We start from the raw sequence: 55890 nt of genomic DNA on the forward strand, positions 1-55890 counted from the left end.
GTCGTGCCCACCACCCCGCCGATCGGTTGGATCGGTCCCTGGCGGTTGAACCAGATCATGATTTCCATCTGGTTGACCCCGTCGGTCCGTGGCGTGGGGTCGAGCCAGATGTCATACGCCGCGTCATAGGTGCCGCTGGTGTAGGTGTAGCTGATCGACGACGTGGCGCTGCTGATCCGGCTGACCTGCATCGGCAGGTTCGTGCCGGGCGAACAGTTGGTGTAGTGGCAGCCGAGGAAGACCGACGGGTACGACACCGGCGCTCCGTTGGTGGCCGCCGAACCCTGCTGGGTGGTGATGCTGAATCCCGTGTCGGTGACGTTGATGCACTGCTGGGCGCTGGTGCCCCAACGGTTGTTCTGCACCACGTAGCGGCCCTGGATGGTGGTCGAGCCGTACTGCTCACAGATCACCGTGTCGGCCTGGGCGGGGGACGCGACGACGAGCGCGCCGGACACGACCAGGACGGCGGTCGCGATGGCGCGGGCAAGTTTGCGCATGCTGCTCCTTCCAATGGTGAGGGAGGAGATGGGAGCGCTTCCATCGACATTAGGCTAAGTTCATGGTGCTGGATAGAGGTACCAACACCGAGTAATGTTCTGGCTTCAGTGCGTGGCCCCTCGACCACCTCGGAGGCTCCGTCCACATGCTCCCGTCAACGCTGCGCGTCCTCGTCGTCGGCGCCGGCATCGCCGGTCTTGCCGTTGCCAGGGCGCTCCGCCTGGCCGGTTACCACCCCGAGGTCGTCGAGAAGCTGCCTGCCAGCATGCTGCCCGGCGCCGGCATCTTCCTGCCCGGCAACGCCGCCCGGGCGCTGCGCGGGCTGGGGCTCGAGGAGTCGGTCCGGGCGCTGGGCGACGTCGTCGAGCGGCAACGCTTCCTCGACGAACGCGGCAGCGAACTCTGCGAGGTCGACCTCGGCAAGCTCTGGTCCGGCGTGGGCGAGTGCCGGGCGCTACCCAGGGCCGACCTGCAGCAGGCCCTGCTGGCCTCGCTCGACAGTGAGATTCGCTACGAGACCGCGCTGGCCCGCATCGACCTGCGCACCGACGGCGCTGCCGACGCTACGTTCGGTGACGGCTCTCTGGAGACCTACGACCTGGTCGTCGGCGCCGACGGCCGCAAGTCGGCGGTCCGCGCCCTCGCGGCGCTCGGCGGTCCGGCTCGCCCGGTCGGCCAGGTGGTCTACCGCAGCGTTGTCAGCGGCGGCCCGCCGATCGCCGAGTGGATCGCCATGCTCGGCCTACGCTCGGCGTTCGTCGTCATGCCGATGGGCGACGGACGCCTCTACCTCTACGCCGACGAACCCGGCACCAGCGCCCCGGCCGACCCGCTGGGCCGGCTCCGCGAGGTCTTCGGCGGCTTCGGCGCACCGGCGCCCGAGGTGCTCGACGCGGTCGTCAAGGTGCAGGTCGCCCTGACCGACGAGGTCGAGATCGCCTGCTGGTCGCGCGGCCCGGCGGTACTGGTCGGCGATGCGGCCCACGCCACGTCACCGACGCTGTCCGAGGGCGCGGCGATGGCGTTCGAAGACGCGGTCGTGCTGGCCGAGGCCCTCAACGCTTCGGGCTCGGTGCCGGAAGCGCTGCGCCGGTACGAGAGCCGGCGGCGCCCGCGCACCAAGTGGGTCCTGGACCGCACCCGCGACCGCGACCGCACCCGCGACGTCACGCCGGCCCTGCGCGACCCGCTGCTCCGCGGCAGGGGCGACCGCATCTTCCGCGAGCACTACCGCCTCCTCGTCGACCCAGCCTGACCACGCGGCGCCGGTTGTCGGGTCGGACCGGGTCTGGCCGCGCAGGCCCGGTCGTTGCCGGGTCTGACCGTCACCCAACCGGGACGCAGTCCTGGCCGCGTCGAGCCAGAGCGTCGCTGTCCGTTTGGTGTAGATCCGTGGTGACTGTGGCTGGCCCCCGACGACCGGGTTCGTGACGTCCCGCCCGCGCTCCGTGACCAGCGATTCAAGGCCATCTAGGAACCGATCCCGACCCACCACCGACCATCATTGACCGGCCCGGGGTCTCAGAGAGGTTTTCACCACCCAGCGCGGGACTGCTGAGATGCGAGGACTATTCTGCCTCCGACACAGACAGACGATGCGGAGGCCTGTGGTGACCACCGTTGCACCGAAGCCGATCGTGACCCGGCCCTGGCCGGTCCGCCAGCCGGTGAAGGGCTCGGCCTTCGCGCGCATCCTGCGCACGACCGACGCTAAGCAAATCGGGATCATGTATATGGTCACGAGCTTCGCGTTCTTCCTCATCGGCGGTGTGATGGCGCTGCTGATGCGCGCCGAGCTCGCCCGACCGGGGATGCAGTTCCTGTCTCCGGAGCAATACAACCAGCTGTTCACCATGCACGGCACGATCATGTTGCTGTTCTTCGCGACGCCGATCGTGTTCGCCTTCGCGAACTTCGTCGTGCCGCTGCAGATCGGCGCGCCCGACGTGTCGTTCCCGCGGCTCAACAGCTTCGCCTACTGGCTCTACCTGTTCGGCGGCTCGATCGCCCTCGGCGGGTTCTTCACCCCGGGTGGCGCGGCCGACTTCGGGTGGTTCGCCTACGCGCCGCTGAACTCCATCGAGAACACGCCGGGTGTTGGCGCCAACATGTGGATCGTCGGCCTGGCGATCTCGGGTCTGGGCACGATCCTCGGTGGCGTCAACATGATCACTACGATCCTGACGCTGCGTGCCCCGGGCATGACGATGTTCCGGATGCCGATCTTCACCTGGAACATCCTGGTCACTAGCCTGCTCGTGATCATGGTCTTCCCGCTGCTGGCGGCGGCGCTGTTCGCCCTCGCGGCCGACCGGCTACTCGGCGCACACGTCTACGACGCGGCCACCGGTGGGCCGATGCTCTGGCAACACCTCTTCTGGTTCTTCGGCCATCCCGAGGTCTATATCGTCGCGTTGCCGTTCTTCGGAATCATCAGCGAGGTCATCCCGGTCTTCTCCCGCAAGCCGGTCTTCGGCTACAAGGGTCTGGTCGGCGCGACGATCGCGATCGCGGCGCTGTCGATGAGCGTCTGGGCGCACCACATGTTCGCCACCGGCCAGGTGCTGCTGCCGTTCTTCAGCTTCCTGAGCTTCCTGATCGCGGTGCCGACCGGCATGAAGTTCTTCAACTGGATCGGCACCATGTGGCGCGGCCAGTTGAGCTTCGAGACGCCGATGCTCTTCGCGATCGGCTTCCTGGTCACGTTCCTCTTCGGCGGCCTCACCGGCGTCCTGCTCGCCAGCCCGCCGGTCGACTTCCACGTGTCGGACTCCTACTTCGTGGTCGCGCACTTCCACTACGTGCTGTTCGGCACGATCGTGTTCGCGGTCTACTCCGGCATCTACTTCTGGTTCCCGAAGATGTTCGGCCGGATGCTCGACGAGCGCCTCGGCAAGGTGCACTTCTGGCTGACCTTCATCGGCTTCCACACCACCTTCCTGGTGCAGCACTGGCTGGGCAACGAGGGCATGCCGCGGCGCTACGCCGACTACCGGCCGAGCGACGGGTTCACCACGCTCAACGAGGTCTCCACGATCGGCGCCTTCATCCTGGGCATCTCGACGCTGCCGTTCCTCTACAACATCTGGAAGTCCTACAAGGCCGGCCCGATGGCCCTGGCCGACGACCCGTGGGGCTACGGCAACTCGCTGGAGTGGGCGACCTCCTCGCCGCCGCCGTTGCGCAACTTCGACAAGATGCCGCGGATCCGCTCCGAGCGCCCGGCCTTCGACCTGAAGTTCCCGGAGCTCGCCGCCGGCCGCTCGGTCGCCGGCCCGCCGGAGGGTGGCGCCAAGCCGCTGACCAACGAGTCCGACGGCGGCGCCAGCTACGAGGAAGCAAGCGAACGCAAGTAGGACAAAACGGCGATCAGGGGGCGGCGCGACAAGCGTCGCCCCCTGATTCCGTTAGAAGATCAGCACGATGGCGGCCACACCGAGAATCACGTCGACGACGAAGCACCATTCGGCGTACGACCGCGGCACCACCCGGTCGGCCCGGTGGTGATACGCGTCCCACCCGGCGTGCGCCAGCAGCCCGATCGCGATGAGCAACCCGCCGACGGTGGGCGACCCGGCCTCGATCGCGATCACGGCGAGCCCCGCGAACAGCGCGGCCGCCACCGCCTGGATGCCGAACCCGGGCGCCCGCCGCGCGGTGCCGATGACCACGAAAACGACCAACGCCACCAGCAGGGCGTACGCCGGGTTCAGGCCGGACAACCGCAACGGCCCGACGGCGAACGCGCCGACGAGCACCGCCGGCCAGGTGATCCCCGGCCGGTTGAACGACGCCGGCACGAGATAGGCGAGCGGCGAGAGCACCAGCAGGAACGCGAGCCCGCGCACGTCGTCCAGGCCGTACAAGCTGCCCAGCACGACCGGGATCGCCAACAGGGTGGGCCAGCGGTGGCCCAGCCGGCCGAGCGTCGTGGAAGTCATGCCCCGACGGTGTCAGCGCACGCCGCCCGGCAGGAACGCCGGCGGAGTGACAGGTCCGAAACCCACGGATCGGCGGCCTAAGGTCAGGGATATGAACCCGCGTCACGTCGTCATGGTCGGCTACGACGGCGCCGAACTGCTCGACATCGCCTGTGTGACGTCGACGTTCAACCTGGCCAACGCCATCGGGCAACTGCGACCCGGCTACCAGGTGGCACTGGCCACCCCCGGCGGCCATCCGATCAGATGCGACAGCGGCCTGGTCGTGCAGGCCGAGCACGCCCTGGAGCGACTGACCGGCCCCCTCGACACGATCATCGTCTCGGGCGGTTTCGGCCACGAGACGGCCGCCGCCAACGCGGCCCTCGTCGCACACGTCCGCCGGCTGGCCCGCGACAGCCGCCGGGTCGCCTCGGTCTGCACCGGCGCCACCGTGCTCGCCGCCACCGGCCTGCTCGACGGCCGCCGGGCGACCACCCACTGGCGCTTCGCACCCCGCCTGGCCAGCCGCTACCGCGACGTCCGGGTCGACTCGGAGCCGATCTTCATCCGCGACGGCCGCCTGGCCACAGCCGCCGGCGTGACCAGCGCACTGGACCTGACCCTGGCGTTCGTCGAGGAGGACCACGGCCCCGACCTGGCCCGCCAGGTGTCCCGCGACCTGGTCACCTATTTGCAGAGACCGGGAAACCAGGCCCAGATGAGTGTGTACGTCGCTCCGCCCGCCCCCGACAACGACACCGTCCGCCGGGCGGTCGACCACGTGCTCAGCAACCTGGCCGCGGACCTGTCGACGGCCCGCCTGGCCGAGGCGGTCGGGGTGAGCCCGCGCCACCTCACCCGCCTGTTCCTCCGCGAGCTGGGTGACCCACCGGCCCGTTACGTCCGCTGCGCCCGCGTCGACGCCGCGGCCCGGCTGCTCGACTCGACCGACCTACCCATGCCCGAGGTAGCCACCCGCTCCGGCTTCGGCTCGGTCGAGGCGCTCCGCCAGGCGTTCGTCGCGCGCTTCCGCATGCCCCCGGCCAAGTTCCGCGCGGTGTGCCGCCGCCCAGCGAGCGAGCCGGCCGGCTGAGACGCACCAGGTCCGATCTCCGCGGCGCGCGTCGTCTCCGCCGGCGGCGACGCGGGGGCGACGGTGGCCACCCAAGCGCTGGGTCGCGGTCCGGGCAGCGCCTGCGCCAACCGAGACCCGCCCAATCCACCGCCGCAAGGGCGCGACGTGTGCACCGACCAGCGGGCGGCGACCCGGCGATCACCAGCCGGAGCCGGCCGAACGCTAGGTCCGCGCTTCGAGTGCACCGACCAGCGGGCGGCGACCCGGCGATCACCAGCCGGAGCCGGCCGAACGCTAGGTCCGCGCTTCGAGTGCACCGACCAGCCGGCGGCAGCGCGGCGATCACCAACCGGAGCCGGCCCAACGCTAGGTCCGCGCTTCGAGCAGCGCCTGAATCGCCAGCCGCGGCCCGCCGTTGCCCAATGCCTCGCGGGCCGCGACGTATGCGCTGACCAGCCGCCGATCGGCGGCGAGATCGCCGAAGACCGGAGTGAACTCCAGCAACGCGCCGGGGCGCGTGCGCTCCTGGGCGGCCAGCGGCAGCAGGTCGGCCGCCCGGCGGTCGACCACGGCGCCCGGGTTCGACTCGAGGTAGCGGCTCCACGCGGCCAGGACCAGAACACAGCAGTCGATCGGGCCGCCGCGGGCCAGTTGCTGGCGAAGCACCGGGATCAGGAACTTCGGCAGCCGGTCCGAGGCGTCGACGGCCAACCGCGCCAGGGTGTCGCGTACCGCCTCGCCGGCGAAGCGTTCGATCAATTCGTCGCAGTAGCGGGCGAGGTCGACCCCAGGCACCGGATGCAGGGTCGGGATGGCTTCGGTTTCCATGTAGCGGCGCAGGAAGCCGACGAAGAGCGGATCGCGGCACACGTCGTGCACCCACTCCCGCCCGTCGAGCAGAGCCGGATAGCTCATCGCCTGATGCGAGGCGTTGAGCAGCCGCAACTTCATCAGCTCGTAGGGTTCGACGTCCGGCACGAGCTGCACACCCACCGACGCCAGGTCGGGCCGGCCAGCCGGGAACTCGTCTTCGACGACCCACTGGATGAAGCTCTCCGACTGCAGCGCCCACCGGTCGTCGATACCGAAGTCGGCCCGCACGGCCTCGCGCGTGGAAGCCGTGGGCACCGGGGTGATCCGATCGACCATCGAGCACGGGAAGCTCACCGCGGCCTCGATCCACCGGGCCAGCTCCGGGTCCCGGGCCCGGGCGAACGAGACGAGCGCCTTCCTGGCGACCTGCCCGTTGCCTTCCATGTTGTCGCACGACAACACCGTGAACGGCGCGGTGCCCGAGGCGCGGCGCCGTCGCAACGCCTCGGTGAGATACCCGAAGGCGCTGTGCGGCTGGGTGGCACCGGCCAGGTCGCGCCGGGTGAGCTCGTCGTGCGGGTCGAACTCCCCGGTCGCGTCGTCGATGCCGTAGCCGCCCTCGGTGATCGTCAACGAGACGATCCGGGTCGACGCGGCCGTGAGCACCTCCAGCACCGCGGCCGGGTCGTCCGGCGCGAACAGGTAGCGGATCAGCGTGCCGATCACCCGCGACTGTCGCGTCCCGTCCGGGGCGCACGACGTCAGGACATACAGGCCGTCCTGGGCCTGGGCCGCGTCGCGGGTGGCCGCGTCCTGCGGCAGCAGCCCGACACCGCAGACACCCCAGCCGGTCTCGCCGGTGGCGGCGACAGCATCCAGGTAGGCCTGCTGATGGGAGCGATGGAAGCCGCCGACTCCGAAGTGGACGATGCCGACCCGCAGCGCCGACCGGTCATAGGCGGGGGTCGCCACCCGCGGGTCGAGCCGGTCGAGGGTCGCGGCGCTCAGCGGGGTCACGGCCTCACCACCGCCCGGTCACGCAGGAAGGCGAGCGCCGACGCCGCCGTGTGCAGCGCGCGTGCGGCGGCCGGCACCCGGTCGGTCATGTCCGCCCAGCCGTGCGGCAGGGAAGGCGACGGCAGGTAGACGGTCGGCACACCGGCCTCGACCAGCCGCGCCGCGTACGCCCGGCCCTCGTCGTGTAACGGGTCGAACCGGGCCGTCGCGATGACCGCGGCCGGTGAACCGGTCATCTCGCCCCGGAAGACCGGTGCCGCGGACGGGTCGCGCCGCTGGTCCGGCATGGCATAGGACCGCCAGTAGTAGTCCATCGCCGTGCTGGTCAGGTGGTATCCCGAGGCGAACCTGCGGTAGGACTCCGAGTCCTGCCGGGGATCCAGCGCCGGGTAGAGCAGCAGTTGGCCGTCGACCACGTCGGCGAACTCGTTGGCCATGGCCGCCGCCAGGTTCCCGCCCGAGCTGTCGCCCGCCACGCCCAACCACCGGGGCCGCCGGCCGGCCGCCCACCTGACGACCGCGGCACAGTCGGCGACCGCCGCCGGGAACGGGTGTTCCGGAGCGAGGCGATAGTCGACCGAGACCACGGTCGCACCGACGACGGCGCAGATCGAGGCGGCGATGGCGTCGGCCGTGTCGAGACCCCCGACGACCCAGCCGCCCCCGTGCATGTAGACGACGGTGTCCTGCGGGTCAGCGCCCGGGTAGATCCGCACCGGCACCGAACCGATCGTGCGGTCTTCGCCGCGGATGCCGGTCACCGGCGAACCCGGCTCCCGCAGCCAGGCGATCGCCGCGGCGAAATCCTTGCGGACCTGGGCGGGGTCGGAGTCGGAGGCGACGGTCAAATCGCGCGCGAGGTGCTCGATGACCAGCGCGGCGTCGGAATCGAGGTCGGGCGTATCCACAGGACAACTCCAGGCACGGTCACGGGGCGAGGGCTCGCTGCAGAGCGCGTACCTGGATGTCCAGGCACTCCAGGCCCAGCCGAGTGGCATCGAACGAATCGAAGGAATGGAACCCGCGACCAAAATGATGGAGATCGACGGGTACGCCGGCACTGGCCAGCCGGGTCGCGAAGGCCAGGCCCTCGTCCCGCAGCGGGTCGAATTGAGCGGTGATCATCAGCGTCGGCGGGAACCCGCTGACATCCGGGGCCAGCGCCGGCGACGCGAGTGGCGGGACCGGCCCGTCGGTCAGGTAGAGACTCCACAGCCGGTGTGCGGTGTCGGCGATGAGCACCGGCGTATCGGTGAGTTCGTTGACCGACGCCGTCTCGAGCCGGGCGTCGAGCACGGGAAAGAGCAGCATCGCGAAGACGGGGGAGATGCTCGGATGCTCCGCTGTCCACAGTGCCATGCCGGCGGCGAGACAACCGCCGGCGCTCAGCCCGCCGAGAGCGACCCGCGACGGGTCGCAGCCGAGCGCCGGCGCGTGTTCGACGATCCACTCGAGCGCGTCCTGGCAGTCTTCGATCGCGGCCGGGAACGGATGCTCGGGTGCGAGCCGGTAGTCCACGGCGATGACGGCGACCTGCGCCTCCCGCGCGTAATGGATGCAGCGGTTGTCTTCGCTGTGCAGCCCGCCGGTCACGAAGCTGCCACCGTGGATGAACAGCAGCACCGGCAACGTCGAGCGCTGCCAGCGGGTCGACCGGTAGAGCCGCAACGGCAACGTCGACCCGTCCCGCCGCTTGGCCGCCAACTCCACGATCTCGACGTCGTCGGCGCTGCGGGTGGTCTGCGTCGCCAGCGTCCGCTCCAGCTCGCGGGCGGCCGCGAGGTCGTCGAGCGTGATCCGCGGTGACAACACCTGCATCGCCGCGAGTTCGGGATCGACGTAGCGGGCCTGGACCTTCCAGTTGGTGGTCATCGCCTCAGCCCCGCTTGTAGAGACGCTTGCGGCGCAGGTGGTCGATGGCCACGGCACCGATCAGGATCGCGCCGACGATGACGTTGTTGTAGTCCGGCGGCACCTGGGCGACGATCAGCGCGTTGTCCACAGTCGACAGCAGCAGGGCGCCGAACGCGACCCCGGTGATGGTGCCGAGCCCGCCGAACAGGCTCACCCCGCCGATCAGGACGGCGGTGACCACGTTGAGCGTGGTCGTCGCGCCGCCGGCCTGCACCTGGCCCGCGCCGACCCGGGCGGTGTAGATGATCCCGGCCAGCGCCCCGGTCGCTCCGGCGATCGCGTAGAGCGCGAGGTCGAGTCGTACGACGCGCAGACCGTTCTGGATCGCCGCCTGCCGGTTGCCGCCCAGGGCTCGCACGTTGATCCCGAACCGGGTGCGTTCCAGCAGGAACCAGCAGACCACTCCGACCGCGACGGCATAGAGAACGACGCTGGGGATACCGAGCACGTCGCCCTGTCCCAGCTTCGTGAACGAGTCCGGCAGCGGCAGCACGTCGTCGCCCTGCGACACCTGGGTGTTCAGCCCGAGCAGCATGAAGAACGTGCCGAGGGTCGCGATGATCGGCGGGACGTGCAGATACGTGATGATCAGGTGGTTGACGACCCCGAGCAGCGCGCCGACGGCCAGGCCGAAGGCCACCGCCAGCGGCCAGGGCACGTCGCGGACCAGCAGCAGGCTGGTGCTCAGCGCGCCGAGCGTGAACACGCCGCCGACGGAGAAGTCCAGCCCGCCGCCGATGGTCAGCAGCGACGCGCCGCAGGCCATCACGAAGTAGATGACCGAACTGCGCAACAGTTCGAGCACGTTGTCGCTGCTGAGGAACGCGTGGTTGCGCGTAAAGGCGACCAGGCCGATGACCACGATGACGAGGACGAGCGTGAACTCCTGCCGCAGCAGCACTCTCGACAGGATGCCGCGGTGCATCGGCTGCGGACCGGCCGCGACCGCGGGTGACTGGGTGACGGTCATGCCGCATCCTTCTGGCCTGGGGTGGAACGCTCGTCGCCGGGGAACGCCCCGGTGATGAGCCCGACGATTTCGTCGCGGGTGGTGTCCGCCGTCTTCCGGGTGCCGACGCTGACGCCGAGCCGCAGCACCGTGATCCGGTCGGCGTGGGCGAACACGAACTCGAGGTCGTGGCTGATGCAGACGACGGCCTTGCCGGCGGCCCGCAGCTCTTCCATGATCGTTCCCACCCGGGCCGACTCCTGCACGCCGAGCGCCGCCGTTGGCTCGTCGAGCAGCATGAGCGGCTTGTTCATCCGCACGGCGCGGGCGATGGCGATGATCTGCCGCTGCCCGCCGGAGAGCAGCCCGACCGGCGTGTGGACGTCGCCAACCCGGACCTTGAGGTCGCTGAGCACCTTGGCCGCGTCGCGGGCCATCCGCTGCCGGTCCAGGACGATTCCCCAGCGGCGCGGCAGGCTACCGAGCGAGAGGTTCTGCGCGATGTCGAGGCACTCGACCAGGGCGAGATCCTGGTAGACCACCGCGACGCCGAGATCCCGTACCGTCGTGGCGTTGTGTCTCAGCTCGACCAGCTGTCCGTTGAGGTGGATCTCGCCCGCGTCCGCCTGGTGAATGCCCGTGACGATCTTGAGCATGGTCGACTTCCCGGCACCGTTGTCGCCGACGATCGCGTGGATCTCACCGGGCCAGGCCGCGAAGTCGACGTGCTCGAGCGCCTGGACCGAACCGAAGCTCTTGGCGATCCCGCGCAACCGCAGGGCGGGGTCGCTCATCCCCAGCCCTGACCGAGCAGGGTGGTGAGGTCCTCCTTGGTGCCGATCTTCTCGTCGGCGTCGATGTGCGCGGCCACCGTCTTGCCCTCGGCCTTGTCCGCGACCGCGTCCAGCACGGTCTTGCCCTCGTCACACAAACCCTGCAACCAGGCGCCGTACGCGATCCCGTCCGCGATCGCCTCCTTGCCGCCGTTGTCGGCGCCCGACGCGACGAAGGAGACCTTGCCGACCAGGTTGCGGGCCTTGATCGCGGCCACCACACCGGGTGTCACCGAGCCCATGTGGCTGGCGATGATGTTGATCTCGGGGTGCGCGGTCAGCAGCGCGTTCGCCTGGTCCAGCGCCTTCGCGGCGTCGTCGTTGGTGTAGACGGTCCCGACGATCTTGACGTTGCTGGTGGCCTTCGCGGCCGCCGTCACCCCGTCGGCCCACTGCTTGGCCTGGCCGGTGTCGCTCTGCGCCATGAGGCCGACGTTCTGCTGGCCCGGGCGCTTGGCGATCGCGTCCACGTACATCTTGCCGAGGTCGGTGTAATTCGGTCCGACGACGACGTCGCCGCCCTCGCCGTACAGCGTGCCGGTGATGATCCCGGCCTTTTGTGCCTGTTGCAGGACCGGCGTGAACGCGTCGCTGGCCGGGAAGGTGATGATCGCGCCCTTCTTGTTGGCCGTCGCCTGCTGGATCTGCTGGATCATCTTCGTGGCGTCCAGGGTGCCGCCGGTCGGGCCGCTCTCGGTGAACTCGATGCCGCGGGCCTTCGCCGCGTCGGCCATGCAGTCGCCGATGGTGCGCCACGCCGGGTACTGCGGGAGCGGGTTGACGAACTCCGCCGTCTTCAGCGGCCCACCGGTCGTCGCGGCGGTCGTGCTGTTCGCCGGCGCGGTGCTGTCTTTATCGGGGTTCGCGGCGCAGGCGGCAAGAGCCAGGGCGCAGGCGCTGATGGCGATCAGCCGGTACGGTCGTCTGGACATGGAAGATCCTCTCGGCCGTACGAGACGGCTAGGGGTGGTGTGGAGAAGATGATCTGAGTCTCGCCATGGTGGGCGCGTGACAACATCGGAACCTGGCTGAAATCGGGTCCCTCAAATCCGCCAGATGGCGGAATCGCCTCACTGGCTGTGCAGCCGCCAGAAGATCAAGGCTGTCCGGGCCCGGTAACGCCCCACGGCGGTGGCCAGGCTCATGCCGAGCTGTCCGCTGAGGGCCTGTGCCCGGTAGTTGACACTGCTGTGGTGCATATGCGCGGCGGTGGCCGCTTCCCGCAGCGAACTCGACGCGCAGATGATGTCGAGCAGGTCGAGGTCTTCCTTACCGCGGCGGCCCGCCGCGATCGACCCGACCGCCTGCACGTCGGCGAGCTGCCGGATGCCGTCGTGGTCGAGCCCGTCGAGCGCGAGCAGGCAGCCGAGGTCGGCGGTGTCGATGAGGGCCGGCCAGGTCGGCGACATCGCCGCGAACCGCAGGCCGCGATGGGCGGCGCGCCACGAGACGTCGGCCCGCTCCGCCGGCACGACGGGCCCGATGCAGCCGGTGGTGCCGTCCGGCAGGGTGACCGACGCCGGCAACGGCGACCCGATGACCGCGGCGCTGGTGCCGCTGAGGGCGGTCAGGCCGACCAGCCCGCCGAAGGCCGCACGCAGCTCCGGCATCCGGTTGGCGAGGTCGGCGCTGGCCACGGCGACGACCCTGACCTGCTGGCCGGGCCGGAACCCGAGTAGCCGGGCCGCCCGGCTGGCGTCGGGCTCCGAGATCCCGCCGCCGAGGAGGTACTGCACGATGGCCGGGTCGGCGGGCCCGGACAGCGGGCCGCGCTCGGGCGGCCGCCGCCTGGCGTGAGCAGCGGCGACGGCCAACGCCATCCGCTCCATGATGAGGTCGTCCCAGTCGCGTTCGGTGTCGCCCTCGGGGCGGGCGAGCCAGACCCGGCCGATCTCGGCGTTTCCGTGTACGACGGGCCGGGAGACGGTCCGCGGCCCGATCTCCTGAGCCGGCCGGCCGGCGGGCGTCATCGCGCACGCGACGTCGTGCAGGTCGTCTTCCGCGCCGGCGGTGGCCTCGGCGAGCACGGCGGTCGCGCGGGTCACGGCCTCGATGTCGGCGTCGTGCCGGGTGAGCTGGTCGAAGAACTCGATGATGCGCAGGGCACGTTCGGCCGCGGAGTCGATCGTCGACACCCACCGCAGCAACCCTTGCACGCGGGCACTGTAACCCCAAGATCTGAGATTTTGACCGCCGGATGGCGGACTCGAGATCCGCTTGTAGCCGCGCCCGCCAGCAGAACCGGACGCCCGATGCGGGGGAGGGAGCTGTGCGTTTATTTCCGGACATCAGCGCGCTCGCGAAGACCCGGACCGCCCGTCTGGCCGCCGCTCATGGGCGGCCGCGTCGGCCTCGGCGGTGCGCGGCGATGTTCGGGCCGGGTCCGATCGCGGGCACCGGACCATGGTTCCGCGCCGCTGCCAGCGAATGCCCCGGCGAGCGTCGTGGCGTCGCTCGGAGCTGGCGGCCGGGGGCCGCTGCCCGCGAATGCCCCGGCGAGCGTCGTCGCGTCGCTCGGAGGTGGCGGCCGGGGGCGAAAGCCCCGACGAGTCGCGTGGCGTCGTCTGGCGGTGTCGGGCGAGGCCTCGCGGTGTGGGTGGCGTCGACGGCAGCCATCCGATCAGGCCCGGCGAGCCCGACGAAGGCCGCGGCCGTCAGTCGGAGACGGCCAGTGACGGCTCGTTGGTGCGTTGCGCTGGCGTGGTCGGTGTCGACGGTGGCCGTCTGATCAGGTAGATCGGCAGCACCGCGAGGGCGACCAACAACCCGGCCGCGCCGGTCGCTACGAAGCCCCACCGCGGCGAGGTCATGTCGATCACCCAGCCGGCCAGCGGCGCGCCCAGGGCCAACCCGACCGTGATGGCCGACCCGTGCAACCCCATCGCCTCGCCGCGGACCGACGGTGGCGCCAGGTGGCTGACCGCGTCGGCCGCGGCCGCCAGTGCGGGCGCGCACAGCGCACCCGCCGGGATCAACGCCAACGCGACGAGGAACCACTGCGGCCCGGCCAGCGCGACCAGCAACGTGCCGAAGGCCAGCACCGACAGCAGCATCAGCGGTGACGGCACCCGGCGCAACGAGCCGTAGACGAACCCGCCGACCAGCGAGTAGACGCCCCACAGCGCAAGCACGAGACCCGTCCAGCTGACCTGCCCGGCCTCGCGGAGAACCGCGACCACGGTCACGTCGGTGCCGCCCAGAACCAGGGTCGTGGCCACGGCGATGGCCAGGATCGCCACCATGCGGGCCGACAACCACGAGCGGCGCGACGGCGCCACGCCATCGGCGGGCGACTCCTCGTCGGACGAGCGGACCGGTGGGTTGAAGACGAACAGGGCCGTGCCGGACAGCACCACGCCGGCACCGACCGCGAACATCGTCGCGTGCGGTGACACCGACGTGGCCAGCAGCACGGCCAGTGCCGGACCGACCATGAAGGACAGTTCGACCGACATCGAGTCGAGCGCGTAGGCCGGGCGGCGGTGTGCGGGCGGCACCAGCGCGGCCAGCGACTGGCGCACGACCGAGAAGACCGGCAGCATCAGCACGCCGCCGACCAGCGCCAGCACGAGCAGCACCGGGTAGGGCAGCGACCCGGCCACGGACCAGAAGACGCCCTCCGCGACGGTGCAGATCGCGAGCACCGGGCGCAGCCCGCGCCGGTCGACCAGGCGGCCGAGCAGTGGCGCCCCGATCGCCGCGCCGACCGTCGAGGCGGTGCCGACCAGGCCTGCGGCGAAATAGCCGCGGTGCAACTCGAAGACGACGTGCAGGGTCAGCGTCACGCCGGCCGCGACGGACGGGACGCGGGCCAGGATGGCGACGACGAGCAGCGGGCGGACCCCGGGCAGCCCGAGGACCGCCCGGTAGGGAGCCAGCCTCATGCGGGGCGGACGACGGGATTGCCGACGAGCGTGACGCCCGCCTCGCGCAACCGCTCGACGGCGGCCTCGGTGGTGTCGGGCAGCACGCCGGCGGTCAGGTCGAGCAGCACCGTGGTCTTGAAGCCCTGTCGCACCGCGTCGAGACTGGTGGCCTGGACACAGTGGTCGGTGGCCAGCCCGACGACCTCGACCTCGTCGACCTGGCGCTCGCGCAGCCAGGAGGCCAGGTCGACGCCGTCTTCGGTCTTGCCGTAGAAGCCGCTGTAGCCGTCGTCGTATTGACCCTTGTGGAAGATCGCCTCGATCGCGCCGGCCTCCAGGTTGGGGTGGAGATCGGCGCCGGGCGTGCCGGCGATCGTGTGGCGCGGCCAGGTGGTGACGAAGTCGGGGTGGTCGCTGAAGTGGGCGCCCGGGTTGATGTGGAAATCCTTGGTCGCCACGACGTGGTCCCACCGGTCACGCCAGCCGATCAGGGCACGCGAGATGTCTGAGGCGATGCTGGCACCGCCGGCCACCGCCAGCGTGCCGCCCTCGCAGAAGTCGTTCTGCGTGTCGATGATGATCAAGGCGCGACTCATGCTCAAACCCTAACGCGCGGGTACGACAGTGACCGGCACCGCCGGATCGCCGGCCGACAGCTTGAGCCCCTCCCACGGGATCGAGATCAATCCCTGCCGCAGGTGTTCCCGGGACTCGGCCAGCGACGGCGGGTCGACCGGCTCACCGGCGGCCAGGAAGGGGCGCTGCAAAAGCCGGTCGCCGGTACGCGACTCCGGCGCGCCCTGCGCAACCACGATCTCCTCGGTCGCCGTGCCGGTCGGCTTGTGCCGGCGCACCGCGACCTTGCGGCCGCCCACGGTTGCCTTGTGTTCCGAGCGCTTCACGACCGGCCGCCCGTCGACCTCGACCAGCTTGTAGACCAGCCCCGCGGTCGGCGCGCCGGAACCGGTGACCACCGAGGTGCCGGCGCCGTAACTGTCGACCGGCTCGGCCGCCAGCGCCGCGATCGAGTATTCGTCGAGGTCACCGGACACGATGATCTTGGTTTCGGTGGCGCCCAGCGAGTCGAGCAACTCGCGCGAGTGCTGCGCCAGTGCCGACAGGTCACCCGAGTCGATCCGGACCGCCCGCAGCTCCGGACCGGCCACCGCGATCGCGGTGCGGATGCCCTCCGCGATGTCGTAGGTGTCGACGAGCAACGTGGTGTTCTTGCCGAGTGTCGCGACCTGTGAGGCGAACGCGCTGGCCTCGTTGTCGTGCAGCAGCGTGAACGCGTGCGCGGCGGTGCCCGCCGTCGGGATGCCGTAGCGCATCCCGGCCGCCAGGTTGGAGGTCGACGAGAAGCCGGCCAGGTAGGCGGCCCGGGTGGCGGCCACCGCGGCCTCCTCGTGCGCCCGGCGCGAGCCCATCTCGATCAGTCCGCGACCGCGGGCGGCGGTCACCATCCGCGCGGCGGCCGCGGCGATCGCGCTGTCGTGGTTGAGGACCGAGAGCACGAGCGTTTCCAGGAGTACGCACTCCGCGAACGTCCCGGAGACGGTGAGGATCGGGGAGCCGGGGAAGAACAGTTCGCCCTCGGCGTACCCTTCGATGTCGCCCTGGAAGCGGAAACCCGCGAGCCAGTCGGCCGTCGGCGCGTCGACGACGCCGTGGTCGCGCAGGTAGCTGATCTCGTCGCCGGTGAACCGGAACTCGCGAAGCAGGTCGATCAGGCGGCCCGTGCCGGCCACCACGCCGTAGCGACGGCCCGGCGGCAGCCGGCGCGCGAAGACCTCGAAAACGGACTGCCGGTCGGCGGTGCCGTCCTTGAGCGCGGCACTGACCATCGTCAGCTCGTAGTGGTCGGTGAGTAAGGCGGGGTGGCCCATGGTCATCCCCCCAGCCTAGGAGGAGGGCCGGATCAGGCGTCGGGAACCATCCGCAAAGCGCCTCCGAGCTGCCCGCGACCGGCTATGCCCAGTTTCGCGTACACCCGTTGCAGATGGTTTTCGATCGTGCGGGTCGACAGGTAGAGCTGGGCGGCGATCTCGCGGCTGGACACACCGGACGCGGCGAGCCGGGCGATCTGGCGTTCGCGGTCGGTCAACGCCGGCTTGGACAGGCCGAGCGCGGGGGTACGCAGCATGTCGCAGTGGGTCAGCAGGTCACCGACCAGCTGGGTGGCGGAGGCGGCGTCGCCGGTACGCGACTCGCGGAACCGGGTGGCGGCGCCGGCGGCGGCCTCGGCCGCGTACACCCAGAGGCCCTTGGCCTTGAAGAAGTCGGCGGCCAGCAGCAGGTCGGGGCCGGATCGGCGGGCGGCCGCCTGCGCGTGCGTCGCCATGATCTCCGGCAGGTCACCGTCGAGCGTGCCGGCGAGCTCGGCGAGGCGGTCGGCGACCGTCTGTGCCGGGTCGTGCTCTTCCGGCCACCCGATCCGGTCGGCGGCCAGGCCCAGCCGCACCAGGTCGTGCAGCGCGAGCACCTCGTGGCCGGCCAGAGTGTCGGCGCGCAGCCGCCAGACCAGCCGGCGAAGCAGGTCGGCGGCACCGGGCAGGTCGCCGGCGGCGGCCACGACGGCGGCCCGGGCCTGCTCGCGCCACGGGTAGAGGATCGCCATGATCGGCGCCTGCGCCTCGTCGGAGTCGGCCATCGCCGCGCGGGCCTCGTCGACCTCGCCGCGCATCGCGTGGGCCTGGGCCCGCTCGGCGTGGGCCAGGCCGGCGTAGATCCGGCTGGTCGCCAACACCGCGCAGGCCTGCACGCTGGTGCGCAGGGCCTCGGCGGACTGGCCGCGCAGCCGGGCGGCCTGCGCGCGCAGTATGGACAGATAACCCGAACCGAGCCGGAAGTCACCGGCGTCGGCCAGGTCGGCGAACTCGTCGGCGACGATCGCGTCGATGCCGGCCACGTCGCCGATCAGCGCCAGCCGGGTGCCGCGGGCCAGCTCGAGGGCGAGCTGGAGGTAGGGCATGTCGGCTCGCCACAGCGGTGCGTCGGCCTGGACGCTCGCGATGGCGCGCTCGCTGGCCCGCGACTCGCCCTGTGCGGCCTGCAGGTGGGCGATCGTGCACTGGGCCAGGCCGCGGGCGGCCACCGAGGCGGCCGGCCGGTCGAGGATGGACCGGGCGATCTTCAGTGCCGCGGCGCTCTCCAGCCGGTGCAGCCGCATGATGGCCTCGAACGAGCGGACCCGGCACTGGTCGGCCGGGTCGGTCAGCGCCTTGGCCTCGACAGCCAGCTCGTCGGGGGTCGACTCGCGGCTCAGGCCCCAGTTGCTGACCAGCCCGCGGACCACCAGCCAGCGGGCCCGGCGGTCGTTGGAGGTGGCCTGCTTCTCGACCGCGTCGAGCACGGCCAGCCCTTCCTGCGGCTGGTCGCTGAACATCATCATGGTCGACAGCAGCTCGGCCGCGTCGAAGCCGCCGCCGGCGTCGAGCGCGGCCCGGGCCAGCCGGGTGGCCAGCGGCACGTCGAAGCCCGCGAACGCCTGCGCGCCGGCCATCAGCAGCTGCGCCGGGTCTTGCGCGGTGCCGGAGTCGAGCCGCCAGACCGCGACCCGCAGCAGGTCGTCGCGGCGGCGGGCACCGGCCGCCTCGACCAGGTCGGCGAGCTGGGCCTCGAGCCGCCGGGTGCGCACGGTCGGGCAGCGGCGGCGGACCACCTCGCCGTAGAGCGGGTGGTGCAGCCGGACGTTCTTGCGGCGATCGCTGTCGACCACCCGGATCAGCCCACGCTCCTCGGCCACCTCGACGTCGGCCGGGTCGGTCGCCTTGATCAGCAGGTCGAAGCCGATCGGCTCGCCGAACGCGGCCAGCTCGACCACCCCGCGTACTCCGGTGGTGAGCTCGCCGATGCGGGCGTCGATCAGGTCGGTCAGGCTCGGTGCCAGCTCGAGCCGGCCGGTCCACCGGTTCATGCCGAACTTGTTGGTGAACTCGCCGGCCTGCTTGGCCGCCAGCACCAGCTCGCGGAGGAACAGCGCGTTGCCCTCGGACAGCTTCCAGAGCCGCTCGGCGCTGGCATGGTCGACCGGGCCGTCGAGCATCTGGGCCAGCAGACCGCCCACGTCGTCGACCGACATCGGGTCGAGCTCGACCATCTCGACCAGGTCGTCGGTCCACAGCGCCGCGATCGGATGCGGGAACTGCTCGCCGCTGCGGAACGTGCCGAGCACGGTCGCGCCCTCGTCGCGGGCCATCAGGTAGACCAGGGCGGCCGACGACGGGTCGAGCAGGTGGGCGTCGTCGATCGCCAGCACGATCGGCCGGCCGGCGGCCTGCTGGTTGAGCGCCTCGACGGCCCACCGCAACAGGGCGGCGGCGGTCAGGCCCGGCGGCTGGTCGGTGGGCAGCACCTGGGCCAGCCCGCCGAACGGCAGCGAGGCGGTCGCGAGGTTGGCGGAGGCCGTCCAGACGGCCAGTCGATCAGTGTCGAGAAGGGCCACACCCTCGCGTAGCAGGCGGCTCTTGCCGATGCCCGCACTGCCGCCAAATATGAGCCCTCTTCCCCTTCCACCCGAGGCGGTCGAGATGAGACGGTTGAGCTCTGCGGCACGGCCGACAAATCTCCACGGACCCATCACCGCAGCATATAGAGAGTAATGGCGATGGGTACTCCCCGTAACGGGTTGAAGTTGAGTAGCGCGCTCGGTCGGCATTGAGTAGTGGTGGACCTGTCATGTTAGGTGGCGGTTCGCATAGCGTTCCGGTGCTCGACGGAATGCGGACGGTGATCGCCGCGCGCAGGTCAGATCAGGGAGGCGCAGGCATGGGCTCAGACACGCTCGATCGGCTGACCGGGGCAGAGATCATCTCCCTGCCGCATCAGCGGCGCACGCCCAGCCGGTTGCGTGGTCCGGAGCTCGAGCCGATCCCCGACGAGCCGTTGGCCGTCGTCGCACTCGGCGCCCGCGGCAGCGGCCGCAGCGAGGTGGTCGCCGCGTTGGTCGGCGCCGTCGGCCCCCTGCTCGACGTGCCGCCGGCGAGCTACCTGGTGGTCAACCACGGCCACGGCAAAGACGTCTGCTCCTACCTGCCCGGCGCCCGCAAGGCCCACCCGTTCCGGGTCGTCCCGCCGGTCGACGAGCCCGCCGCCGCCCGGCCGCCCCGCCGGGTCGAGCTGAGCCTGCCCGACCCGCTGCTGCGCCACTTCACCCTGGTCGACGCTCCCGACACCGAGCATCTCGGCGTCGCCGGCGGCCGGGTGCTGCACGACGCCGTTGCCCGCGGCGGCGCGGTGATGTACGTGTTGAGCGCCGGCCAGCTACCCGGCCGCTTCGAGCTCGACATCCTCGGCGAGGTCGCCCAGACCAACGCCGCCGTTTTCTTCGTCGTGACACCCCGCGCTGACGGCAGCTGGTACGCACCGGCGCCCGCGCTGTCCACGAGCGACCTCGACCTGCTAGCGCTCGGCGAGGTCGCGCCCGGGCTCGGCGGCGACGACCCGGCCGCAGGCGCGGTCGAGGCACAGCGACTGGCGATCGCCACCGCTGTGCCGGCGCTGGCAGAAGCGCCGTGGTTCGCCGTCGACCCGGGTGCGGGCGACACCGCATTCCTGCGCCGCGCGCTCACCGAGTGGGCCGCCGAAGAGGGCATGCGCCGGGCCAGCGACAACCCGCCCGTGCCGCCCAACGCGATGCGCACCGTCCGGGTCGCCGAGGGTGCACACGAGTCCGACTGGGCCGAGCGACTAGACAAGGCCGCCCGGGCCGAGACCCACCTGGTCCGCCAGCGGCTGTCCATCGAGCTGGCCAACATCCACCTGCGCTGTGTGCAGGAGATCGTGTTCGGCACCGGCCCGGCCGGCCTGCCCGAGACGCTCGACCGCGAGATGCACGCCCTCTCGCTGCGGGCCGTGGCCGAGTGCGACGCGGCCGTCGACCGCCTACTAACCGACGCCGCCACCCAGGTCTTCGGCGCCCCGCCCGACGAGGGCATCCGGCGCCGGGTGGCGGCCGGAGTGCGGCGCGGGCTCGCCGACGACCGCAACGCCCGTGACCTCGACAAGGTCCTCCTGATCACCAGCACGGCCGGCGTGGCCACGGTCGCCGGCGCCGGCGCGGTCACCGGCCTGGCCGCCTACCCGGTCGAGCCGGGCCGCACGATCCTCCCGTCGGTCGGCGTCGGGCTGGCCGGTGGTTGCTACGGCCAGTGGCGGCTCGCCGGGGCCGCCGACACCAACCGGGCCCGCTCGTGGGCACAACGGTCGATCCGCAGTGTCGAGCTCGAGCTGCTCCGCGAGATCTCCCGCCGGCTCGACGCCACCCACAAGGCCCTGGCCGGGGTGCTGGCCGAAGCCGTCGACCACGGGATCCTGCTGGCCTGATCGGGGCCCACGACAGATGAGGGCTAGTGAGGCGCATGTGGCGGTCGTCGGTGCGTCGATTTGCTCGTACGATGGCGGTGTGGCAGCCCCGCAGACGACCCCCGTGCAGTCGCCGGATGTCGAGACCCTGCCGGCGACGGACCGTCCCTGGATCACTGTCGTCCATGACGATCCGGTCAACTTGATGACCTATGTGACCTGGGTCTTCCAGAAGCAGTTCGGCTACACCCATGACAAGGCCCAGGCGCTGATGCTCGACGTGCACAACAAAGGCCGCGCGGCGGTCTCCGCGGGCGCCCGCGAGCGGATGGAATATGACGCTTCGTGCCTGCACGGCTACGGCCTCTGGGCGACGGTCGAGCAGCCCTGACCCATGTTTCGCCGGTATGGAGAGCACTGCGTCGCGACCTTCGCGCCCGACGAGGTCCGCGTGCTGCGCAAGGTCGCGACCGAGGTGGTCGGCCTGCTGACCGACGGCTTCGACCTCGCCGATCCGGTGGTCGACCGGCTGTTCCCCGACATCTACCCGACCAACGCCGAGGAGTCGGCCGAGTTCCGCCGATTCACCGAGGGCGACCTCAAGACCAGCAAGATCGACTCAGCCGGCGCCATTCTCGCGGCGCTGCCCAGCAGCTCCGGCGGCGAGGTGCGGCTCGACCCGGAGTCGGCCGAGGCCTGGCTGCGGGCGCTCAACGACGCCCGGCTGGCGATGGGCGTCCGCCTCGACATCAGCGTCGACACCGACCTGGGTGAGGAACTCGACGACGCGGTGCTGAGCGACCCGTCCTCGTCGCGGGTCTTCCAGCTCTCGGTCTACGCCTACCTCGGTTACCTGCAGGAGTCGTTGCTCACCGCGTTGACCGAGTGACCAATAGGCCTGCGCCACCGGCCGGGGCTGGTGGCCGTGACCCCTGCCACGTCCCGGCACACCGCCCCCAGACGGTAGGATTGTCGGGTGCTGAGCATCGACCGGTCGATCATCGACGCGATCATCGCCCACGCACGCCGGGACCATCCCGACGAGGCGTGCGGCGTCGTCGCGGGCCCGGTCGGCAGCGACACCCCCACGCGCCACATCCCGATGGACAATGCCGCCCGGTCGATGACCTTCTATGAGTTCGACTCGATGGAGCAGCTCCGGGTCTGGCGCGAGATGGACGACCGCGACGAGGAGCCGGTGGTCATCTACCACTCGCACACCGCGACCGAGGCCTACCCGTCGCGCACCGACGTCTCCTTCGCCGGCGAGCCCGGAGCGCACTACCTGCTGGTCTCGACCCGCGAGCCCGACGGCGAGGAGATCCGCTCCTACCGCATCGTCGACGGCGTCGTAACCGAAGAGCCGGTCCAGATCGTTGAGCCCAACGTGGACCCGCACGCCGTTCAGTCATACATGTTCGGGCAGAGCCCGACGACGGTCGACTACGAGTGTTCGCCCGGCCGCTGACCCCCGCTGCCGTTGCGACACACCGTCCTTTTCCGACCGTCGTTCTTCCCAGGAGCAAATGATCATGGCTATCGAGGTCCGCATCCCCACCATCCTGCGCACCTACACCGGCGGCGCGAAGACCGTCGAGGGCGCGGGCGACACGCTCGCCGCGCTGCTCGCCGATCTCGACAGCCGGCACTCCGGCCTGCGCGGCCGGCTGGTGACCGAGCAGGGCGGCCTGCACCGCTTCGTCAACATCTACGTCAACGACGAAGACGTCCGCTTCCTCGGCTCGCTCGACGCCAAGCTGTCCGACGGCGACAACGTGACGATCCTGCCGGCCGTCGCCGGTGGCGCGTTCGGCTTCGCCGCCGCGGCCGCGCTGCTCGGCCGGTCGACGTCCCGCTGAGAGGGCGCCGCCATGTCGCGGTATGACAGCCTGCTCGAAGCCGCCGGCGACACCCCGCTCGTCGGCCTGCCCCGCCTGTCGCCGTCGGTGCCCGAAGGGGCACCGCCGGTGCGGCTGTGGGCCAAACTCGAAGATCGCAACCCGACCGGCAGCATCAAGGACCGGGCGGCGCTGTTCATGGTCCGCGAGGCCGAACGCGCCGGCCGGCTCCGCCCGGGCGACACGATCCTGGAGCCGACCAGCGGCAACACCGGCATCTCGCTGGCCATGGTGGCTAAGCTGCGCGGCTACCGTCTCGTCTGCGTGATGCCGGAGAACGTCTCGACCGAGCGCACCCAGCTTCTCCGGATGTATGGCGCGGAGATCATCTTCTCGCCGGCCGCCGGCGGCTCCAACCAGGCGGTGGCGACGGCCAAGCAGATCGCGGCCGAACATCCCGACTGGGTGATGCTCTTCCAATACGGCAACCCCGACAACGCCCGCGCCCACTATGAGACGACGGGCCCAGAGCTGCTGCGCGACCTGCCGACGATCACCCACTTCGTGGCCGGCCTCGGCACCACGGGCACGCTGATGGGCACGGGCCGCTACCTGCGCGAAAAGGTCCCCGGCATCGAGATCATCGCCGCCGAGCCCCGCTACGGCGAGGTTGTCTATGGGTTGCGCAACATCGACGAGGGCTACGTGCCGGAACTCTACGACGCCTCGGTGCTGACCCGCCGCTTCTCGGTCGGCACCCGGGACGCGGTCCTGCGTACCCGCCAACTGGTCGAGGTCGAAGGCATCTTCGCCGGCTTCTCCAGCGGCGCGATCCTGCACGCCGCCCTGGCCGTCGCGCACCAGGCGGTCAAGGACGGCATCCGCGCCGACGTCGCCTTCGTCGTCGCCGACGGCGGCTGGAAATACCTGTCGACGGGCGCCTACGGCGGCACTCTCGCGGAGGCCGAAGAAGCGCTCGACGGGCAGCTCTGGGCATAGCGAACAGCATTTCCCGGGTCCGCTTCAGCGGCTGACCGTCGCTCCCGCCGGGGACCGCTCGCTGCGCTTCGCTGCCAGGTCCGCGGTGGTCGGGCTTTTCTTTTCGCCGCGCATCCACAAAGGCCTCTCGTAATGCCTTTGTGGATGCGCGGCGATAGCCCTCTCTGCGCCCGGCCGCCCCCGGGGTCCCGCTAAAGGGCGATGATCGTCAGGGCGATAGCCACGGCCAGCGGGATGGTGGCGAATGCGAGCATCATCCAGGGCGCGTAACGGCGTTGGATGGTGACGAACGCGCCCACCGTCAGCAGCACGCCGAGCAGGCCGGTGCCGATCAGGGCCGGTTGATACCAGACCGGCGCCAGGCCGCCGATGATCGCGAGCAGGCCGCGGATGCCGACGCCGACGCCGGCCAGGGCCAGCGCCGTGCCCCAGGCGACGATGCCGAGCATGTGGCCGCCCTCGGGAGTGGGGCGGGTGTCCGAGTGGACCAGGTCGCCCAGGCGGAAGATGCCGCTCTGCGCCGCCGCGGCGTGCTTGGCCTTGTTGACGCTCAGCCGCGTGGGCAGCCGTTCCGCGCTGACCTCGCCGGCGTTCGCCGGCGCCTGCCCATCGGGGGAGACGCCGCGCGCGGGTGCCGGCGCCGTGCCCGTCGCGACGGCGTCGGCGGTCGCGCCGACCCCAATGCGTCCAGGCGCCGTGCCTGTCGCGACCGCGTCGGCGGTCGTGCCGATCCCGACACGTCCCGGCGCCGTGCCTGTCGCGACGGCGTCGGCGGTCGCGCCGATCCCGACACGTCCCGGCGCCGTGCCTGTCGCGACCGCGTCGGCGGTCGCGCCGACCCCGGCGCGTCCCGGCGCCGTCGTCTCCGGGCCGGCCACGGTGTCGAGCCCGGTGATCACCGGGGTGTCGGGCGTAGCTGTGCTGCGCTCGGTGGTCCCCATGCCGGCGCCGCTGCTCCACCCCGCGGTCCCGGTCGCGGTCCCGGCGCCGGTGCCGCTGCTCCAGCCCGTGGTCTCCGTCTCGGTCCCGCCGCCCGTGTCGCCGGTCCAGGTGCCGCTCCCGGTTTCGGGTCGGTTCCGTGTCCCAGTGCCGGTGGTGGCGCCGTTGCCGGCGTCGATCCCGGAGCCGGGCCGGCCCCAGCCCGCCGCGTCGGACCCGGTCCGGGTGCCGGACCCGGTCGCGCTCCGCACGTCAGACCCGGTTCCGAACCCCGCGTCGGGCCCGGGCCCGGGCCCGGCTTCGGTTCCGGGTTGGCTCGGGGCCGGGTTTGGTCCGGTCGGGGGGACGATCGGCCGGACGAGGTCGCCGTCGTCCGCGGCCGGGTCGGCGATCACGCCTGCGCCGCCCGCCGCCTCTCGGCCCTTCGCGTGTCGGGGTGACGTGGACTCCGTCTTGGTCGTGTCTGGTTTGTCGGTCGAAGGGGTCTCTGCCTGGCTCGACACACGTCACCGTCCCGCGCCTCCGTCGGCCCGTCGCCTCCCGACGGGCCCGCCACGTGTTCAACGTCAGAATGTGACTACGCGTAACGGCATGATCTCCAACCGCGATCATCCGGGATTGGTGGAAAGGTCCCGACGCTGCGGTGTCACCTTCGCGACAAGTTCGATCAGTTCTTTCATGACGATCCGGGCCACGGCGTAGGCTGCGCAGCGTGACAATCTCGTCGACCCCGATCTTGCGCCTCCGAATGGTCGGCGGGCCTGTCCAGCACGTCCCGGGAACGTCCGGATGCGCCTGACGATTCTCGGCTGTGCCGGCAGTTTTCCCGGCCCCGAGTCGGCGTGTTCGGCATACCTGGTCGAGGCCGACGATTTTCGTCTTCTGGTCGACTTCGGCACCGGTTCGCTTTCCGCGCTGCAGCGCTACGCGAGCCTGCACGGCATCGACGCCATCCTGCTGACGCATTTGCACTGTGACCACATGTCCGATGCGTGCGACTACATCGTGGTCCGCCGATACGCGCCCGAGGGCGGCTACCCGCCGATCCCGGTCTACGCGCCCGCCGGCGCCCCGGCCCGGATCGCCTCCGCCTACAACAACGAGGTCGACGACCCGCTCGACGACGTCTACACCTTCTACGGCCTGCAGCCCGGCTCGTTCCCGATCGGCCCGTTCCAGGTCGTCGTCGATCGGGTCAACCACCCGGTCGAAACCTACGGCGTACGGATCGAGCACGAGGGCCGCGTCCTGGCCTACTCGTCCGACAGCGCCACCTGCGACGCGCTGCTGCGCCTGGCACACGGCGCCGACGTGTTCCTGTGCGAGGCCAGCTATCTCGACGGCGCCGACAACCCGCCCGACATCCACCTGACCGGCGGCGAGGCCGGCGAGATCGCGACCAAGGCCGGCGTCGGCCGATTGCTGCTCACCCACCTGGTGACGGCGTGGGGCAGCGAGGCGGTCACGTTCGAGGCGGCCACGGCGACGTACGCCGGTCCCATGGAGATCGTCCGCCCCGGCGCGCGTTACGAGATCTGACCCTTCAGGCACTGTTCGCCGGCCCGACAACCGGCTGTCGCTCCCCGCACCGCACCGGCACAGACCGTGTGGCCATGCGTATCGCGCTCATCACGGAGTCCTTCCCGCCGGATGTCAACGGCGTAGCGAACTCCGTCGTCCGCGTCGCCGAGCACCTGGTCGCCCGCGGCCACCAGCCGATGGTGATCGCTCCCGCACCGTCGTCGTCGGCGCGGGGCGTGACCGGCGTCCGGGACTACCCGGTGGTTCGCATACCGAGCGTTCCGCTGCCCCGCTACCGTGGTTTCCGGTTCGGCATGCCCAGCGCCCGGCTCACCGACGCGCTGATCGCGCACGCGCCGGACGTCGTACACCTGGCGAGTCCGTTCTTCCTCGGTGCCCGCGGTATCGCGCTGGCCAACCAGCGCAACCTGCCGACCGTCGCGGTCTACCAGACCGACATCGCGGCGTTCCTGCGCAACTACCGGCTCGCCTGGGGCGAGGACATCACCTGGCACTGGCTCCGCACGATCCACAACGGCGCCGACCGCACGCTCGCGCCGTCGTCGACCGCCGCCGACGACCTGGCCGCGCAGGGCATTCACCGGGTGCACCGGTGGGGGCGCGGCGTCGACACGGCGCGGTTCGCCCCCGGCAAGCGCAGCGCCGCGGTGCGTCGCGCGCTCGCACCCAACGGCGAAATGCTCATCGGGTACGTCGGTCGCCTGGCCGCCGAGAAACGGCTGGACCTGCTGGCTCCGGCGGCCCGGATCCCCGGCGTGCGACTGGTCGTGGTCGGCGACGGCCCGGGACGCAGGGACGCCGAGAAGGCGCTGCCCGGTGCGGTCTTCCTCGGCCAGCGCGGCGGCGACCAACTCGCCCGGATCTACGCCAGCCTCGACGTGTTCGTGCATGCCGGCCCGCACGAGACGTTCTGCCAGAGCGTCCAGGAGGCGATGGCCAGCGGGGTGCCGGTCGTCGCGCCGGCCGCCGGCGGGCCGCTCGACCTCGTCCGCGCCGGGCTGACCGGCACGCTGGTGCCGCCGGGCGACGGGCCTGCCATCGCCGGCGCAGTCGCCGAGTTGATCGCCGAGCCGGAGCTGCGCCAGCGCTACGGCCTGGCCGCCCGCGACGCGGTCGCCGGGCGCACCTGGGCGGCGATCGGCGACGAGCTGATAGCGCACTACGCGGCGGTGCTCCGCGGGCGGGCGGTCCGGCCCCGGCTGGCCGTCGCGGCATGAGCTCAGGCGCGTCGGGGCTGCGGATCGTGCGGCTCGCGAACTTCATCATGCCCAGGTCCGGTGGCCTGCGGACGGCGCTGCGCAGCCTCGGCAGCGGGTATCTCGCCAACGGGCACCAGCCGATCCTGGTGACGCCCGGCGAGCGCTACGCCGACGAGTCGACCGACCAGGGCCGGGTGATCACGTTGCCCGGACCGATGGTGCCGTTGACCGGCGGCTACCGGGTGCTGGTCGGCCGCCGCCCGCTGGCCCGGCTGCTCGACAGCCTGGCGCCGGACCGGCTGGAGGTCTCCGACCGCACGACGCTGCGCTGGACCGGGCACTGGGCCAGGTCCGCCGGCGTGCCGAGCGTGATGGTCTCGCACGAGAGCCTGGCCGGGCTGCTGCGCATCTCGGGGTTGCCGGCCGGGGCGGGCCGGCGGGCGGCGGATGCGCTGAACGCGCGCAGTGCGGCCGCGTACGACACGATCGTCTGCACGACCGGGTGGGCGGCCGAGGAGTTCGTCCGGATCGGCGTGCCGGTGCGCCGGGCGCCGCTCGGCGTCGACCTCGAGACCTTCCATCCGGGGCGGCACGACCCGCTGGTGCGGGCCCGGTATGTCTCCTCGGCCGAGGTGCTGCTGGTGACCTGCACCCGGCTGTCGCCGGAGAAGAAGCCGGAGTTGGCCGTCGACGCGCTGGCCGCCCTGGTGAGGGCGGGGGTGCCGGCGCGGCTCGTGGTGCTCGGCGACGGACCCCGGCGGGCGGCCCTGGCGGAGCGGGCGGCCCGGTTGCCGGTTACGTTCGCCGGATTCCTGCCCGACCAGGGTGCGGTGGCGGGATTGCTGGCGAGCGCCGACGTGGTGATCGCGCCGGGTCCGGTGGAAACCTTCGGCCTGGCGGCGCTGGAGGCGCTGGCCTGCGGCACGCCGGTGGTGGTCAACGCCGCGAGCGCGCTGCCGGAGGTGGTCGGGACCGCGGGCGCGGCGGCACCGGGAACCGGCCCGGAGATAGCGGCCGCCGTATCCGGATTGCTCGCTCTCGACGAGGGTTTCCGCCGGTCAAGGGCCCGTGCTCGGGCCGAGGAGTTCAGCTGGCCGGCGGCGACCGCGCGGTTCCTGGGAGCGCACCGGGCGGCGGTGACAGCGGGGCGCGCGCGGGCCGACATGGAGGCGGCCTAGGCTGGCCCCCATGGCGCGACCAGACGGGCGGCGACCCGACCAACTGCGACCGGTGACGATCACTCGACAGTGGAGCGTGCACCCCGAGGGTTCGGTGCTCGTCGAGTTCGGCGACACCCGGGTGTTGTGCACGGCGAGTGTCACCGAGGGGGTGCCCCGCTGGCGCAAGGGCAGCGGCCTCGGCTGGGTCACCGCCGAGTACGCGATGCTGCCGCGGGCGACCACGACCCGCTCCGACCGGGAGAGTGTCAAGGGCCGGGTCGGCGGGCGTACCCAGGAGATCTCCCGGTTGATCGGCCGCAGCCTGCGGGCCTGCGTCGACCTCAAGAGCCTCGGTGAGAACTCGGTCGTGCTCGACTGCGACGTCCTCCAGGCCGACGGCGGCACCCGGACGGCGGCGATCACCGGCGCCTACGTCGCGCTGCACGACGCGGTGACCTGGATGGCGGGCCGGAAGATCCTGGCGGGCAAGATCGAGGAAGCCGTGCCCCGCTCGGTCTCGGCGGTCAGCGTCGGCGTGATCGACGGCGAGCCCCGCCTCGACCTGATGTATTTGGAAGACGGCGCCGCCGACGTCGACATGAACGTGGTCTGCACCGGCGAGGGCGACTTCGTCGAGGTGCAGGGCACCGGCGAGGCCGCGGTCTTCAACCGCGCCGAGCTGGACGCGCTGCTCGACCTGGCCGTAGGCGGCTGCGTGACCCTGGCCGACGCCCAGCGGAAGGCGCTCGCATCATGACCCGCCGGATGCTGCTGGCCACCAACAACGCCAAGAAGCTCGTCGAGTTGCAGCGCATCCTCGACGCGGCCCTGGGTGCCGGCGCGGTCGAGTTGGTCAGCCTGGGCGATGTCGAGGCGTATCCGGAGGTGCCGGAGACGGGGCTGACATTCGCCGAGAACGCGCTGATCAAGGCGCGGGAAGGCGCGAAGCGCACGGGGTTGCCCGCCATCGCCGACGACTCCGGCATCACGGTCGACGCCCTCAACGGCATGCCCGGGGTGCTGAGCGCGCGGTGGGCCGGCAAGCACGGCGACGACACCGCCAATAACGAGTTGGTCCTCGCCCAGATCAGCGACTTCGCCGACGAGCACCGCGGTGCGGCGTTCGTCTGCGCGGCCGCCCTGGTCACGCCCGGCGGTCGGGAGCATCTGGTCGAGGGGCGGCAACAGGGCCGTCTGCTGCGGGCGCCGCGGGGGACCGGCGGCTTCGGCTACGACCCGCTGTTCGTCGGTGAGGGGCAGGATCGCACCAACGCCGAGCTCAGCCCCGAGGAGAAAGACGCGATCAGCCACCGCGGCAAGGCCCTGCGCGCCCTCGCCAAGGTCATCGCCAAGGAGCCCGTCCGCTAGTTCCCGCCCGTGGCTCGTGGGGTGAGAGTGACTGCTGCGGAGGCGGCAGCGGAGCGAAGCGGAGCGGTCCCTGGCGGGAGCGACGGTCGTGCCCCAGGCGGGCCCGAGCAAGGCCGAATTTCTTGTCGGTCGGCTTCGCTAGTCTTGGTCGATGGATGCTCTGGCCGGGCTGCTCGACGGGCCGCGGGCGCGAGAGGCGTTCCTGCTGCGCTGCGTTCTCGATCCGCCGTGGGCGTTGCGGATCCGCGACGAGGCGCCGCTGTCGATCGTGTCGGTGGTGCGCGGCGACACCTGGGTGAGGTTCGACGGTGCGGCGCCGGTGCGGCTCGGGCCCGGCGACGTCGCGGTGGTGCGCGGGCCCGACCACTACACGGTTTCCGATGATCCGGCGACCGAGCCGCAGATCGTGATCCATCCCGGGCAGCGCTGCACGACCGTCGACGGTGTCGACCTCCACGACGAGATGAGCCTCGGCGTGCGCACGTGGGGCACCAGCGAAGACGGCGAGTCGGTGCTGTTGACCGGCGCCTACCAGGTGAGCGGCGAGATCAGCGACCGGCTGTTGCGCGCGTTGCCGCACCTTGTCGTGTTGCGCGCCGACGCGTGGGACTCGCCGCTCGTCGGGCTGCTCGGTGACGAGATCGTGCGCGACGAGCAGGGGCAGTCGGCCGTTCTCGACCGGCTGCTCGACCTGTTGCTGATCGCGGTGCTGCGGGCGTGGTTCTCGCGGCCGGAGGCGAAGGCGCCGGCGTGGTACCAGGCGCAGACCGACCCCGTCGTCGGCCGGGCGTTGCGGATGCTGCACAACAACCCGGCGCATCCGTGGACGGTGGCCTCGCTGGCCGCGCGCACCGGGCTTTCCCGCGCGGCGCTGGCCCGGCGGTTCGCCGAGTTGGTCGGTGAGCCGCCGATGTCCTACCTGACCAGTTGGCGGCTGGCGCTCGCCGCCGACCTGTTGCGCGAGCCAGACGCGACGGTGGCGGCGGTGGCGCGGCAGGTCGGGTACGGGAGTGCGTTCGCGCTGAGCACGGCTTTCAAGCGGGTGCATGGCGTGAGCCCTCAGCAGCACCGCGGCGGCGCGCGACGATCGGCGGGTCAGGCAGGGTCAGCGGGCTCGGCAGAGTCAGCGGGCCCGGCAGGGTCAGCGGGCCAGGCAGGGTCAGCGGGCCCGGCAGGGTCAGCGGGCCAGGAAGTGATAGCCGATCCAGCACCACCAGCCGAGCACGAGCACGCGGCCGAGGCCGGTGCGCATCGCGGCGGTCAGCGCGGTCGCCAGCGGCTGCGGGCCGCGACCGCGGCGGCGGCTGACGAGGTCGACGACGGCCATCGCGCCGAAGATCAGGCCGAAGCCCAGGATCAGGATCGAGCGGGGACTCATCGGCTCGCCACCCAGGCCCCGGTGCTCAGCCAGATCACATAGCCGATGACGCGGGCGGCATAGTTTTCCAGCACCGGGTCGAACGCCAGGCTCAGCGTCGGGTGCGCCTGGTCGTTGCCCCACCCGAACGCCACCACCTCCCAGACGCAGAAGGCGCCCAGCAGGGTGAACCAGATGACCACCGTCGCCCGGGTGGTCTTGACGATCTTTCTGGGGGTACGCCGCGCGCCCCACACCACCAGCGCCAGCCCCGGCACCAGGACGGTTGCCGTCGCCGGGAGGGTCAGTGGGCGGGCGACCGCGGCGATGAACGCGTAGGCCGCGATCAATACCGTAACGACGGCGTACCGGTTGAGGAGGAGAGGTCGGCTGGCGGTCTCCTCGCGCTGTTGCGACTCCACCATGTCGACAGTCTGCCGTTGATCTCGGCCCCGGCGATGCTCATTCGCGCGTGAGTTGCGGCTCAGGATCGCATCGAGCCGCCACGGTTGGTACGCGACAACTCATCGTGACGGCTGTGGTGTTTCTGGTTGATCGTCGTCGCCTTGCCCGGCCGGCAATTGCCCGACGGCGGCCTTGATCGCGGCCACGGTGGCGGCGGGCTGATCCTGATGGATCGAGTGCCCGGCGTCCTGCACGACCACGTGCACGCCCCGCCGGTAGCTGGCCGCCGTCTGGTCGGCGAGTTCGGCGGAGCGGGCCCGCAGCGCGGGTGGCTTGCCGCGGGTGGCGGTAAGGATCGTCACCGGCAGGTCCGGCCGGACCATCGCCGCGCGGGCCTTCCGGGCCTCCCTGACCCGGCTGGCCAACCGGTTCTCGGCGCGGATGGTCAAGACCTGACCGCGACTGGCGTACGAGTTCCGGTAGGCGGCGACGATCAACTCCTGGATCTCGGCGTCGTCGGTGCAGCGCTCGGCGAGCGCGCGGCCGTGTCGGGTGAGCCGCTTCTCGAACTGGCCGAGCGACTTGAGCACGACCATCCACGTCAGCATCAGCTCCGAAGCGATCCGCAGGTTGACCGGCACCGCGGCCATGACCTCCTCGTGGGTCGCGTCGACGAGCACCAGACCGAGCACCGCGTCGGGCCGGGCGGCGGCCGCGAACTCGGCCAGCAGCCCACCCCAGCTGTGCCCGACCAGCAGCGCGGGCCCGTGCAGGTCGAGGAGGGCCACCAGGTCGTCGACCTGGTTGGCGATGGTCAGCCGGCGCAGCGGGTCGCTCGCACCGAGCCCGGCCCGGTCGTAGGCGATCAAGCGGAACTCATCGGCCAGCGCGGGGATTATGGCCGCCCAGTCGAGCACGGTGTCGCCGGCGCCCGCGGTGAGCAGGATCGTCGGCCCGACGCTGTCCTTGGTGGTCTCGACCCAACGCAGGTGGCGCCCGTCGGCGCGGGCCATCTCGCGGCGCACGAGGCCGGCGCCGGGTGCCAGCGCCCGCAGCGCGGTGATCACGGGATCGCTCTGGTGCGGGTTGGGCATCGTCGCCTCCTGCGTTCGAGAGATTTCTTTCGAGACGATATTCTCGAAACATAGGTCTCGAAACAAGAGAGGATTCCTCGCGATGCCGGCACGACTCCAAGGAGCAGCCGCGATGCGCGCCCTGGCGCACCCGACCAGGATCGCGCTACTCGAGGCCCTCCGGCTGCACGAGACGTTGACCGCCACGGAAGCGAGCACCCTGATCGGCGAGAGCCCGACGAACTGCGCTTTCCACCTGCGCGCGTTGGCGCGGTTCGGCTTCGTGGAGGAGGTCGGCACCGGCCCGGGGCGCCGCCGGCCTTGGCGCGCCCTGGACGTGCCGTTGGTCTTCTCCGACATCCAGGCCGACGAGCCGTCGGCGGCCGCGGCCCGCGCCCTGTCGGACGTGTTGATCCGGCATTGGCTGGACCGCCTCCAGGCGGCGCAGGCCGTGCGGCATACCGAGCCGGCAGAGTGGCAGGAGGCGCTCGGCGGGTCGCAGGCGGTCGTGCATGCCACTGTCGAGGAGTTGCGGGAGATGGTGGCCGATATCCGCGCGGTGCTGGGGCGCTATGACGATCGGCTCCGCGACGTCGCCGCGCGGCCGGAGGGGTCGCGGCCCGTGGAGCTGTTGCTGTTCGCCCAGGCGTACTCGCCGCAGCCGTTGTCCGCGTCCGAAGCTGACCGACCACCGGGCTAGCGCTCAGGCGCGACCTTTGTGAGGGCCGACCCCGATTTCGGGGCGGTTCGCGGCGGCGCCGCTAGGTCGGTTCGGTAGGCGCCGGGCCGTCGCGATCGCGTTGCTTTGCTGGAGCCTGGCTGGGTGCCAAGCGCGCGACGAGCCGCGGGCCTCGCGATTGGAACGTCACCTCGGCGGCCGACCTCCGGCTCGGCCGCGTTTCGGACAGGCCTCCTGGTTGGGACGCCGGTTCAGTAGCGCGACCGCCGCGCCCACCGCGTTGCGGGGGTCGAACCGCGGACCTTGGTTGGACGTTGGTTCGGCGGCCCGAGTGCCGCCTACGCCGCCGGGTGGAGAGGTTGAACCGTGGGCCTCGTGGTTGGACGTTGGCTTGGGGCCCGAGCGCTGGCTCCGCCGCGGGCGGAGAGGTTGAACCGCGGGCCTCGTGGTTGGAGTTTGCCTCGGCGGCCCGAGTGCCGCCTCCGCCGCGGGCGGAGGTCAAACCGCGGGCATCGTGGTTGGGCTCGGCTCGGCAGCCCGGGTGCCGCCTCCGCCGCAGGCGGAGGTCGAACCGCGGGCCTCGTGGTCGGGCCTCAGCTCAGGGGGCCGACCTCCGCCTCCACCGCGTTGCGGAGGTCAGTGCCCTCGATCAGGGCGCGACATTTCTCGATCGTCGGCGCCAGGAAGGCGTCTGGGCCCGGTGTGCCGGCGAAGCGGGCAACCGCAGCCGTCGCGATCGCGCCCGCCGGTGATGGGGTCAGCGGCGCCCGGAGCTGGATGCCGCGCACGCCGGCCAGCAACTCGACGGCCAGCAGGCTGGTCAGGTTGTCGAGAACGGTGCGCAGCTTCTTGGTCGCTGCCCAGCCCATCGAGACGTGGTCTTCCTGCATGCCGCTGGTGGGCAGCGAGTCGACCGACGCGGGTGAGGCCAGGCGGCGGTTCTCCGCCACGATGCCGGCCGCCGTGTATTGGGCGATCATCAGGCCCGAGTTGACGCCTGCGTCGGGGGACAGGAAGGGCGGTAGTTCGCGCGAGCGGCAGACGTCGAGGAGGCGGTCGACGCGGCGTTCGGCGATCGCGCCGACCTCGGCCGCGGCGATCGCCAGGTAGTCGGCGGCGAAGCCGAGCGGGGCGCCGTGGAAGTTGCCCGTCGACTCGACGCGGCCATCCGGCAGGACGACCGGGTTGTCGACGACCGAGCGGAGCTCGCGGCCGGCGATCTGGGTCGCGAATTCCCACGTGTCGCGGGCCGCGCCGGCCACCTGGGGTGCGCAGCGCATCGAGTAGGCGTCCTGGACCGCGTGGTTGAGGTCGTCGCGGTGGGAATCCATGATCGCCGAGCCCTGCAGCAGGCGGTGGATGTTGGCCGCCGATGTGGCCTGGCCCGGGTGGGGGCGGATGGCGTGCAACTCGGGCATGAAGGGGCGGTCAGAGCCGAGCATCGCCTCGATCGACAGCGCCGCGGTCAGGTCGGCCATGGCGAACAGGTGGGCGGCGTCGCCGAGGGCCAGCAGCAGCATGCCGAGCATGCCGTCGGTGCCGTTGACCAGGGCGAGGCCCTCCTTGGCGGCCAGCTCTATCGGCTGGAGGCCGGCGCGGCGTAGTGCTTCGCTGCCGTCGATGCGGGTGCCGGACTTGTCGAGCACCCAGCCCTCGCCGAGCAGGACCAGCGCGCAGTGCGCGAGCGGAGCGAGGTCGCCGGAGGCGCCGAGCGAGCCGTGCTCGGGCACCCACGGGGTGACGTCGGCGTTGAGCAGGTCGACCAGCGCTTGGGCGACTAGCGGGCGGACCCCGGAGCGGCCCATCGCCAGCGAGCGGATGCGCAGCAGCATCATCGCCCGGACGACCTCGCGCGCCATGGGGGCACCGACCCCGGCGGCGTGGGAGCGGATCAGCGCGTGCTGGAGCTCGGCGCGGCGCTCGCTGGCCACGAACGTGCTGGCCAGGGAGCCGAAGCCGGTCGATACGCCGTAGACCGGGCGGCCGGACTCTTCGATGCGGTCGACGTGGGCGCGAGAGGCCTCCATCGCCTCGATGGCGGAAGGGTGCAGTTCGACCAGAGCGGCACCGCGGGCAACCGCGTGGACGTCGGCGGGTGAGACGCCGGTGGACAGGACGGTGACAGTCGTCATTGCGGCACTCCGTTGTGCAGGACCTTGGTGACCAGTGGGACACCCGGCCGGTAGGCCAGGTGCGCATGTGAGGGCGCGTCGAGCACGACGATGTCGGCCCGCGCGCCGGGGCGGATCGCGCCCAGATCGTCGCGACGCAGCGCCTTGGCGCCACCCGCGGTGGCCGCCCAGACCGCCTCGGCGGGCGTCATGCCCATCTCGCGCACGGCGAGGGCGAGGCAGAACGGCATCGAGGAGGTGTAGGACGAGCCCGGGTTGCAGTCGGTCGCCAGCGCGACCGTGGCGCCGGCGTCGAGCAACCGGCGGGCCTCGGGGTAGGCCGACCGGGTGGAGAACTCGGCTCCGGGCAGCAGGGTGGCGACCGTGTGGGAGCCGGCGAGCGCGTCGATGTCGTCGCGGGACAGGTGGGTGCAGTGGTCTGCGCTGGCCGCGCCGAGCTCGACCGCGAGCTGGACGCCCTCGCCGGGGCCGAGTTGGTTGGCGTGCACGCGTACGCCCAGCCCGGCGTCTTTGCCCACGGTCAGGATGGCCCGCGCGTGGTCGGCGTCGAACGCGCCCTTCTCGCAGAACACGTCGATCCAGCGCGCGAACGGCCGGGCGGCCCGCAGCATCGGCCCGCACACCAGCCCGACATAGTCGTCGGCGCGGTCGGCGTATTCGGACGGGACCACGTGGGCGCCGAGGAAGGTCGTCTCGGTGGTGAACTCGGCGGCGATCCGCAGCGAGCGGGCTTCGTCGGCGACGGTCAGCCCGTAGCCACTCTTGATCTCGATGGTCGTCGTGCCCTGCCGCAACGCCTCGGCCTGCAACCGGCTGACGTTGTCGCGGAGGTCGTCGTCGCTGGCGGCACGGGTCGCGGCGACCGTGGTGCGGATGCCGCCGCCGGTGTAGGCCTCGCCGGCCATCCGGGCGGCGAACTCGGTGGCCCGGTCGCCGGCGAAGACCAGGTGGGCGTGGCTGTCGACGAACCCGGGCAGCACCGCGCCGCCCTGCGCGTCGATCCGCCGGTCGGCCGCCGGCGCGTAACGGCTCGGGCCCACCCAGGCGATGAGGCCCTCCTCCACCAGCACCGCGGCCTTGCGCCGGATGCCGAGCGGGCCGGCGTCGCCAGTGCCCGGGATGTTGGTCACGAGCTCGCCGATGTTGTCGATCAGGAATGTCACCACAGGCTGTGCACCGCCTCCGCAAGCGCCGCCGGCACGTCTATCCGCACATGGTGCCCGTCGCGGACGCTTACCCTGCCATCGACCACCACATTCGTGACATCTGCGGCACTCGCGGCCAGGGCGACGCCGACCGGCGGGGCACCGGCGGTGCGCGGGCTGTCGGTGTTGACCGTCACCAGGTCGGCCCGCTCGCCGGCCGCGATGCGGCCCACGTCGGCCCAGCCCAGCGCGTTGTGACCGGCCACCGACGCGGCCCGGATCAGCTCGGCGGGGGTGAAGTGGCCACGCCGCTCGGTGCGCAACCGCTCGCCGGCCTCGAGCGCGCGGGCCTCCTCGAACAGGTCGATCACGGTCTGGCTGTCGCTGCCCAGCGAGAGCGGGCTGCCGGCGTCGGCCAGCGCCCGGGCGGGCCCGATGCCGTCGGCGAGGTCGCGTTCGGTGGTGGGGCAAAAACAGACACCCGTGCCGGTGTCGCCCAACAGGGTGCGGTCGAGGTCGGTCAGGTGAGTGGCGTGGATCGCGGTCGACCGGGTGCCGAGCACGCCGCTGTCGGAGAGCAACTCGGTCGGGGTGCGCCCGTGCGCGGCCAGGCAGGCCTCGTTCTCGGCGCGCTGCTCGGAGAGGTGGAAATGCAGCGGGCGGCCGGCGGTGCGCTCGGCGAACTCGGGCAGCACCTCGGCCGGCACGGCCCGGACCGAGTGCAGGGCGGAGCCGATCCGCACGGTGTCGGTGTTGTCGGCGCTGGCCGCGTCGAGCCGTTCCAGCCGCTCGAAGTAGGCGTCGAGATCCTGGTCGCCGAAGCGGCGCTGGACCCCGTCGAGCGGGTCGCCATCGACGCTCGAGGTCAGGTAGAGGGCGTCGAGCAAGGTGATCCGGATGCCGGCCTGGGCGGCGGCCTCGATCAGCACGGTGCCCATCACGTTGGGGTCGACGTAGGGCTCGCCGTCGACGTCGTGGTGCAGGTAGTGGAACTCGCCGACGGTGGTGATGCCGGAGAGCGCCATCTCGGCGTAGGTGGCCCGAGCCAGCGCCAGGTAGCGGTCGGGGTCGAGCCGGCCGGCGAGCGCGTACATCCGCTCCCGCCACGTCCAGAAGCTGCCGCGGTCGTCGGTGGTGCGGCCGCGCAGGGCGCGGTGGAACGCGTGCGAGTGGGCGTTGGCGAGCCCGGGCAGGGTCAGGCCCGGCAACCGGACCGCGTCGGGCGGCGGGGTCGCGACCCCGACGGTGATCGCCGAGAACCGCGAGTCGGTCACCTCGATCAGCACCCGGTCGGTCGGTGCCTGGTCAGAGCCCAGCCAGGCCCAGTCGGCGAACCACAGTCCATCGCTCACGGTGCACCCACCCCCTCGTCATGATCAACGAGTGGCCGGGCGGACAGTTCCTCCAGCACCCGGGCCAGCGCCTCCACGCCAGCGGCGCAGTCGTCGTCGGTCGCCGTCTCGGTCGGCGCGTGGCTGACACCGGTGGGGTTGCGGACGAACAGCATCGCCGTGGGCAGATGGGCGGACAGCACCCCGGCGTCGTGCCCGGCGCCGGTCGGCAGGATCGGCACGCCGCCGAGCAGGTCGGCCAGGCGGCCGGCGAGGCCCTCGTCGAACCGCACCTCCGGCGTCGTCGACTCGGCGGTGAACCGGATCGCCGTGCCGTCGCGCCCGGCCCGCTCGGTCGCCTTCATGGCAACGGCCTCGACCAACTCGGCCAGCGTGGCGCCGTCGGCCGCTCGGGCGTCGAGCCAGCCGCGGACCGCCGCGGGGATCGCGTTGGTCGCGTTGGGTGTGACCTCGACCCGTCCGACGGTCGCGTGCGCGCCGCGCAGCCGAGCCTCCTTGTTGGCGGCGAGCACCGTGAACGCGTAGGTCAGCATCGGGTCGTGCCGATCGGTCATCAGCGTGGTGCCGGCGTGGTTGCCCTCGCCCTCGACGTCGAAGCGCCACCGCCCGTGCGGCCAGATCGCGCTGGCCACCCCGACCGGAGCGGTCAGCGCCCGGCCCTGCTCGACGTGCAACTCGATGTAGGCGTCGAAGCCCGCGACCAGGTCGGGTCGCGCACCGGCCGGCGCGGCGCCGAAGACGTCGCCCAGGCTCAGGCCGTCGCGGTCGGTCAGCGCGGCGGCCCGCTCGGGGTCGATCGCGCCGGTCAACAGCCGCGACCCGAGGCAGGCGATGCCGAACCGGGAGCCCTCCTCCTCGGCGAAGGCCGCGACGGTGATCGGCCGGGTCGGCCGGAAGCCGCGCTCGCGCAACAGATCGACCGCGAGAAACGCGGACACGATCCCGAGCGGCCCGTCATAGGCCCCACCATGCGGAACCGAATCGAAGTGACTGCCGGTGAGCACGCCACCGGACCGGCCATCGTCGGCCGCCCAGGTGGCGAAGAGGTTGCCGTTGCCGTCGTGGGTCACCGGCATCCGCCGAGCGGCGGCGGCCGCCTTGAACCAGTCCCGGAGCGCGATTTCCGCCGGCGACCACGCGAAGCGCAGGTAGCCCCCGCCGGGGGCGCGGCCGATGCCGGACAGCTCGGCCCACGCCTCCCGGAAGGTGTGGACCAGGGCGGAATCGCGGGACAACACAGGCTCCTTCACTCCGCCATCGGGATGCGGACGCCGCGCTCGGTGGCCACCTCGGTCGCCCGGTCGTAGCCGGCGTCGACGTGGCGGATCACGCCCATCCCCGGGTCGTTGGTCAGCACTCGCTCGATCTTCTGGCCGGCCAGGGCCGTGCCGTCGGCGACGCAGACCTGGCCCGCGTGGATCGAGCGGCCGATGCCGACCCCGCCGCCGTGGTGGATCGACACCCAGGAGGCGCCGCTGGCGGTGTTGACCAGCGCGTTGAGCAGCGGCCAGTCGGCGATCGCATCGGAGCCGTCGGCCATCGCCTCGGTCTCGCGGTAGGGCGAGGCGACCGAGCCCGCGTCGAGGTGGTCGCGGCCGATCACGAGCGGCGCCGAGATCTCGCCGGACGCGACCATCTCGTTGAACCGCACGCCGGCCTTGTCACGCTCGCCGTAGCCCAGCCAGCAGATCCGCGCCGGCAGGCCCTGGAACGCCACCCGTTCGCCGGCCATCCGGATCCACCGGGCCAGGGACTCGTTCTCGGGGAACAGGTCGAGGACCGCGCGGTCGGTGGCCGCGATGTCGGCCGGATCGCCGGACAGCGCGGCCCACCGGAACGGGCCCTTGCCCTCGGCGAACAGCGGCCGGATGTAGGCGGGGACGAAGCCCGGGAAGGCGAACGCCCGGTCGTAGCCGCCCAACTGGGCCTCGCCTCGGATCGAGTTGCCGTAGTCGAAGACCTCGGCGCCCGCGTCGAGGAAGCCCACCATCGCCGCCACGTGCGCCGCCATCGAGGCGCGGGCCCGGTCGGTGAACTCTTCGGGCTTCTTGGCCGCGTAGTCGGGCGCGTCGGCCGGGTCGACACCGTCGGGGACGTAGGAGAGCGGATCGTGCGCGCTGGTCTGATCGGTCACGATGTCGATCTCGACGCCCCGGCGGAGCAACTCGGGGAAGACGGTCGCCGCGTTGCCGACCACGCCGACCGACAGCGCGCGCCTTTCCTTCTTGGCCGCCACCGCCAACGCGACCGCCTCGTCGAGCGACCCGGCCACCACGTCGAGGTAGCGGGTGGCCACCCGCCGGTCGAGCCGGGACCTGTCGACGTCGACGATCAGGCAGACGCCGTCGTTCATGGTGACGGCGAGCGGCTGGGCCCCGCCCATGCCGCCGCAGCCGGCGGTCAGCGTCAGCGTGCCGGCCAGCGTGCCCCCGAACCGCTTCGCGGCCACCGCGGCGAACGTCTCGTAGGTGCCCTGCAGGATGCCCTGGGTGCCGATGTAGATCCACGAGCCGGCGGTCATCTGCCCGTACATCGTCAGGCCGAGCTTTTCCAGGCGGCGGAACTCGGGCCAGGTGGCCCAGTCGCCGACCAGGTTGGAGTTGGCCAGCAGCACCCGCGGCGCCCACTCGTGGGTGCGGAACACGCCGACCGGCCGGCCGGACTGCACCAGCATCGTCTCGTCGTCGCGCAGGGTGTCGAGGGTGCGGACGAGGGCGTGGAACGACGGCCAGTCGCGCGCCGCCTTGCCGGTGCCGCCGTAGACCACCAGGTCGTCGGGGCGCTCCGCCACCTCAGGATCGAGGTTGTTGATCAGCATCCGCTTGGCGGCCTCTTGGGGCCAGCCGAGGGCGGTGATGGTGCCGCCGCGAGGTGCGCGCACGGTTGGCCTCCTTCTAGTGGGTGTCTCGTGGATCAGGCCGGCTCCGCCGGGCCTAACTCACGAACAATTGACGACGGGACGCGGACCGTTCGAACTCTTCGAGCCGGCCCTGTGCCTCGGCCGGGGCGGCGTCGCAGAGCGCCTGCAGCAGCACCATGGCCAGCGCCATCGGGGCCGCGTGCAGGTCGAAGACGAGTTGGGCGCCGACGGCGGCGGTCAGCACCACGTCGGCATGGTCGGCGGCCGGGCCGACCGCGGAGTCGGTGATCAACACGATCGACAGGCCGTCGGCGCGGGCGGCCCGCAGCGCCTCGACCGCCTCGCGGGGATAACGCGGAAGGACGATCGCGAGCAGCGCTGTCGCGCCAGCGGCCCGGGCCTGGTCGACCCGGTCGGCGAGCATGCTGCCGCCGGTGTCGAGCAGTCTGACATCAGGATGGACTTTAGCGGCGAAATAGCTGAAATAGCCGGCCAGCGGCGCCGCCGATCGCAACCCGAGCACCGGCAGCGGCCGGCTCGTCGCCAGCAGCGCGCCGGCCGCCGTCAGCCGCTCCTGATCGTGCAGCCGACCGGCCAGGTCGTGCAGGTTGTCGGCCTCGGCCCGCAAGGCCAGCTGGAGTTCGTTGTCACCGTCGGGCTTGGGCCAGGCGATGTCGATCGCCGGGCTGACCAGCTCGCGGAGCTTGCGGCGCAGCGCCGGATAGCCGTCGTAGCCCAGCGCCATCGCCAGCCGGGTCACGCTCGGCTGGCTGACCTGGGCCAGCTCGGCGACCTCGGAGGCCGACAGGTAGGCCGCCGAGGTGGCGTTCTGCACCAGGCAGTGCGCGATCCGCCGCTGGGTCGGCGTCAGCCGCACCCCGCGAAACAGATCGACCACCCGAACGCCTTCATTCACTCCGGCAGAGTATGCATAGAGCCATTCAACAAACAAGTACGCGCCGCGATTCTGTGGTGACAACAATCTGCGTGACGCCGCCATCACACTCTGCTAGAACTGCCGGGGTGAACCGGACGAGAGTTCGACGAGCCATCGCCCGCACGCCACTGGCCCCCGTGGCGGCGTTCCCCAAGCGACTGCGCCGGGTGGCCCGCCACGACGCCCAGGTCATCGGCACTTCGGTGCGGTGGCTCTTCACCTCCCGCGAACACCACAACTACACCTACGAGTTGACCAAGCTGTCCCGCGAACACCTGGCCTGGTTCGTCAGCATCACCTGCGCCGTGCCGGTCGCCACGGTCCGCGGCTACTTCGCCGAGATCGACGGCGACGCGGCCTTGCGCGGCCACATCACGGCGGCCACCACGGCCTCAGCCCGCCGCGGCCTCGCCGACAAGCAGGTCAGATATGCCAGACGCATCGGCTGGTACGCGATCGTGCGCGCCAAACGCCCCGCCCACGTCGTCGAGACAGGCGTCGACAAAGGGCTCGGGACCTGCGTACTCGCGGCTGCTCTGCTCCGAAACACCGCCGAGGGCGCACCCGGCCGGTGCAGTTCCCTGGACATCAACCCGGATGCCGGCTATCTGGCCCGCGGCGCGCCGTGGTGCGACGTCGTCGACCTGATCATCGGCGACTCGATCGCCTCGATCGGCGCGCTCGACCGAAAGGTAGACATCTTCCTGCACGACAGCGACCACAGCGCCGCCCATGAACGACGCGAGTTCGAGGCGGCCGAGGCCAAGCTCTCGCCCGCCGCCATCCTGCTGACCGACAACGTCACGGCGACCAACGTGCTGGCCGAGCACGCCGAACGCACCGGCCGTCGCTTCCTGGCCTACCGGGAAACGCCGGCCGGGCATTGGTTCCCGGGTGACGGAATAGGTCTCGCCTGGTAGCGCCGTCGATGAGACCCTGAGGCGATGCGATTGGGGAGCATCTACACCTACCCGGTGAAGGGTTGTCACCGCGTCAGCCATGACCGCGCCCGCGTCGAGCCGTGGGGCCTGGCCGGCGACCGCCGCTGGATGATCGTCGACACCGACGGCGTCGGCGTGACCCAGCGCGAAACCGCGGCGTTGGTCCTCCTCGACGCGGCCGTCCAGCCCGGCGCGCTCAGACTGGCGGCGCCGGGTCGCCGCGAGATCACAATCCAGGAGCCGTCGGCGTACGAGCTGGAAGTCAAGATCTTCAAAAGCCGGCGCGCGACGGTCCCGGCGCGGCCCGCGGGCGCGGCGGCCGACGAGTGGCTCAGCGATTTCCTCGACCGCCCGGTCCGCCTGGTGTTCCTGCACGACCCGACCGCGCACACCGCCGGCGCCAGCTCGAGCGTCGACACGGTCACCTTCGCCGACGCCTACCCGCTGCTGCTGGCCAACGCCGCCTCACAGGACGCGGTCAACGATTGGCTGCTCGAGTCCGGCGACGAGCCGGTCCCGATCACCCGCTTCCGCCCCAACCTGGTCGTCGAGGGCGCCCGCCCGTGGGCCGAAGACGACTGGGTCGGCGGCCGCCTGCGCATCGGCGAGGCCACCTTCCGCGCGATCAGCCTGTGCGACCGCTGCGTGGTGACGACCATCGACCAGGAGACGGCCGAGAAGGGCAAACAGCCGTTGCGGGCGCTCGGTCAACACCGCAACATCGACCAGGGCCTGATGTTCGGCCTCAACCTGGTCCCCGAGGACCCGGCCGCGGTCGCCGTCGGCGACGACGTCGAGCTCCTAGACGTCTAAGGTCAGCCGCACCGTGACGAGGTCACCGACGTCGACCCGCTCAGCCTTCCGCACGGCGGTCTTGACCGGCACGACGTAGCGCCCATCCTTGGGCCAGAGCGACGTCGTCCACCCGGTGCCCCCGATCCGCGCGGCGACCGGAATCATCCCCCACCCATAGCTGAGCAGATCAGCATTGGCGGCCAGCTCAACACACTCAGCCTCCGGAACCCAAACAAAATGCCACGGCGCCGGCCCCTTCCAGAAGAAGATCTCGCCGTCGAACTGCAGGTCCATCGGCCCACCATAGGGTCTGAGCACCGCGAACGGTACGCACGTCTGCGTCGCCAGGTCGCTCCCAAAAGGAGCAGTTCGGCCTGAGGGCCAGGCACCAGCGCTCGGCTCAGAAGAGCCGGCCGCGGTATGGGTGCCGTCGTTGCCAGGTTTCCTCCCACAGCAGCACCTCGGCTTCTGGCCGCGGCAGATCGGGCCAATAGTCGCGGACGACGCCAGGTGTTTCCGGCCGGCTGGCGAGGAAGGTCCAGTAGATCTCGACGACCTCACGGAACTCGAGCAGGCTGTATTGCCCGCGTTCGTCTTCTGACCAGTAGTTGCTGAACGTCACACCATCCTTTGTCAAGGCGAGTCGATAGTGTTCGCTCTCCCACGGTTCGGCTGGCCGCCCGGCTGCTACATCGTCGACCATCGCGAGGGCGTCCAGACAGGCACCCATCAGCAGCGACATGTCGATGATCGCCCATGCCCCGAGGGCGCGGTAGCGCTGGTCGTCGACCTCGAAGCGCGGGGTGCCCAGGTCGGAGAGGTGGAATCGGATGAAGCTCATGCGCGCCCCTCGTGAGTCATCAGGGGAGGACCGGCCAGCCGTGTCGTAGCGCGCCGGTCGCTGGGTCGAGGTAGCCCTGGATGACGATCCCGGAGTGCCTTCCTTCCCACATGTTAGTAGTGCCAGGTACTCGCGTGTGATCGCGGAAAGCACCCGAGATGGCGGCGTCAACCTGCCCCGGAGTCCAGTGGTCAGGAAAGAACGAGCTGAAACCATCCCCTGCCTTGGGCTTCCACCTGCCCTGTGGCGGGTCTAGCAGAGGGTCGAAGAACTCGGGTCGGGCTGTGTAAATTCCCGTCCCGGTATCGCGGGTGATCGAGCCGGGCTTCAAACGTCGCCCCGGAAAGTCCTGGCCTCCGGGGCGGTAGTGGTAGCCGCTTCCCTTCGGCTTCGTCGGCCGGACGTCACCTCGGAAGACATGGTCACGGCCGTGAGGCGTCATTCGCCCGGGACGATTGCGCTTCTCGGCCCGGCGCAGATAGCGCAGCGCCGCGCGGATCACCTTGCCGCCGGCCTTCCCTCTGGGCACCGGTCAGGCCTCGAGGAGGGTCGAGATGACTTCGTCGAACAGGGCGCCGACCGCGACGCGGGTCAGTTGTTGGAAGATCGGGATTTCGGCCAGGGACGCGCCGACGGTGACTGTCGCCGTGGCTATTGCCTGGGCTATCTCGATGGCCAGGATGGTCAGTTGGACGATGACCGCGACCTTCAGTGCCAACACGATCGTGCCGCAGATGATCAGGCCTGTGCCGGTCAGGATCGCCGCCGGCATGCCGTCGCGCATGGTGGCCAGGGGGCTGTTCTCGTTGGTCCACCATGACTCGAAGGCCGTGATGTCGGCGCCCGCGTTGGTCGACCAGACCGGCGATGCGCCCGCCTGGGTCGATGTTGTCAACCTGTCGAGGGTGGTCGCGAAATTGAGCCAGGCCTGGCCCATCTCGAACAGCTTGTCTTCGTCGGCCTCGGGCCAGGTGTAGCCGAGAACGCCGAGCAACGAGCGCAGCTCACCCGGCAGGTCGAGCGACATCTCACCCTCCGAAGGCTTCGAACGCGCCGCGGATCCGGTCCTCGACCTCGCGATAGCCCGCCGCCATGCCGCCCAGGTCGAAGCCGGCCGCTTCGACCTCGTCTGCCGCCGCCGCGAAGCATTCGAAGGCCCACTCGGCGACCTCTTCGTGGGCCGCGCCGATCAGCGAACCGATCTCGTCGGCGCCCCACGGTGCACCGAAGCCCGACAACTCCGCCTGGAAGGCGCGCAGCGCGGACGCGAACTCGCCGGCCACTCGCGACAGCTCAACACCCGAGGCGTCGAGAGAGTGCGGGTCGACGCTGAAACCTTGGCTGCTCACCGCGGATCTCCCGCCCGGCGGACCAACGCCGCCTGGGCGTCGAGCAGCGACGACGTGAACGCGGCGAGCTGGCGCGATGCGCGCTCCTGGATGTCGCGTAACTCGGCGCCGAGCCCGGTGAGATCAACGGCCGACCCGGGGAGGTCGGCCAGGGCGGCGTTGACCGCGGCGGTCAACTCGGCGGCCAGCTCCGCCGGTGGCAGGCCGAGCGCGAGGGGGTCGAGCGAGATGCCCACCACCCGGCCGGGCGCGGCGGCCTCAACGGTGATCAGGCCGTCGGCCGCGACGCCGACACCGTGCGGCGACGAAGAACCACTGTGGACAGAAGATAGGGCGTCGGTCGTTTCGGCAAGGAGCCGGAGCAGACCGGAGGGGTCGGTCATGTCACGGACTGTAGAGCGTCGATGCATTCAGGGTGACGGACAAAGTGGGCGGTGCCGCAATGATGCGAAGGGTATCGACGCCGATCATGCTCTGAGTCCCGGGATCTATATCAGTCCAGTGGCGCCGGGCACATCGGGCTCAACATGCAGGGTCGCGTCTCGTGGACGGCCGTAGCCGCGCCCCGCGGCAATGCGGGGAACGTGACGACCCATACGTCCACGCCGCGATCAGACCGATATCTCCGGGTCAACGTGATCGATACGGCCGGGCCGGCGCGGTTCGACGGCGTATGCCAGCTGATCTTGGGAAGGGGTTTTCTGACGGACCCCTTCCCTACACTGGCTCGCGTGACCGCGTCCCTTGACCTCTGGCGCCGCCCGGGCCCCACCCCGGAGCAGCGCCGCATCGACGTGTTCGTCGGGCTGGCGGTCACGGCGATCACGCTGCTCAACCTGACGCTGACCACGTCGGCCGGCGCGATCGTGATGGGCGACCCGCCGTCGGTTCCGGAGCAGGTCGCCTGGACGGTGGCGATCGCCCTGCCGCTGTGCTGGCGGCGGCGCTGGCCCGCCCCGGTGGCGATCGTCATCTCCGTCGCGTTCATCGCCGCCCAGGCCCGCTCGTCGCCCGAGCAACAGCTCACGTCGGGCATCCTGTTCGCGGCGATCTACACGCTGGGCGCCTGGGGGCGCGACCGGCGCCAGGCCAACTGGATCCGCTACGGCATCATCGCGGCGATGTTCTTGTGGCTCTTCGCCAACATGATCATTTACTTCCCCAGCGCCGACCCCACCGCCCCGCATTTCGCGCAGGCTTCTGGCGTGCTCCCGCCCCTGCTCGCTTTGGCCATCAACGGCCTGCTGGTCAACATGCTGATCTTCGGTTTCGCTTACTTCTTCGGCCAGAGCGCGTGGACCTCGGCCCGCCGCGAGCACCAGCTGGCGCTGCAGGCCGAGCAGCTCCGCGCGACCCAGGCCGAGGCCCGCGAGCTGGCGGTCGCCGACGAGCGGCTGCGGATCGCGCGCGAGCTGCACGACGTGGTCGCTCATCACGTGTCGGTGATGGGCGTCCAGGCGTCGGCCGGCCGGCGCGTGCTCGACAAGGATCCCGCGAAGGCCCGCGCGGCGCTGGCCTCGGTCGAGCAGAGCGCCCGCACGGCCGTCGACGAGCTGCGCCGCATGCTGAGCCTGCTGCGCCAGTCCGGCGACACCCCGGCCGCGACGGGCGGCGGCGTCGACCGGCTGGACGAGTTGCTGGCCAACGCCCGCGAGGCGGGCCTGACGGCGAAGATCGGCGTCTACGGCGACCCCGCGCCGCTGCCGGAGTCCCTGTCCCAGGCGATCTACCGGATAGTCCAGGAAGCCCTGACCAACACCCTGAAACACGCCGGCGCGGCCACCGTCGACGTCCGGATCCGCTACCTGAACAACGAGGTGGAAGTCGACGTGACCGACGACGGCCGTTCGGTCGTGGCGAGCCAACGGGTCGGCGGGATGGGGCTGATCGGCATGCGCGAGCGCGTCGCCGCCCACGACGGCGTGCTGGAGACGGGCCCGGTCGTCGACGGCCCGGGCCGCCGCGGCTTCCGGGTCCGCGCCCGCTTCCCGCTGACCCGAGTGGTGGTGGAGGCATGACGGCGCTCCAGATCCGCGGCGTCACCGGCCGGTCAGGAGGCCTGGCGTGACCGCGATCCGGGTTCTGCTCGCCGATGACCATCACCTGGTTCGCGCGGGTTTTCGGGTGATTTTGGAAACCGAAGACGACTTCGACGTGGTCGGCGAGGCCTCCGACGGTGACCAGGCGGTGCGACTGGCGGGTTCGCTGCGGCCCGACGTCGTGCTGATGGACGTCGAGATGCCTGGGCTCGACGGCCTCGCCGCCACCCGGCAGATCACCGCCACCCCCGACGGTCCGGCGATCCTGATCCTGACCACCTTCGACCGCGACGACTACCTGTTCGCGGCGCTCGAGGCCGGCGCCAGCGGCTTCCTGCTGAAGAACGGCACCCCGGAGGCGCTGATAGACGCGGTACGGGTGCTGGCCCGCGGCGACGCCCTGCTCGCTCCCGAGATCACCCGCCGGGTGATCGCCACGTTCGCCCGACCGGGTGGCTCGCCGCGCACGAGCGGTGCGCAACTCACGGAGCTCACGGCGCGCGAGCACGAGGTGCTGGTCGCCCTGGCCAGCGGCGCGACCAACGCCGAGATCGCCGTCTCGATGCACCTCGGCGAGGCCACGGTCAAGACCCACGTCAGCCGGGTCCTGACCAAGCTCGGCCTCCGCGACCGCACCCAGGCGGTCGTCTTCGCCTACGAGCACGGCGTGGTCACCCCGGGCGGCTAGCGCGGCTCGCGCGACGTTCGGCCTGCGGCGGCCCGCGGGCCGCATGGCGAGGTGAATCGCCGCGCGGGGGACCGGGTCCGTCGCGCGGGGGACCCGGTCAGTCGATCTCGGGCCGGACGACGGCGAAACCGCCCGTTCGTAGCCTCATGGGCATGACGAAGGTGCTTCATCTCGAAGCGATCAATCGGAGCTTCGGTGACCGCCGGGTGCTGCGCGACGTGACGTTCGACGTCACGGCCGGGCGGATGACCGGGTTCGTGGGCGCCAACGGTGCCGGCAAGACGACCAGCATGCGGATCATTCTCGGCGTGCTCGCCCCCGACTCGGGGGAGGTGACCTGGCAGGGGTCGCGGCTCACGCGCGAGGATCGGCGGCGGTTCGGCTACATGCCCGAGGAGCGTGGGCTCTACCCGAAGATGACCGTACGCGACCAGCTTGTCTACCTTGGACGGTTGCACGGCCTGAGCCTCGACGCCGTGCGGCGTAACGTCGCCGAACTGCTCGAGTGGCTCGGCCTCGGTGAGCGGGCCGACGACCCCGTGGAGAACCTCTCGCTCGGCAACCAGCAGCGCGCCCAGATCGCGGCCGCCCTCGTGCATGACCCCGACGTGCTGGTGCTCGACGAGCCGTTCTCCGGGCTCGACCCGATGGCCGTCGACACCGTCGTGACGGTGCTGCGGGAACGTACCCACCGCGGCGTTCCGGTGCTCTTCTCCAGCCACCAACTCGACGTCGTCGAGCGGCTCTGCGACGACCTCGTCATCATCGCCGACGGCGCGATCCGGGCGGCGGGCAGCCGCGACGGGCTGCGCGACGCGTACACCCAGCACCGCTTTTCGATGGTCGTGGCCGGCGACGCCGGGTGGTTGCGCGACCAGGCCGGCGTGTCGCTGATCGACCTCGACGGGGCGCGCGCCGTCTTCGACCTCGCCGACGACGCCGACGACCAGGCCGTGCTGCGTGCGGCGTTGGAACGCGGGCCGGTGCGGTCGTTCGGTCCTGTCACACCGTCGCTCGCCGAGATCTTCCGTGAGGTTGCCCGATGAAAACGTCGTCCGCGATCCGGCTGATCGCCGCCCGCGAGCTGAAGGTCAAGATCAAGGACAAGACCTTCCTCATCAGTACGATCTTCTTCCTGCTCTTCGCCGTCGGCGGCACCGTGTTGCCGGCGTTGCTGGGCGGCGGCGCGTCCAGCGTCGCCGTGGTCGACTCGGCGACCGCGACCACCCTGCGCGACAAGGGCCTCGAAGTGCGGCAGGTCGGCGACGACGCGGCCGCCGAGCAGGCCGTGCGCGACGGTGACGTGGACGCCGCCGTCGTCACCGGGGGCGACGTGCTGGCCATGGACGAGGCGCCGACCGACGTCGTCGACGCGCTCAGCGCCGCTCCGGAGGTGCGACTTCTCAACCCGGACGCGATCGACCCGCTGCTGGCCTACCTCGTGCCCTTCGGCTTCGCGGTCGTCTTCTTCTTCACCTCGCTGACGTTCGGATTGCAGATCGCGCAGAGCGTGGTGGAGGAGAAACAGACCCGGATCGTGGAGATCCTGGTGGCCAGCGTCCCGACCCGGGCGCTGCTGACCGGCAAGGTGGTCGCCGGCGGCATCCTCGCGCTGGCCCAGATCGCACTGATCGCGGTCGTCACCATCGCCGGCATGCAACTGAGCGACAACGGCGCGTTGCTCTCGCTGATCGGCCCGTCGATCGGCTGGTTCATCCCGTTCTTCGTGGTCGGCTTCGTGATGCTCGCGGCGCTGTGGGCGGCGATGGGCGCGCTGGTCAACCGCGTCGAAGACCTCAACGGCGTCTCGATGCCGATGCAACTGGTCGTGATGCTGCCGTTCTTCCTGGTCATCTTCCTCAGCGACAACAAGCCGGTGATGACGCTGCTGTCCTACATCCCGTTCTCCGCGCCGACGGCGATGCCGGTGCGGCTGTTCACCGGCGACGCGGCCGGCTGGGAACCGTTCCTGTCGCTCGGTGTGATGGTGGTCGCGGCGGCGGCGCTGATCGCGGTCGGTGCCCGGGTCTACGAGGGTTCGCTGCTGCGCACCAACGGCAAGACCTCGTTCGGCGCGGCGTTCCGCGACAAGGAGAGCCGCCGGTTGGCGGAGCTCAACAGCTGACCTCGACGGTACGGCGCGGGAGAGCGAATCCCGCGCCGTACCGTGCTTTCACGCGTAGAGCCGGAATAGGGACCGCAGCGCCTCGGTCCAGGCGACTATCTCAAGGCGATCCGGGCCGCCGAGATCTCGCTGGCGTGTTGAACCGCCCATTCGCCGATCAAACTATGCGCGCGCTGCGCCCGCCGCCAGGTTGCCCGCCGACGCGCGGCGCCGCTACGAGTGGCTAGCCGACCTGACCGCTGCCCAGGTCACGCGCGGCCCGTTCGAGGTAGGAGTCGACCATGCCGCGGTCGTACCCCCGGAAAGACACCGGCAGCCGGGCCTCGTGGATCGCCCGCAGCGCCGCCGCCCGCCGGAACGGGTCGTCACCCTCGAGCGCGGCGTTGACCGTCGCCAGCAGCGCGTCGGTCTCCGTGATCCGGTAACCGCGCAGCACGATCAGTAGTCGAGGGGCGTCGGCGACCACGCCCTGCCGGCGCGCCAGCCAGGCGTCGACCTGCATCCGGTCGTAGCCGCGCAGCACGACGACCGGCGGGCCGATCCGCTTGACCGCCGCCTCGATCCGGGCCCGGTCGCTGCCGGCTGCTTCGACCGCGCGCACCAGGGCGTCGACGGTCGCTCGGTCGTAGCCTCGCAAACTCACGTCGAAGTCAGCCACGGCCGTCATTGTCGCAGCCGGTCAGGCGGTGTCCAAGGCCGTCTTGAGCCGGCCGCGGGGTGCTACACGAGGGCGGGCCGCGCCATCACGAGTGGCAAGATCCGAGACATGGTGCTCGACGGTTTGGCTTATTCCGCGACGCCGGGCGACCGGGCCGCAGTCCGGCGGATGGATCCCGCCTGGGTCGACGCACGGTTGCGCCGCGACGACAGCACGGTCGTGCCGATGTGGCGTGACCGTCCACTGTTGACGGCCGCTGGCGACCCGGTCACGCTCACCGGTCCGGCCGCGCGTGTCGTGCTGGGCGCGGCGGTCCAGACGGTGCTGCTGAGCGTCGACGGCGACTCGGCGTCGTTCGCGGCCGACCTCGGCGGTGTCGGGGAGGCGGAGGCGTTGCTGCTCGCCGGCGCGTCGTCCAGCGTCGACGTGCGCGCCCTCGCCACAGTGGTGCCGGGGCCGGTTCTGGCGACCTTGGCGTACGCCCGCGGGTTGCTCTACTGGAACCGCAACGCCCGCTTCTGCGGGACGTGCGGCGCGCCGACCGAGACCGCTCACGCCGGTCACCTGCGGCTCTGCCCGGCCTGCGGGCGGCAACTGTTCCCGCGGATCGAGCCGGCGGTGATCGTGCTGGTCGAGGGCCCGGCCTCGGACCCGGAGCCGCGCTGCCTGCTGGCCCGCCATCAGGGCGCCGGTCCGGACGGTTTCGCGTTGCTGGCCGGGTTCGTCGAGGTCGGCGAGAGCCTGGAAGGCGCGGTCCGCCGCGAGGTCGCGGAGGAGGCCGGCGTCACGCTCGGAGCGGTGACCTATCAGGGCTCGCAGGGTTGGCCGTTCCCGGCCGGCCTGATGATCGGCTTCATCGCCTGGGCCGTCGGCGACACCGTCGCCGTCGACGGTGCGGAACTCGTGGAGGCCCGCTGGTTCACCCGGTCCGAGGTCGTCGAGCGGATCGTCAACGGGCGGGGCTCAGGCCCGCCGGACTCGATCGGCGGGCACCTGTTGCGGTCGTGGACGGGCCTCGACCGGGCCGCGTCGGGCCGATGATCGCGGCACGGGACGGGGCCGCGCCCCGGGCTTGGGCCCACGACGATCGCCAGGCTCCGGGTCCGCTCACGACGATCGCCAGGGCCGGGTCCGCTCACGACGATCGCCAGGGCCGGGTCCGCTCACGACGATCGCCAGGCCCCGGGGGGTGGCCCTTGCGCGATGCGGTCCGCCGCGGCGGCGAGGTCGCCGCGCCACCAGCCCAACGCCTCCACCCACCAAGTGATGCCGGCCGCCGCGTAGGGCGCGATGTGCTCGGCTGCCGACGCGGCGTCGGTGGCTCCCTCGACAGCGATGTCCGGCCGGCTGGCGGAGAGTCCGCGGATGAAGGCCGCCGCCGCGGCGACGTCGGGGACCGGTGCGTTACGCGTGTGATAGCCGGCGAATGTCGCCAGCGCGCCGTCGAAGCGCGCGGCCCGACGTAGGCCGACCCGGCGCTCTGGCCGCCGCACCAGATCGGGATCTGGCCGACGTTCCAGTCCGCCCAGAGCCGGGTCAACGTGTCGAGCCGATCGTCGAGGGCACGACCGCGGGCACGCAGGTCGGGATCGAGCCCGAAGGCCGCGTACTCCTGGTCGAGCGATCCGATGATGGCGAGCACGGTGAGCCGCCCGCCGGAGAGCGCATGGATGGCAGCGAGGTCCTGGGCGACGTCCTGCACCTGCCGCCGCGGCAGCACCACGGTGAGGATGATGCGGATGCGCGACGTCGACGCCGCGATGGCGGCGGCCGCGACGGTCGAACTGGTGACGGGCCAGCCGGGCTCCTCGACGAGCAGATGGTCCCAGAGTTGCACGCCGTCCCAGCCGTGCCGGTCGGCACGGACCGCGAGATCGGTGAGGGCGCGCACGTCACCGAACGCGCCGACGGTCGGCAGCCCGACGGCGAACCTCAGACCCATGCGCGAACCCTAGGGCAGGGCGGCGGCCTTGCGGAGCAGCACCGCTCGTTCGCGGGTGTTGCCGCACAGCCGGGCGGCCAACTCGAGTTCGGCGCGGGCCTCCCTGGTGCGGCCCAGGCGGGTCAGCAACTCGCCGCGGACGCTCGGCAGCAGGTGTGAACCCGACAGGCGATCGGTCGCGACCAGCTCGTCCACAATCGACAGAGCCGGGCCCGGGCCGGAGGCCATCGCGACCGCGACCGCGCGGTTGAGCTCGATGATCGGTGACGGTGCCAGGCGGCCGAGGGCCTCGTAGAGGACCACGATCCGGTCCCAGTCCGTCTCCGCGACCGAGGGCGCCGCCGCGTGGCAGGCGGCGATCGCGGCCTGCAGGCCGTAGGAACCCAGGCCTCGGCCCAGCGCCGTCGCCCGGGTCAGTGCGGCGTTGCCCCGGCGGATGGCCGAGCGGTCCCACAACCGGCGGTCCTGGTCTTCCAGCAGGATCGCCTCGCCGTCGGGACCGGTGCGGGCGGGGAAGCGCGCGGCGGTCAACTCGCAGAGTGCGAGCAGGCCGAACACCTGGGGCTCGTCGGGCAGCAACGCGGCCAGCATGCGGATCAGCCGGATCGCCTCGTACGCGAGGTCGCTGCGCAACAGCCGGTCGCCGGCCGTCGCCGTCGAGCCCTCCGTGAAGATCACGTAGAGCACGTTCAGCACGCCGCCCAGGCGGCCGCGGCGTTCGGCCGCCGGCGGCAGTTCGAAGGGGACTCCCGCGGCCGCGATCGTCTTCTTGGCCCGGGTGATCCGGGCCTGGATGGTCGGCACCGGGACCAGGAACGCGCGGGCGATCTCTTCGCTCGACAGGCCGCCGACCGTACGCAGGGTGAGCGCGACCCTCGCCTCCGGGGATAGCACCGGATGGCAGGCCACGAACATCAGGGCCAGGATGTCGTCGTCGACCCGGTCCGGGTCCCAGGGCAGCTCGTCGTCGGCCGGCGGCGCCGCCAGAGCCAGCGCCGCGTAGCGCTCGTCGAGCGCCGACCGACGCCGGAACGCGTCGATCGCGCGCCGCCGGGCGGTGGCCAGCAGCCAGCCGAGCGGCGAGTCCGGGTTGCCCTCGCGGGACCAGCTGACCAGGGCCTCCGCGACGGCCTCCTGGGCGACGTCTTCGGCGAGCTCGAAGTCACCCGTGTAGCGGGCCAGCGCGGCCACGATCCGGGCCGACTCGATCCGCCACACGGCCTCGACGGCCCGCCGCGCCGACTCGGCGGTCGGCGGGCCGCCTGCGGCCTCTTCCATCAGAGCTGGCCGAGCTGCTCGCGCCAGGCCCGCTCCTTGACGATCCACTCGTTGTCCTGCGGGAACTCGTCGATGCTGGGGACGCGGCGGATCTCGCACTTCTGGCCCGGGAACGCGGGCAGCCGCTTGGCCCACTCGATCGCCTCCTCCTTCGAGGACACGTCGAGCATCCAGTAGCCCCCGAACAGCTCCTTGGTCTCGCCGTAGGGACCGTCGGTGACCACCGGCACCTCCCCGTCGTAGTCGACGACGACGCCCTGGGACGGGTCTTCCAGGCCCTCGCCGGCGACGAGCACGCCGGCCTTCATCATCTCTTCGTTGATCCGGCCCATCGTCTCGAGCATCTCCTCGAACGGGGTCGCCATCATCGCGGCGCCGGTCTCGTCGGTGCCACGCATGATCAACATGTATTTCGCCATCGTCGTTCTCCTCGTGCGGCGGGTCGTTCTCGACCCTTTCACGCCAAGGTCGAGCGGTCCGGAGCCGGATCGACATCCCGGCTCAAGATTTTCTGGCTGATCAGCACGTCGCGGAGCGAGTCGAGCTCGGCCGGCACCAGCAGGCCGCGGGTGACCAGGTCGTCGACCGTCGTGAAGGGTCCGCGCCGCGACCGGTCGACGACGATCGCCCAGGCCCGCTGGGGTCCGACACCGGGCAACCCCGCCAGGACCGTTTCGGGTACGGCGTTGACGTCGACCAGGCCGCCGTCGTCGAAGTGGCCGGGCAGGTCCGGACGCCCGATGCCGAGTTCGGCCGCCAACGACGGATGGTGCTGGAGCAACTCGAGCGCCTGTTGCCGCCGTACGCGCCGTTCGAGATCGGCCTGAGCGCGCTTGGGTAGGAAGTTGAGCAGGCCGACATGCACGGCGCCGCCGAACCAGGCGAAGAACCACATCCCGATCGCGTAGCCACCAGCGTTGGGATCGTCGACCGTGGCGTCGACGATCGCGCAGCTCACGGCGCCGAGCCCGAAGTAGGCGGCGGAGATGGCACCGAGGATCCGGCTGCGCCGGTTGACCGCGTAGGCACCGATGACCAGCCAGGTCACCAGCCCG

56 protein-coding genes and 1 pseudogene (2 of these 57 cut by a window edge) are annotated in these 55890 nt (G+C 71.4%); 23 read left to right on the forward strand and 34 right to left on the reverse strand.

Annotated elements, in window-relative coordinates; all coding sequences use genetic code 11:
* On the reverse strand, positions 1-500 hold the 5' end (the start) of the coding sequence (locus AB0J74_RS28620; protein ID WP_363453318.1) for a cellulose binding domain-containing protein. The gene continues 880 nt to the left of window position 1, outside the view; only the first 500 of its 1380 coding nucleotides appear in the window; the start codon lies at positions 498-500; its stop codon lies off the left edge, out of view.
* 146 nt (positions 501-646) lie between these two features.
* Between AB0J74_RS28620 and AB0J74_RS28625 the strand changes: the two genes are divergently transcribed.
* Entirely contained in the window at positions 647-1756 is a 1110-nt protein-coding gene (locus tag AB0J74_RS28625; RefSeq protein WP_363453320.1) for an FAD-dependent monooxygenase, read from the forward strand.
* Positions 1757-2111: 355 nt separating this feature from the next.
* On the forward strand, positions 2112-3857 hold the full coding sequence (gene ctaD / locus AB0J74_RS28630; protein WP_363453322.1) for a cytochrome c oxidase subunit I: 1746 nt from the start codon (positions 2112-2114) through the stop codon (positions 3855-3857).
* Positions 3858-3908: 51 nt separating this feature from the next.
* Here ctaD and AB0J74_RS28635 read toward each other — a convergent pair whose 3' ends face one another.
* On the reverse strand, positions 3909-4442 hold the full coding sequence (locus AB0J74_RS28635) for a hypothetical protein (protein ID WP_363453324.1): 534 nt from the start codon (positions 4440-4442) through the stop codon (positions 3909-3911).
* A gap of 91 nt (positions 4443-4533) precedes the next feature.
* Here AB0J74_RS28635 and AB0J74_RS28640 point away from each other — a divergent pair, with 91 nt between their 5' ends.
* A complete protein-coding gene (locus AB0J74_RS28640) occupies positions 4534-5517 on the forward strand; it encodes a GlxA family transcriptional regulator (protein WP_363453326.1) in 984 nt (327 codons plus the stop codon).
* A 348-nt stretch (positions 5518-5865) separates the two neighbouring features.
* Here the strand turns inward: AB0J74_RS28640 and AB0J74_RS28645 are convergent, their stop codons facing one another.
* From AB0J74_RS28645 to AB0J74_RS28695, 11 genes are all read right to left on the reverse strand, one after another.
* Entirely contained in the window at positions 5866-7329 is a 1464-nt protein-coding gene (locus tag AB0J74_RS28645; protein WP_363453328.1) for a mannitol dehydrogenase family protein, read from the reverse strand.
* Positions 7326-8237 carry an alpha/beta hydrolase gene (locus AB0J74_RS28650; RefSeq protein WP_363453330.1) on the reverse strand — a complete coding sequence of 304 codons (912 nt, stop codon included), beginning with the start codon at positions 8235-8237 and terminating at the stop codon, positions 7326-7328. The genes AB0J74_RS28645 and AB0J74_RS28650 overlap by 4 nt, the downstream gene beginning before the upstream one ends.
* 19 nt (positions 8238-8256) lie before the next feature.
* Positions 8257-9201: an alpha/beta hydrolase gene (locus AB0J74_RS28655; protein WP_363453332.1), complete on the reverse strand. Its 945-nt coding sequence runs from the start codon at positions 9199-9201 to the stop codon at positions 8257-8259.
* Positions 9202-9205: 4 nt separating this feature from the next.
* On the reverse strand, positions 9206-10213 hold the full coding sequence (locus AB0J74_RS28660) for an ABC transporter permease (protein ID WP_363453334.1): 1008 nt from the start codon (positions 10211-10213) through the stop codon (positions 9206-9208).
* Entirely contained in the window at positions 10210-10986 is a 777-nt protein-coding gene (locus AB0J74_RS28665; protein ID WP_363453336.1) for an ATP-binding cassette domain-containing protein, read from the reverse strand. The genes AB0J74_RS28660 and AB0J74_RS28665 overlap by 4 nt, the downstream gene beginning before the upstream one ends.
* Positions 10983-11957, reverse strand: coding sequence for a sugar ABC transporter substrate-binding protein (locus AB0J74_RS28670; protein ID WP_363453338.1), 975 nt, complete (start codon positions 11955-11957; stop codon positions 10983-10985). The genes AB0J74_RS28665 and AB0J74_RS28670 overlap by 4 nt, the downstream gene beginning before the upstream one ends.
* 138 nt (positions 11958-12095) lie before the next feature.
* Positions 12096-13181 carry a hypothetical protein gene (locus AB0J74_RS28675; RefSeq protein WP_363453340.1) on the reverse strand — a complete coding sequence of 362 codons (1086 nt, stop codon included), beginning with the start codon at positions 13179-13181 and terminating at the stop codon, positions 12096-12098.
* A gap of 498 nt (positions 13182-13679) precedes the next feature.
* Positions 13680-14909 (reverse strand): MFS transporter, encoded by a 1230-nt coding sequence (locus tag AB0J74_RS28680; RefSeq protein WP_363453342.1) that lies wholly within the window; start codon positions 14907-14909, stop codon positions 13680-13682.
* A complete protein-coding gene (locus AB0J74_RS28685) occupies positions 14906-15487 on the reverse strand; it encodes a nicotinamidase (RefSeq protein WP_363453344.1) in 582 nt (193 codons plus the stop codon). The genes AB0J74_RS28680 and AB0J74_RS28685 overlap by 4 nt, the downstream gene beginning before the upstream one ends.
* 9 nt (positions 15488-15496) lie before the next feature.
* Positions 15497-16783, reverse strand: a complete 1287-nt coding sequence (locus AB0J74_RS28690) for a nicotinate phosphoribosyltransferase (RefSeq protein WP_363453346.1) — start codon at positions 16781-16783, stop codon at positions 15497-15499.
* Positions 16784-16809: 26 nt separating this feature from the next.
* Positions 16810-19470 (reverse strand): LuxR C-terminal-related transcriptional regulator, encoded by a 2661-nt coding sequence (locus tag AB0J74_RS28695; protein ID WP_363453348.1) that lies wholly within the window; start codon positions 19468-19470, stop codon positions 16810-16812.
* A 188-nt stretch (positions 19471-19658) separates the two neighbouring features.
* Here AB0J74_RS28695 and AB0J74_RS28700 point away from each other — a divergent pair, with 188 nt between their 5' ends.
* The 6 genes from AB0J74_RS28700 (at position 19659) to AB0J74_RS28725 (ending at position 24031) form a co-directional block, all read left to right on the forward strand.
* On the forward strand, positions 19659-21215 hold the full coding sequence (locus tag AB0J74_RS28700; protein ID WP_363453350.1) for a hypothetical protein: 1557 nt from the start codon (positions 19659-19661) through the stop codon (positions 21213-21215).
* A gap of 79 nt (positions 21216-21294) precedes the next feature.
* A complete protein-coding gene (gene clpS / locus AB0J74_RS28705; RefSeq protein ID WP_363453352.1) occupies positions 21295-21585 on the forward strand; it encodes an ATP-dependent Clp protease adapter ClpS in 291 nt (96 codons plus the stop codon).
* Positions 21586-21588: 3 nt separating this feature from the next.
* Positions 21589-22083: a DUF2017 domain-containing protein gene (locus AB0J74_RS28710; RefSeq protein WP_363453354.1), complete on the forward strand. Its 495-nt coding sequence runs from the start codon at positions 21589-21591 to the stop codon at positions 22081-22083.
* Between the two features lie 87 nt (positions 22084-22170).
* Positions 22171-22662, forward strand: coding sequence for a M67 family metallopeptidase (locus AB0J74_RS28715; protein WP_363453356.1), 492 nt, complete (start codon positions 22171-22173; stop codon positions 22660-22662).
* Between the two features lie 64 nt (positions 22663-22726).
* Positions 22727-23053 carry a MoaD family protein gene (locus AB0J74_RS28720; RefSeq protein WP_363453358.1) on the forward strand — a complete coding sequence of 109 codons (327 nt, stop codon included), beginning with the start codon at positions 22727-22729 and terminating at the stop codon, positions 23051-23053.
* 12 nt (positions 23054-23065) lie between these two features.
* Positions 23066-24031, forward strand: a complete 966-nt coding sequence (locus tag AB0J74_RS28725; RefSeq protein WP_116066603.1) for a cysteine synthase — start codon at positions 23066-23068, stop codon at positions 24029-24031.
* Between the two features lie 191 nt (positions 24032-24222).
* Here AB0J74_RS28725 and AB0J74_RS28730 read toward each other — a convergent pair whose 3' ends face one another.
* Positions 24223-25221: a hypothetical protein gene (locus tag AB0J74_RS28730; protein ID WP_363453360.1), complete on the reverse strand. Its 999-nt coding sequence runs from the start codon at positions 25219-25221 to the stop codon at positions 24223-24225.
* A gap of 538 nt (positions 25222-25759) precedes the next feature.
* Here AB0J74_RS28730 and AB0J74_RS28735 point away from each other — a divergent pair.
* The 6 genes and pseudogenes from AB0J74_RS28735 to AB0J74_RS28760 all read left to right on the forward strand — a co-directional run.
* Entirely contained in the window at positions 25760-26509 is a 750-nt protein-coding gene (locus tag AB0J74_RS28735; RefSeq protein WP_363453362.1) for an MBL fold metallo-hydrolase, read from the forward strand.
* A gap of 74 nt (positions 26510-26583) precedes the next feature.
* Positions 26584-27729 carry a glycosyltransferase family 1 protein gene (locus tag AB0J74_RS28740; RefSeq protein ID WP_363453364.1) on the forward strand — a complete coding sequence of 382 codons (1146 nt, stop codon included), beginning with the start codon at positions 26584-26586 and terminating at the stop codon, positions 27727-27729.
* Complete coding sequence (locus tag AB0J74_RS28745; RefSeq protein WP_363453366.1) at positions 27726-28889, forward strand: glycosyltransferase; 1164 nt, start codon at positions 27726-27728, stop codon at positions 28887-28889. The genes AB0J74_RS28740 and AB0J74_RS28745 overlap by 4 nt, the downstream gene beginning before the upstream one ends.
* A 10-nt stretch (positions 28890-28899) precedes the next feature.
* The gene (gene rph / locus AB0J74_RS28750; protein ID WP_363453368.1) at positions 28900-29628 is read left to right on the forward strand and encodes a ribonuclease PH; all 729 of its coding nucleotides are present in this window, start codon (positions 28900-28902) and stop codon (positions 29626-29628) included.
* Positions 29625-30239, forward strand: a complete 615-nt coding sequence (rdgB, locus tag AB0J74_RS28755) for an RdgB/HAM1 family non-canonical purine NTP pyrophosphatase (protein WP_363453370.1) — start codon at positions 29625-29627, stop codon at positions 30237-30239. The genes rph and rdgB overlap by 4 nt, the downstream gene beginning before the upstream one ends.
* Before the next feature lie 151 nt (positions 30240-30390).
* Positions 30391-31326, forward strand: a pseudogene (locus AB0J74_RS28760) (AraC family transcriptional regulator); the annotation flags it as partial.
* 90 nt (positions 31327-31416) lie between these two features.
* Here the strand turns inward: AB0J74_RS28760 and AB0J74_RS28765 are convergent.
* From AB0J74_RS28765 to AB0J74_RS28775, 3 genes are all read right to left on the reverse strand, one after another.
* Positions 31417-31617 (reverse strand): DUF6186 family protein, encoded by a 201-nt coding sequence (locus tag AB0J74_RS28765; RefSeq protein ID WP_363453491.1) that lies wholly within the window; start codon positions 31615-31617, stop codon positions 31417-31419.
* Positions 31614-32021 (reverse strand): hypothetical protein, encoded by a 408-nt coding sequence (locus AB0J74_RS28770; protein ID WP_363453372.1) that lies wholly within the window; start codon positions 32019-32021, stop codon positions 31614-31616. The genes AB0J74_RS28765 and AB0J74_RS28770 overlap by 4 nt, the downstream gene beginning before the upstream one ends.
* A 99-nt stretch (positions 32022-32120) precedes the next feature.
* A complete protein-coding gene (locus AB0J74_RS28775) occupies positions 32121-33095 on the reverse strand; it encodes an alpha/beta hydrolase (RefSeq protein ID WP_363453374.1) in 975 nt (324 codons plus the stop codon).
* Positions 33096-33207: 112 nt separating this feature from the next.
* Between AB0J74_RS28775 and AB0J74_RS28780 the strand changes: the two genes are divergently transcribed.
* Positions 33208-33774 carry a helix-turn-helix domain-containing protein gene (locus AB0J74_RS28780; RefSeq protein ID WP_363453376.1) on the forward strand — a complete coding sequence of 189 codons (567 nt, stop codon included), beginning with the start codon at positions 33208-33210 and terminating at the stop codon, positions 33772-33774.
* Between the two features lie 572 nt (positions 33775-34346).
* On the opposite strand, the gene hutH is transcribed toward AB0J74_RS28780, so the two are convergent.
* Genes hutH through AB0J74_RS28810 form a run of 6 tightly spaced genes read right to left on the reverse strand, consistent with a single transcriptional unit; the run spans position 34347 to position 42158 of the window.
* Entirely contained in the window at positions 34347-35885 is a 1539-nt protein-coding gene (gene hutH / locus AB0J74_RS28785; protein ID WP_363453378.1) for a histidine ammonia-lyase, read from the reverse strand.
* A complete protein-coding gene (gene hutI, locus AB0J74_RS28790; protein ID WP_363453380.1) occupies positions 35882-37051 on the reverse strand; it encodes an imidazolonepropionase in 1170 nt (389 codons plus the stop codon). The genes hutH and hutI overlap by 4 nt, the downstream gene beginning before the upstream one ends.
* Complete coding sequence (locus tag AB0J74_RS28795) at positions 37045-38382, reverse strand: formimidoylglutamate deiminase (RefSeq protein ID WP_363453382.1); 1338 nt, start codon at positions 38380-38382, stop codon at positions 37045-37047. Before AB0J74_RS28795 ends, hutI begins: the two co-directional genes overlap by 7 nt.
* Entirely contained in the window at positions 38379-39632 is a 1254-nt protein-coding gene (locus tag AB0J74_RS28800; RefSeq protein ID WP_363453384.1) for an allantoate amidohydrolase, read from the reverse strand. The genes AB0J74_RS28795 and AB0J74_RS28800 overlap by 4 nt, the downstream gene beginning before the upstream one ends.
* The gene (gene hutU / locus AB0J74_RS28805; protein WP_363453386.1) at positions 39629-41263 is read right to left on the reverse strand and encodes a urocanate hydratase; all 1635 of its coding nucleotides are present in this window, start codon (positions 41261-41263) and stop codon (positions 39629-39631) included. Before hutU ends, AB0J74_RS28800 begins: the two co-directional genes overlap by 4 nt.
* A 52-nt stretch (positions 41264-41315) precedes the next feature.
* Positions 41316-42158 (reverse strand): MurR/RpiR family transcriptional regulator, encoded by an 843-nt coding sequence (locus tag AB0J74_RS28810; RefSeq protein WP_363453388.1) that lies wholly within the window; start codon positions 42156-42158, stop codon positions 41316-41318.
* Between the two features lie 158 nt (positions 42159-42316).
* On the opposite strand from AB0J74_RS28810, the gene AB0J74_RS28815 reads away from it, so the two are divergent.
* A complete protein-coding gene (locus AB0J74_RS28815) occupies positions 42317-43099 on the forward strand; it encodes a class I SAM-dependent methyltransferase (RefSeq protein ID WP_363453390.1) in 783 nt (260 codons plus the stop codon).
* A 24-nt stretch (positions 43100-43123) separates the two neighbouring features.
* Entirely contained in the window at positions 43124-43933 is an 810-nt protein-coding gene (locus AB0J74_RS28820; protein WP_363453392.1) for an MOSC N-terminal beta barrel domain-containing protein, read from the forward strand.
* Here AB0J74_RS28820 and AB0J74_RS28825 read toward each other — a convergent pair.
* The 6 genes from AB0J74_RS28825 to AB0J74_RS28850 form a co-directional block, all read right to left on the reverse strand.
* Positions 43922-44209 carry a DUF1905 domain-containing protein gene (locus tag AB0J74_RS28825; protein ID WP_363453394.1) on the reverse strand — a complete coding sequence of 96 codons (288 nt, stop codon included), beginning with the start codon at positions 44207-44209 and terminating at the stop codon, positions 43922-43924. The two genes, AB0J74_RS28820 and AB0J74_RS28825, sit on opposite strands and share 12 nt — an antisense overlap.
* Before the next feature lie 106 nt (positions 44210-44315).
* On the reverse strand, positions 44316-44756 hold the full coding sequence (locus AB0J74_RS28830) for a hypothetical protein (RefSeq protein WP_363453396.1): 441 nt from the start codon (positions 44754-44756) through the stop codon (positions 44316-44318).
* 19 nt (positions 44757-44775) lie between these two features.
* A complete protein-coding gene (locus tag AB0J74_RS28835) occupies positions 44776-45198 on the reverse strand; it encodes an EndoU domain-containing protein (protein WP_363453493.1) in 423 nt (140 codons plus the stop codon).
* A 90-nt stretch (positions 45199-45288) separates the two neighbouring features.
* Entirely contained in the window at positions 45289-45783 is a 495-nt protein-coding gene (locus AB0J74_RS28840) for a hypothetical protein (protein WP_363453398.1), read from the reverse strand.
* 1 nt (position 45784) lies between these two features.
* On the reverse strand, positions 45785-46105 hold the full coding sequence (locus AB0J74_RS28845; RefSeq protein ID WP_363453400.1) for a hypothetical protein: 321 nt from the start codon (positions 46103-46105) through the stop codon (positions 45785-45787).
* The gene (locus AB0J74_RS28850; protein WP_363453402.1) at positions 46102-46488 is read right to left on the reverse strand and encodes a YbaB/EbfC family DNA-binding protein; all 387 of its coding nucleotides are present in this window, start codon (positions 46486-46488) and stop codon (positions 46102-46104) included. The genes AB0J74_RS28845 and AB0J74_RS28850 overlap by 4 nt, the downstream gene beginning before the upstream one ends.
* Before the next feature lie 348 nt (positions 46489-46836).
* Here AB0J74_RS28850 and AB0J74_RS28855 point away from each other — a divergent pair, with 348 nt between their 5' ends.
* The 4 genes from AB0J74_RS28855 to AB0J74_RS28870 all read left to right on the forward strand — a co-directional run bounded on the left by AB0J74_RS28855 (position 46837) and on the right by AB0J74_RS28870 (position 50957).
* Positions 46837-48123, forward strand: coding sequence for a sensor histidine kinase (locus AB0J74_RS28855; protein ID WP_363453404.1), 1287 nt, complete (start codon positions 46837-46839; stop codon positions 48121-48123).
* A 46-nt stretch (positions 48124-48169) separates the two neighbouring features.
* Complete coding sequence (locus tag AB0J74_RS28860) at positions 48170-48832, forward strand: response regulator transcription factor (protein WP_363453406.1); 663 nt, start codon at positions 48170-48172, stop codon at positions 48830-48832.
* 152 nt (positions 48833-48984) lie between these two features.
* On the forward strand, positions 48985-49878 hold the full coding sequence (locus AB0J74_RS28865) for an ATP-binding cassette domain-containing protein (protein WP_363453408.1): 894 nt from the start codon (positions 48985-48987) through the stop codon (positions 49876-49878).
* Positions 49875-50957, forward strand: a complete 1083-nt coding sequence (locus tag AB0J74_RS28870) for an ABC transporter permease (protein ID WP_363453410.1) — start codon at positions 49875-49877, stop codon at positions 50955-50957. Before AB0J74_RS28865 ends, AB0J74_RS28870 begins: the two co-directional genes overlap by 4 nt.
* A gap of 223 nt (positions 50958-51180) precedes the next feature.
* Here AB0J74_RS28870 and AB0J74_RS28875 read toward each other — a convergent pair whose 3' ends face one another.
* Complete coding sequence (locus AB0J74_RS28875; protein WP_363453412.1) at positions 51181-51615, reverse strand: DivIVA domain-containing protein; 435 nt, start codon at positions 51613-51615, stop codon at positions 51181-51183.
* 108 nt (positions 51616-51723) lie between these two features.
* Between AB0J74_RS28875 and nudC the strand changes: the two genes are divergently transcribed.
* Positions 51724-52656, forward strand: coding sequence for an NAD(+) diphosphatase (nudC, locus tag AB0J74_RS28880; protein ID WP_363453414.1), 933 nt, complete (start codon positions 51724-51726; stop codon positions 52654-52656).
* Positions 52657-52750: 94 nt separating this feature from the next.
* Here the strand turns inward: nudC and AB0J74_RS28885 are convergent, their stop codons facing one another.
* The 4 genes in view from AB0J74_RS28885 to AB0J74_RS28900 are tightly spaced (at most 38 nt apart) and all read right to left on the reverse strand, a layout consistent with a single transcriptional unit that may run on beyond the window.
* On the reverse strand, positions 52751-53557 hold the full coding sequence (locus AB0J74_RS28885) for an LLM class flavin-dependent oxidoreductase (RefSeq protein ID WP_363453416.1): 807 nt from the start codon (positions 53555-53557) through the stop codon (positions 52751-52753).
* A gap of 9 nt (positions 53558-53566) precedes the next feature.
* On the reverse strand, positions 53567-54835 hold the full coding sequence (locus AB0J74_RS28890) for a sigma-70 family RNA polymerase sigma factor (protein WP_363453418.1): 1269 nt from the start codon (positions 54833-54835) through the stop codon (positions 53567-53569).
* Entirely contained in the window at positions 54835-55254 is a 420-nt protein-coding gene (locus AB0J74_RS28895) for a YciI family protein (protein ID WP_363453420.1), read from the reverse strand. Before AB0J74_RS28895 ends, AB0J74_RS28890 begins: the two co-directional genes overlap by 1 nt.
* Before the next feature lie 38 nt (positions 55255-55292).
* Positions 55293-55890: the end of a BTAD domain-containing putative transcriptional regulator gene (locus tag AB0J74_RS28900; RefSeq protein WP_363453422.1), read on the reverse strand. It continues 1361 nt past the right edge of the window; the window shows 598 of its 1959 coding nt (coding positions 1362-1959); its start codon lies off the right edge, out of view; it ends in the stop codon at positions 55293-55295.

It is taken from the genome of Asanoa sp. NPDC049573, assembly GCF_040676615.1.
GTDB lineage: Bacteria > Actinomycetota > Actinomycetes > Mycobacteriales > Micromonosporaceae > Asanoa.

Bases quoted from the DNA above. Each gene is read 5' to 3' on its own strand.
- AB0J74_RS28625 (WP_363453320.1), top strand. From the start codon at position 647: ATGCTCCCGTCAACGCTGCGCGTCCTCGTCGTCGGCGCCGGCATCGCC.
- AB0J74_RS28635 (WP_363453324.1), bottom strand. From the start codon at position 4,442: ATGACTTCCACGACGCTCGGCCGGCTGGGCCACCGCTGGCCCACCCTG.
- AB0J74_RS28640 (WP_363453326.1), top strand. From the start codon at position 4,534: ATGAACCCGCGTCACGTCGTCATGGTCGGCTACGACGGCGCCGAACTG.
- AB0J74_RS28655 (WP_363453332.1), bottom strand. From the start codon at position 9,201: ATGACCACCAACTGGAAGGTCCAGGCCCGCTACGTCGATCCCGAACTC.
- AB0J74_RS28660 (WP_363453334.1), bottom strand. From the start codon at position 10,213: ATGACCGTCACCCAGTCACCCGCGGTCGCGGCCGGTCCGCAGCCGATG.
- AB0J74_RS28665 (WP_363453336.1), bottom strand. From the start codon at position 10,986: ATGAGCGACCCCGCCCTGCGGTTGCGCGGGATCGCCAAGAGCTTCGGT.
- AB0J74_RS28670 (WP_363453338.1), bottom strand. From the start codon at position 11,957: ATGTCCAGACGACCGTACCGGCTGATCGCCATCAGCGCCTGCGCCCTG.
- AB0J74_RS28680 (WP_363453342.1), bottom strand. From the start codon at position 14,909: ATGAGGCTGGCTCCCTACCGGGCGGTCCTCGGGCTGCCCGGGGTCCGC.
- AB0J74_RS28685 (WP_363453344.1), bottom strand. From the start codon at position 15,487: ATGAGTCGCGCCTTGATCATCATCGACACGCAGAACGACTTCTGCGAG.
- AB0J74_RS28690 (WP_363453346.1), bottom strand. From the start codon at position 16,783: ATGACCATGGGCCACCCCGCCTTACTCACCGACCACTACGAGCTGACG.
- AB0J74_RS28695 (WP_363453348.1), bottom strand. From the start codon at position 19,470: ATGGGTCCGTGGAGATTTGTCGGCCGTGCCGCAGAGCTCAACCGTCTC.
- AB0J74_RS28700 (WP_363453350.1), top strand. From the start codon at position 19,659: ATGGGCTCAGACACGCTCGATCGGCTGACCGGGGCAGAGATCATCTCC.
- AB0J74_RS28710 (WP_363453354.1), top strand. From the start codon at position 21,589: ATGTTTCGCCGGTATGGAGAGCACTGCGTCGCGACCTTCGCGCCCGAC.
- AB0J74_RS28720 (WP_363453358.1), top strand. From the start codon at position 22,727: ATGGCTATCGAGGTCCGCATCCCCACCATCCTGCGCACCTACACCGGC.
- AB0J74_RS28725 (WP_116066603.1), top strand. From the start codon at position 23,066: ATGTCGCGGTATGACAGCCTGCTCGAAGCCGCCGGCGACACCCCGCTC.
- AB0J74_RS28735 (WP_363453362.1), top strand. From the start codon at position 25,760: ATGCGCCTGACGATTCTCGGCTGTGCCGGCAGTTTTCCCGGCCCCGAG.
- AB0J74_RS28740 (WP_363453364.1), top strand. From the start codon at position 26,584: ATGCGTATCGCGCTCATCACGGAGTCCTTCCCGCCGGATGTCAACGGC.
- AB0J74_RS28745 (WP_363453366.1), top strand. From the start codon at position 27,726: ATGAGCTCAGGCGCGTCGGGGCTGCGGATCGTGCGGCTCGCGAACTTC.
- rph (WP_363453368.1), top strand. From the start codon at position 28,900: ATGGCGCGACCAGACGGGCGGCGACCCGACCAACTGCGACCGGTGACG.
- rdgB (WP_363453370.1), top strand. From the start codon at position 29,625: ATGACCCGCCGGATGCTGCTGGCCACCAACAACGCCAAGAAGCTCGTC.
- AB0J74_RS28765 (WP_363453491.1), bottom strand. From the start codon at position 31,617: ATGAGTCCCCGCTCGATCCTGATCCTGGGCTTCGGCCTGATCTTCGGC.
- AB0J74_RS28770 (WP_363453372.1), bottom strand. From the start codon at position 32,021: ATGGTGGAGTCGCAACAGCGCGAGGAGACCGCCAGCCGACCTCTCCTC.
- AB0J74_RS28775 (WP_363453374.1), bottom strand. From the start codon at position 33,095: ATGCCCAACCCGCACCAGAGCGATCCCGTGATCACCGCGCTGCGGGCG.
- AB0J74_RS28780 (WP_363453376.1), top strand. From the start codon at position 33,208: ATGCGCGCCCTGGCGCACCCGACCAGGATCGCGCTACTCGAGGCCCTC.
- hutH (WP_363453378.1), bottom strand. From the start codon at position 35,885: ATGACGACTGTCACCGTCCTGTCCACCGGCGTCTCACCCGCCGACGTC.
- AB0J74_RS28820 (WP_363453392.1), top strand. From the start codon at position 43,124: ATGCGATTGGGGAGCATCTACACCTACCCGGTGAAGGGTTGTCACCGC.
- AB0J74_RS28825 (WP_363453394.1), bottom strand. From the start codon at position 44,209: ATGGACCTGCAGTTCGACGGCGAGATCTTCTTCTGGAAGGGGCCGGCG.
- AB0J74_RS28830 (WP_363453396.1), bottom strand. From the start codon at position 44,756: ATGAGCTTCATCCGATTCCACCTCTCCGACCTGGGCACCCCGCGCTTC.
- AB0J74_RS28835 (WP_363453493.1), bottom strand. From the start codon at position 45,198: ATGACGCCTCACGGCCGTGACCATGTCTTCCGAGGTGACGTCCGGCCG.
- AB0J74_RS28840 (WP_363453398.1), bottom strand. From the start codon at position 45,783: ATGTCGCTCGACCTGCCGGGTGAGCTGCGCTCGTTGCTCGGCGTTCTC.
- AB0J74_RS28850 (WP_363453402.1), bottom strand. From the start codon at position 46,488: ATGACCGACCCCTCCGGTCTGCTCCGGCTCCTTGCCGAAACGACCGAC.
- AB0J74_RS28865 (WP_363453408.1), top strand. From the start codon at position 48,985: ATGACGAAGGTGCTTCATCTCGAAGCGATCAATCGGAGCTTCGGTGAC.
- AB0J74_RS28870 (WP_363453410.1), top strand. From the start codon at position 49,875: ATGAAAACGTCGTCCGCGATCCGGCTGATCGCCGCCCGCGAGCTGAAG.
- nudC (WP_363453414.1), top strand. From the start codon at position 51,724: ATGGTGCTCGACGGTTTGGCTTATTCCGCGACGCCGGGCGACCGGGCC.
- AB0J74_RS28885 (WP_363453416.1), bottom strand. From the start codon at position 53,557: ATGGGTCTGAGGTTCGCCGTCGGGCTGCCGACCGTCGGCGCGTTCGGT.
- AB0J74_RS28890 (WP_363453418.1), bottom strand. From the start codon at position 54,835: ATGGAAGAGGCCGCAGGCGGCCCGCCGACCGCCGAGTCGGCGCGGCGG.
- AB0J74_RS28895 (WP_363453420.1), bottom strand. From the start codon at position 55,254: ATGGCGAAATACATGTTGATCATGCGTGGCACCGACGAGACCGGCGCC.